Raw genomic sequence first — 57671 nt, 5'->3', positions numbered from 1 at the left:
TAGTCTCAATCGAAACCTTGCCATCATCCGGGCCGTCGATCAGAGAGGAAAACAGCAGGTTCAACGAATTTTCACCCGCGATCACCCCAAGCTCGAACGTGACCGGGGGCAGTTGTCGCGGGATACCTTCGGGGCCCGTCCCTAACGCCAGACCTGCCGGTCCGTTCAACATGCCGAACACCTCGTAAGCGCCCAGCTCATCGACCAGTTGGCTGCCTTGGTTGGGCGGCCCAAGCATGACCGTTCTGCCCAGATTTTGCGGGTGATTGTCCTGCAGCCAGTACCGCAGAAGAATGCCTCCCATCGAATGGGCCACGACGTTCACCATATCCTCGCCGCAGGCTGCAAACGCTTCGGGCAACGTTTGATCAGCCAATTCCGGAATCGTCAGGTCGGTCGAAGGATAGCCTGGGCGGACAACGTGATAATCATGCGCCTTGAACAGTTGCTCCATCACCGTAAACGACGCCTCTGTACGGGCCAGACCGTGCAACAACACCACGCATTTGGCATGGAGCAGTCCGGGGGCCAGACACAGAACAAGGGCAAACAGAAACTTCATAGCCGCCAAATACGCCCAAACTTGGGGTGATAAAACCCCTAGCGCGGCGTCAGGCGCAAGACGGCCAACGCGATACCACCCAAAACAAGCGCAGCACCCAGGATCAGGCGCAGGCTTGCGGCCTCGGTCAGCAAGACCACGCCCGCCACAATGGCGATGATCGGAACGCTGAGTTGCACGACCGCTGCCGTTGTAGCGGCCAGTTGCGGCAAGACCCGATACCAAAGCGCATAACCCAAGCCCGAGGTAACCCCGCCGGACAGCGCTGCCAGAGCGTATCCAGCAGCGCTCATGTCCCAATTGCCGCCCAGCGGGATCAACCCCAGTGCGGTCACCGGCAAAGCTACAATGAAATTGGCTGCGGTTCCGGCCAACGCGTCGGGTTCGGATCGCCCCACCAGCGAATAGATTGCCCAACCAACGCCAGCAGCCACCATTAGCATCGCTCCGATTGGATCGACCCGCACATCCCCTGACGGCCAAAGCACAAAGGCAAGCCCCAACAGCGCAATCGCCGCGCCTGAAACTTGCCGCATCGTCGGTGCCGCACCAGTGACCGATGTCACCGCAAACATGGTAATTTGCACCACCCCGAACAGGATCAAAGCGCCCAACCCTGCATCCAGGGTCAGATAGGCCAGCGAGAACCCTATCATGTAAAGCGACAAGGATCCCGCCCCCGCGATCCGCCGCCTGTTTCTCAGCGGTAAATGCCCGGACCTCAGCACCACCAGGGCTGCCAGCACCAACGCCCCTGACAAAACCCGGATCACGGCAAAACCCGCTGGATCGCTCGCACCGCTTTCAACGGCCAGCCGATTCAGAATCGAGTTTGACGCAAAGGCGCACATGGTCAGGGCAGTCAGAAGAAACAATTGCATCCCAACCGCATAGCGGTTTCGAAAAGCTTTGCACACTCCCTTTCACGCAGACGCGCCACCCCGCTTCTTCTGTTCAAAAATACCTCCGCCGGAGGCATGGCCGCACCAGCGGCCATTCAAAACAAAAACGGGGCCGCCCCAAGGCGACCCCGTCTCAATTCGCAACTGCGTAAGCGGTAAGCTTACATCATGCCGCCCATGCCGCCCATGTCGGGCATGCCACCGGCCGGTGCCGCGCCTTCTTTGGCAGGCTTGTCGGCGACCATGGCTTCGGTAGTGACCAGAAGGCCTGCAACCGATGCCGCGTCTTCCAGAGCAGTCCGGACAACTTTGGCCGGGTCGATGACGCCGAACGAGAACATGTCGCCATATTCTTCGGTCTGAGCGTTGAAGCCAAAGGACGCATCCGAGGATTCACGAACTTTGCCCGCAACAACCGCACCGTCGACGCCTGCGTTCTCGGCGATCTGGCGCAGAGGCGCTTCGATGGCCTTGCGTACGATGTTGATACCCGCGTCCTGATCGGCGTTTGCACCTTTCAGGGCTTCCAAAGCTTTACCGGCCTGAACCAGAGCAACACCGCCGCCCACAACAACGCCTTCCTGTACAGCAGCGCGGGTTGCGTTCAGAGCATCGTCCACACGGTCTTTACGCTCTTTCACTTCAACTTCGGTCATGCCGCCGACACGGATAACAGCAACACCGCCTGCCAGTTTGGCAACGCGCTCTTGCAGTTTCTCACGGTCGTAGTCGCTGGTGGTTTCTTCGATTTGAGTGCGGATCTGACCGACACGCGCTTCGATCTCGGCTTTTTCGCCTGCACCGTCAACGATAGTGGTTTCGTCTTTGGTGATCTCGATCTTTTTGGCAGTGCCCAGCATGTCCATGGTGACGGACTCGAGCTTCATGCCCAGATCTTCGCTGATGACCTGACCGCCGGTCAGAATTGCGATGTCTTGCAGCATGGCTTTGCGGCGATCGCCGAAGCCCGGTGCTTTGACAGCAGCAATTTTCAGGCCGCCGCGCAGTTTGTTGACAACCAGAGTCGCCAGCGCTTCGCCCTCAACATCCTCGGCAATGATCAGCAGCGGCTTTTGCGACTGGATCACTTGCTCCAGCAGCGGAACCATCGGCTGCAGCGAAGACAGTTTCTTTTCGTGCAGCAGGATCATGCAGTCGTCGAGCTCTGCGATCATCTTGTCTGCGTTGGTCACGAAGTAAGGCGACAGGTAGCCACGGTCGAACTGCATACCTTCGACAACATCGGTCTCGGTTTCCAGACCTTTGTTTTCTTCAACGGTGATGACGCCTTCGTTGCCAACTTTTTGCATCGCGTCTGCGATCTGCTGGCCGATTTCAGCTTCGCCGTTGGCAGAGATTGTACCAACCTGAGCAACTTCTGCCGAGTCTTTGACTTCGCGCGAAGCCGACTTGATGCCTTCAACAACCTTGGCGGTCGCCAGGTCGATGCCACGCTTCAGGTCCATCGGGTTCAGGCCCGCTGCAACCTGCTTCAGACCTTCGCGCACGATGGCTTGGGCCAGAACAGTAGCAGTGGTGGTGCCGTCACCGGCTTCGTCATTGGTGCGGCTGGCGACTTCTTTCACCATTTGCGCGCCCATGTTTTCGAACTTGTCTTCCAGTTCGATTTCCTTGGCAACCGATACACCGTCTTTGGTGATGCGCGGTGCGCCGAAGGATTTGTCCAGTACCACGTTGCGGCCTTTGGGGCCCAGTGTCACTTTAACAGCATCAGCCAGAACATTTACGCCGGCCAGCATGCGGTTACGGGCATCGGTGTCAAATTTGACGTCCTTTGCAGACATGTCGTTTCTCCTTGAGAAATATGTTGAGACGGAAGATCAGAGAAAGCGCCAGGGCTTACTCGATGATCCCCATGATGTCGCTTTCTTTCATCATCAGCAGCTCTTCGCCGTCGACCTGAACCTCGGTGCCCGACCATTTGCCGAACAGGATCTTGTCGCCAGCTTTTACAGCCATTGCGATCAGCTCGCCGCTGTCCTTGCGCGCGCCTTCACCGGTCGCAACAACTTCGCCTTCGCTGGGCTTTTCTTTTGCGCTGTCAGGAATGATCAGGCCGCCTGCGGTTTTCTCTTCGCTTTCAACGCGACGAACCAGCACACGGTCATGAAGCGGTTTCAATGCCATCTTTGCAGCTCCTTGGGCTCAAAGTTATCTATCCTCCCCTCGCGGAAACGCGAGGCGTTAGCACTCACACCTACCGAGTGATAACGACGCATAGCTAGGCAGTCACCGCGCCCGAGTCAACAAGTTGTGAGGGATTTTTCCAAAATTCAGGATCTGACGGAATAAGGTCGGATTATTCGCTCTGTTCCCAGCTATAAGCCCAGTGTTTCAAACCGTCCTGCCCCGCCTTGGAAAGTGCATAGACACCTTTGTCTACTTTGTCGAACCAGCCATAGTGATTTTCGCGCATCAAACGCGTCGCTGCATCAACACAGGTCGCCTTTGCAACGTCCGACCCTTTGGTTGCGCCATGTTCCGCCAGATGCGCCGCGCATTTCAGAGCGTCCTGTCGGTAGGCCGTCACAATCCCATAACGTGTCGCGCCGCCTGCATTGGGGTCGCCCTGCAACCGGTCAAACTCACGCAACAACCGCGCCGCTTTGGCCTTGTCCTTGCGCGGCGCATAGGGCCCGGGGTCGCAATGAACCTCAACCCGACCGTCTGGGCGCACAGTGATCAACCCCAACCCGAGCCTGCGGCACAGGTTCAGATTGTCCTTGAGCGCGCGCCGCGCCGTCCGCCCTTTGGGCTTGCACACGGCGACATAGACCTGATCCGTGATCCGCAACCGCGTGATCGCCTGATGGAACAGCGCAAGCGCAAAACGCAGTTTCAATTCGACAATAACAGGGGCTTCGTCCCCGCGCACGGCGACAATATCGGCGGCCCCAACCTCGCCTTTCACAGTGTACCCCTGACGCTCTAACAAAGCCTTGATGGGGGGATAAAGATCCTGCTCGCGGTCCATGGGGCAATGCTAGGCAAATTGCGGGTAAATACCAGCCGATTAACGTGCTTGCACCTACCGGCTCTGCGCGGCAGTGTTCCGGCACCACTGATTTGCAAGGGTAAATTCCAATGCGCATATTTCTGCTCTTACTCTCGATGCTGCTGCCTGTATCTGCTTACGCCGCTTGCGAGGGTCGCGATCTGATGCAGGATTTGTCGCCCGCCTCAAAAGCTGAATTCGATGCCACATTGGCCACCCTACCGTTCCCGGAAGGGAACCACTGGATTGCGACCAAAGACCAGACGACACTGCATATCATAGGCACCCTGCACCTCAATTTTCCCCAGATGGACGCAATCGTCGACCGTCTGGCCCCGACCCTCAAAAACGCTGACGCTTTCTATTTCGAAGTCACAAAAGACGAACTTGATTCCTGGGAAAAACGCCTGGCTGCGGATCCAAGCCCGGTGCTCATCACCTCGGGGCCCACTCTGGTTGACCTGTTGCCAGAAGAGGACTGGGCCGATCTGTCCACCATATTGGCCGAACGGGGCATCCCCTCCTGGATGGCGGCAAAGATGCGCCCGTGGTTTCTGGGCATGATGCTGGCACTTCCGACCTGCATCTTGCAAACTCCGCAACCGGAATTCGGCCTCGACACCCGCCTGACCGCGCTGGCCAAAGAACATGGCATTGCGCAACATTCACTCGAAAGCATCGATGACCTGATGCGCTTGTTTAACCGGTACCCTTTGGAAGATCAGGCGAAATCCCTGGCCCGCATGACAGCCACTTTCCAGCAAGGTGAAGATCAGATCACCACGATGGCAAACTCTTATTTCAACGAAAGGCACGCCGAGGTGCTTCTGTTCGGCCGCCTGTTCGGGCGAGAGCTTGCGGGCCTGCCCGAAGACGAGTTTGAAGAGGAATGGGTCAAGATCGAACAAAGCCTGCTGGTCGAACGGAACAACAGCTGGATGCAACGCATTCTGGCCATCGAGGACCAAACCGCCGTCATCGCCGTGGGTGCCGCTCATTTGGGGGATACCTATGGCCTGCTGAACCAGTTGCAGACTGCAGGCTACACCCTCACGCGCGCTCCGTTCTAGGCCCTGGTCAAGCAAACCCAGACCAACCGTCGCATTCGGCACAGGACGGCGTGACAAGCGTGAAGCACCACCCTATAAGGCGCGCAAATATACAATCCTCAGGACGCTGACATGACAACCCTTGTATTTGGTCACAAATCCCCCGACACAGATTCCACCGGCTCTCCGATCCTGTGGGCCTGGTATCTGAACGAAGTGAAAGGCGAGAGCGCCGAGCCCGTTCTGCTTGGTGAGCCCAACACCGAAGCAGCTTTCATGCTGCAGCGCTGGGGCCTGCCCAAACCGCGCATCATCGGCGATGTCGAAGCGGATGCTCCGGTCGTCATCGTAGACACCAACAACCCCGCCGAACTGCCCGCCAGCGTCAACGGTGCTGATATCCGCGCCATCATCGATCACCATAAACTGGTCGGTGGGCTGGAAACCAAAGGCCCGATCGACATCACTGTGCGCCCCCTGGCCTGCACCGCCACAATCATGCTTGACCTGATTGGGGACGACGCAGCCCGGATGCCCGATGCTGTGAAAGGCGCCGCGCTCACTTCCATCCTTTCCGACACGCTGGAGTTCCGCTCGCCCACCACCACCCCGCATGACCGTGCCGTGGCCGAGAAACTGGCAGCCGATCTGGGCCTGGACGTATCGGCCTATGCGGCTGAAATGTTTTCGGCAAAGTCGGATGTCTCGTCCTTCTCGGACGCCGAACTGATCCGCATGGACAGCAAGGAATACGAGGTCGACGGCACCAAATTCCGCGTCTCGGTACTGGAAACAACCGCGCCGGGCGTTGTTCTGGACCGCAAAGACAGCCTCGCCGCTTCGATGGTTGACGTCGCCAGCGAGGACGGTGTGGACCAGGTATTGCTGTTTGTTGTCGATATCCTGAATGAAGAGGCCACGTTGCTGGTGCCAAACGACCTGGTAAAAACCGTTGCCGAAAAAAGCTTTGATGCGCAGGTCGATGGGGATGCCGTGGTTCTGCCTGGCATTATGAGCCGCAAAAAGCAGATTATTCCAAATCTCAAGGTCTGATCTCCGACCTGAAGGCGCCCCAATCGGGCGCCTTTTTGTTTTATTGCGAGGCTCTGCCTCGCGCTCCGAGGTATTTGGAAACAGAAGAAGCAGAGGATCCATTCTTCTTCTGTTTGAAAGTACCTCGGGGGAGTCGCGGCCTGCCGCGGCGGGGGCAGAGCCCCCTCTGGCCAAACCGACCTGCCTCTGCCATAGGCTGAACCACCCTGTCATTCGCCCGGAAAGTAAGCTCCATGACCCAAATCGTCTCATCGCTGGCTGAAATTTCTGACCGATACAAAGCCCTGTTCGTCGATCTTTGGGGCTGTGTTCACAATGGCATCACCGCTTATCCTGAAGCTGTGGCCGCACTTCAAGCCTATCGCCAGCGGGGCGGTGTTGTTGTGTTGGTCACGAACTCTCCCAAACCGCGCGCTGGCGTGAGAGAACAATTGGCGCAATTTAACGTACCGATTGATGCCTATGACACCATCGCCACCAGTGGGGATTCGGCACGTTCCGCGATGTACCGGGGCGCAGTGGGTGAGAAGGTCTATTTCATGGGAGAATGGCAGCGGGATGCGGGCTTTTTTGAGCCGCTTAAACTGTTGCATCATCCGATCCATATCGAACGCGTTCCGTTGGACGAGGCGGAAGGGATTGTCTGCTGCGGCCCGTTTGATCCAATGGCAGACCCTGACGTTAATCGGCCAGACTTTCTCTATGCCAAGCAAAAGGGCCTCAAGCTGCTCTGCGCCAATCCCGATATCGTAGTGGACCGTGGCGAAGTGCGCGAATGGTGCGCGGGCGCTTTGGCGAAGCTTTACACCGAAATGGGTGGCGAGAGCCTTTATTTCGGCAAGCCGCACCCTCCGATCTACGATCTGGCGCGACGCCGGTTGCAGGAGTTGGGGCATGACATCCCCGACAGCGACATTCTGGTCATCGGCGATGGACCGCATACCGACATTCTGGGCGGGATGGGCGAAGGGATTGATTCCCTATTCATTTCAGGTGGATTGGCCGCGGCTGAAACAAAAACCGAGCACCACCCACACCACGAATCCCTAACCGATTATATTGCAAGGGAAAACATCAACCCGACCTATACGATTGGTCGGTTGCGCTAGTCAGAAAAAGCTTGATTTTCTGCAGCTGCGAAGTAATAAAGTTGCCAAACTTGGGCATCTACAGAATTTTTGTTGCCCGCCAAACTCGCATGAGGGTGACATGTTGGACAATCTTCCACGCGGTACGATCTGTATCGAAGACATCGAAATGGGCATGAGCCGGCATCTGCGCAAAGTGGTGACGGACGAGGATATCGAAATGTTTGCCCAGGTCTCGACCGACCGGAACCCGGTGCATCTGGACGATGACTATGCCCGGGATACGATCTTTGAAGGACGGATCGCCCATGGCATGCTGACCGCCGGTCTGATCTCGGCCGTGATCGGTGAGCAGCTTCCAGGTCACGGCACAGTCTATATGGGGCAGTCGCTGAAGTTTCTTGCCCCCGTGCGCCCGGGCGACATGGTTTATGCCGAGGTCAAGGTGATCGACATCGACTTTGCCAAGCGCCGGGTCAAGCTGGATTGTCATTGCGCGGTAGACGGCAAAAAGGTTCTGGTCGGTGAGGCAATGGTTTTGGCACCGTCTCGTAAATTCGACTGATCACGCCTTGCCCCGAACTGCTGCTTGAACCCGCTTGGAACTCCCGCTAGGCAAGCGTCATGCAGATCATTCGGGATTTCCAATTCGTTGAACCTGAAAACCGGGGCGCCAGCGTAGCCATCGGGAATTTTGATGGCGTCCATCTGGGTCACCAATCGGTTATTGAACTGGCCCGGTCTGCGGCCCCGGACCATGCGTTGGGCGTTCTGACATTTGAGCCTCATCCACGCGAATACTTTGCACCGGACGCCGCTGCGTTTCGGTTGATGCGCAGTGCGACGCGCGCGCATCGATTGGAAAAGCTGGGCGTTGAAAAGCTCTATGAGCTGCCCTTCAACGCGGCGCTGGCCGGACTGACGCCGGAAGAATTTGCACGGAATGTGATCCACAAGGGCTTAGGCCTGTCCCATGTGGTTGTGGGGGCCGATTTCTGCTTTGGCAAAGGTCGGTCAGGCACAGCCAGCGACATGCAGCGCTTTGGGCAAGAGATGGGCTTTGGCGTCACGATTGCACCGTTGATGGAAAAGTCAGAACATGTGGTGTCCTCGACTGCTATACGCACCGCGCTGAGCGACGGACGTCCCCGAGATGCGGCCGAGATGCTGGGGCATTGGCATCGGATCGAAGGTGAAGTGATCGGCGGCGAACAGCGGGGGCGCGAACTGGGCTATCCCACCGCCAATATGTCAATCGAAGGGCTGCATCCTCCTAAATTCGGGGTCTATGCCACTTTGGTTGATGTTCTGGATGGTCCGCACAAAGGCAGCTATTGCGGCGCCTCGTCGATTGGGACCCGCCCTATGTTCGATGGTGAACTGCCAAATATCGAAACCTTCCTTTTTGATTTCTCGGGTGACTTATACGGCGCGACCCTGTCCGTAGGACTTGTCCAATACCTGCGGCCGGAACTGACCTTTGATGGTCTTGACGGGCTGATCGCTCAGATGGACGCGGATTGCGCGAAAGCGCGCGAGATTTTGGCGGCTGTATGAGCGTCGATCCGATTGATCGCTCCGGGCTGTCGCCAAAGTTTTGGGAGCGCAAGCCACTTCAGAAAATGAACCAGCACGAGTGGGAAGCGCTGTGTGATGGATGCGGCAAATGCTGTTTGAACAAGCTGGAAGACGAGGACACGGGCGAAGTTGCGTTGACCTGCGTGGCCTGTCGCCTGCTGGATGACGAGAGCTGCCGCTGCACCCAATATGACATTCGGCATCAATTTGTGCCGGATTGTATCGTCATGACACCGCAGAATATTGACCAGCATGCCTATTGGCTGCCGCAGACCTGTGCCTATCGCCTGTTGTGGGAAGAAAAACCTCTTTACGACTGGCATCCGTTGATATCCGGTACACCGGACAGCGTGCATGCCGCAGGTGTCTCGGTGCAAGGGCGCACGGTGTCAGAGTTTGAAACCCCCATGGAAGAGTGGGAAGACCACATCATCGAGGAGCCATTGTAATGCATTTCGCCTCTGACAATTCCGGGCCGGTTCATCCCGAAGTTCTTGCCGTTTTGGCCGAGGCCAATGAGGGCTATCAGATGGCCTATGGGGCCGACACGTTGATGGACGAGGTACGTGACCGCATCCGTGACATCTTTGAAGCACCCGAGGCAGCGGTTTATCTGGTGGCAACGGGCACTGCGGCAAATGCCCTGGCGCTGGCGACACTGTCGCAACCATGGGAGACGATCTTTTGCGCGCCGATGGCCCATATCCAGGAAGATGAGTGCAACGCGCCCGAGTTCTACAGCGGGGCCAAGCTGACCCTGGTCCCCGGTGGCGACAAGATGGCCCCCGAAGCGCTGCGCCAGGCGATCGAGAATGAAGAAACTCGAGGCGTGCATGGCCCGCAGCGTGGTCCGGTGTCGATCACACAGGTGACCGAGCGGGGTTCGGTCTATTCCTTGCAAGAGCTGCGAGCCCTGTGCGCGGTCGCCAAAGAGTTTGATCTGCCTGTCCATCTGGACGGTGCACGCTTTACCAATGCGCTGGTTGCCCTGAACTGTTCACCCGCGGAAATGACGTGGAAGGCAGGCGTTGATGTGGTCAGCTTTGGCGGCACCAAAAACGGTTTGATGGGGGTCGAGGCGGTGATCCTGTTCGATGCCCAGAAAGCCCTGGAGTTCGAGCTGCGTCGCAAGCGCGGGGCCCATCTGTTTTCCAAGCACCGGTACTTGTCGGCGCAGATGGCGGCCTATTTGCGCGACGATCTGTGGTTGCGCTCGGCCCGGCAAGCCAACGACAATTGCGCGCGCTTGGCTGATGGGCTGCGGGCCGCGGGCGCCAGTTTTGCTCATGAACCACAGGCCAATATGATCTTTGCCAACCTGCCGCGCAAGCAGCACAGGCGTCTGCACGATGCTGGCGTTGCCTATCACCTGTGGGGGTCCAACCTGGAAGGATCCGATGAGGATGAACTTTTGACCTGTCGGCTGGTCTGCGACTGGTCGATCAAACCCGAAGAGATCGACCGGTTTCTGGCCCTTCTGTAAAGGGCCAGATAGGGGCGAACCCCTATTTCAAAGTCGCCAGATGGCGGTCCAGATCCTCAAGCCGGTCCTGTCCCCAGAACCGTTGATCGTCGGGTGTGATATAGAACGGTGCTCCGAACACACCGCGCTCAACGGCTTCTTCGAGATTGGCGGCATAGGTCTCGGCCCCGGTCAGCAGCCCGCTATCGGCCAGGCTTGGATCGAACCCTGCTTTCTCGAGGCAATCACGCACAACCTCGTCTTCGGCAATGTCCTTTTCCTCGGCCCAAACGGCGCGCAAAAACGAATGGCACAGTTGACCAACATTCCCTGACCCGTCCTGAGCAGCCGCAATGATTGCATAAGAGGACGGGGCCGCATTGGTCGGCCAATGGGCAGGTTTCAAGTTGAAGTCCATCCCAAGTTTGCTGGACTGACGCAGCAATTCCTGCGCCCGGTATTCAACGCGCGAGATGTGGCGATCCTTGGGTGGCGTCCCCCCGGTCCGCGCGAACAGTCCCATGATATCCAGAGGCTTGTAATTTATCGTCGCCCCGTGTTTTGCCGCCACATCCTCAAGCCGTGTCCCAGCCAGATAGGCATAGGGCGAGAGTGTCGCAAAAAAGTAGTCGATCTGGGTCATATTCACTTTCTCCGCTGCGTTACCTTTGCGCGACGGTAAGGCCATGCTAAGCGGTGTCAACATCACGAATCTGTCACATTGCTCTTGCTGCCCGGGGAAAATCAGCCGATGCCGACACTCAACGAACCCAAGCTTATCGCTGGGAACGCAAACCTTCCGCTTGCCAAAACCATTGCCCGCCGAATGAGCCTGTATCGCGGCGTGGATCAGGGCCTGGTCGATGCCCGGGTCGAGCGGTTCAATGACGGTGAGATCTTTGTCGAAGTGTTCGAGAACGTGCGGGGTGAGGATATGTTCATCATCCAGCCCACATCGAACCCGGCCAATGACAACCTTATGGAATTGCTGATCATCGCTGATGCTCTGCGCCGATCATCCGCGCAGCGTATCACGGCCGTGATCCCCTATTTCGGCTACGCCCGTCAGGACCGCCGCACCAAGGCCCGAACACCCATCAGCGCCAAGCTTGTCGCGAATATGCTGGTTGGTGCAGGGATCGAGAGGGTCCTGACAATGGACCTGCACGCCGCACAGATTCAGGGCTTTTTTGATATCCCCGTGGACAACCTCTATGCCTCGCCCATCTTTGCGCTGGATGTGAAAACCCAGTTCAAGGATCAACTGGACGAGATCATGGTGGTGTCACCCGATGTGGGTGGCGTCGCCCGCGCGCGCGAATTGGCCAAGCGCATCAACGCCCCTCTATCGATTGTCGACAAGCGCCGTGAGAAAGCCGGTGAAGTGGCCGAGATGACGGTGATCGGTGAGGTACAGGATAAGATCTGCCTGATCGTGGACGATATGTGCGACACCGCTGGAACACTGTGCAAAGCGGCCCAGGTTCTGATGGATAACGGCGCTAGAGAAGTACATTCCTATATAACCCACGGTGTCATGAGCGGCCCAGCGGTCGAGCGCGTGACCAATTCGGTGATGAAATCTCTTGTGCTGACGGATACGATCCAGCCCACGAAAGAGGTCGCAGCTGCGAAAAATATCCGCATTGTTCCGACTGCCCCGATCTTTACACAGGCGATCCTGAACATATGGAACGGCACCTCAGTGTCCTCACTCTTTGAGGATAAGACCCTGACGCCGATCTACGAGTCTATGTACCATATGGACTGATTAGAACGGGCGACCTTCGGTCGTCCTTTTTTTGTGATACCAACAAGGCAGGAGCTTTCCGTGACCGCCCCCAAACGCATTGTTCTTTCCAGCGACCACGCCGCCATCGATTTGCGCCAGGCCGTCGCCGACCATATCTTGGCCCAAGGCTGGGAGGTCGTGGATATCGGCCCCAAAACACCAGAAAGCACCCATTACCCGATCCACGGCAAGGCCGCTGCTGAGGCAGTCGCCTCTGGGGACTGCACTTTGGGGATCATCCTCTGCGGCACCGGGCAAGGTATCATGATGGCCGCGAACAAAGTGCCCGGCATCCGCTGTGGTGTCTGTTCTGATACCTTCTCTGCTCGGATGATCCGCCAGCACAACAATGCCAACATGCTTGCGATTGGTGCGAGGGTGGTGGGCGAAGGAACCGCTCTGGACATTGTAGATGCGTTTCTGGGGGCCGAGTTCGAAGGTGGCCGACATGCGACCCGCGTGGACATGATCGAGGTTCAAGACGCCTGATCTTCCGTCTCAATCAACTTTGAACCGGAATTAGGAGATCTGCCAATCATCCGCGTGCGCAACCTCGCCCATGGCGATCCAGGCCACGCGGATACGGGCAATGCGGGTATCGGACCATGTACGGAAAACGGCGACAAAGCCGCCACAGGTAATATCCGACGTCGTCACCTCGGCGCGCAGGGCAGATGAATTGTCAACATCCCACAGGGAAATACCAAGCTGAACAACTGGTGGCGATCGGAACCGTTCGGCAAATTGGATCTCGGTGCGCCGCTCTCGGGGGCCTTCACCGGTCCACATCTCGCCACCGTTTCCAAATTCGGAAAACAGCACCACTTCGCCCTGATCAATGCCGATGGGGTGAGTTAGAAATTTCTTCATACTTCCATCTGTTTTGTTGAATATGTTCTACTTACTCTGGCTTTTGGGCAAAAGCACGACAAAAAACGGCCCCGCTGCAAAGCGAGGCCGTCCAAATCTCGGAATGTAGACCGTTCTACAGGCTCATATGGGTGCCAAGGGCTTCCATATCCGCCAGCAGCTTGGCCGCCTCATCCACGATTGTCTGATCATCGCCGTCCTTGGCGGCCTCGTGCGAGGCACGGGCTTCTGCAATCAGGTCATCCAGATGCGCGCGGGTCACTTCGGCCACCGGAATGGCCTTTTCAGCCAGAACCGACATGCTGTCGCCGTTGATCTGAGCAAACCCGCCGGTAACCAGATACTCGCTGGCGCCTGTGGGGGCCTCGACCTTCAGCAGACCCGGACGCAGCGTGGTGATGGTGGGGGCATGATCGGGCATCGCCGTCATGTCCCCGTCCGCGCCGGGTATTTGGACCGCAGTGGCCTCAAGCGAAGCAAGGCTCCGCTCGGGGCTGACCAGGTCAAATTGCATTGTGTTTGCCATCAGGGATACTCCTTAGGCGGCTTCTGCGGCCATCTTTTCCGCTTTGGCGATCACTTCGTCGATGCCGCCGACCATCAGGAAGGCCGCCTCGGGCAGGTGATCGTATTCGCCAGCCACAACAGCTTTGAACGATGCGATGGTCACGTCCAGAGGCACCTGAACGCCCGGCGAACCGGTAAAGACTTCGGCCACGTCGAACGGCTGAGACAGGAAGCGTTCGATCTTACGCGCGCGAGCAACGGTCAGTTTGTCTTCTTCCGACAGTTCGTCCATGCCGAGGATGGCGATGATGTCCTGCAGCGACTTGTAGCGCTGGAGGATCTGCTGAACGTCGGTCGCAACCGCGTAATGCTCTTCACCAACGATGGCCGGGTCCAGCAGACGCGACGACGAGTCGAGCGGGTCAACCGCAGGGTAGATACCCTTTTCCGAGATCGCACGGTTCAGAACGGTGGTTGCATCCAAGTGTGCGAACGATGTTGCCGGCGCGGGATCGGTCAAGTCGTCGGCAGGAACATAGATCGCTTGCACCGAAGTGATCGAGCCCGATTTGGTCGAGGTGATGCGTTCCTGCAGAGCGCCCATGTCGGTGGCGAGTGTCGGCTGATAGCCCACAGCCGAAGGAATACGACCCAGCAGAGCCGAAACCTCGGAACCCGCCTGTGTAAAGCGGAAGATGTTGTCGACGAAGAACAGAACGTCGGTCCCAGACTGGTCGCGGAACTGCTCGGCCAGTGTCAGACCGGTCAGAGCAACACGCGCGCGCGCTCCCGGAGGTTCGTTCATCTGACCGTAAACTAGGGCAACCTGCGATTCTTCCAGATTGTCCGGCTTGATCACGTTCGATTCGATCATCTCGTGATACAAGTCGTTGCCTTCACGGGTCCGTTCGCCAACACCCGCAAACACCGAGAAACCCGAGTGCACTTTTGCGATGTTGTTGATCAGTTCCATGATCAGAACGGTTTTGCCAACGCCCGCACCGCCAAAGAGGCCAATCTTACCGCCTTTGGCGTAGGGAGCCAGCAGGTCCACAACCTTGATGCCGGTCACCAGGATTTCCGACTCGGTCGACTGCTCGTCGAACGCGGGCGCGGGCTGGTGGATCGCTCGGGTTTCCGACGACTTCACGTCGCCTTTTTCGTCAATCGGCTCGCCGACAACGTTCAGGATGCGGCCCAGGGTCGCGTTACCAACCGGCACCGAAATCGGTGAGCCGGTGTCGGTGACCGCTTCGCCACGGACCAGACCTTCGGTCGCGTCCATCGCGATGGTACGGACGGTGTTTTCACCCAGGTGCTGAGCAACTTCCAACACAAGGCGCTTGCCGTTGTTGGTGGTTTCCAGCGCGTTCAGAATTTCAGGCAGCTGATCTTCGAACTGCACGTCAACGACGGCCCCGATGATCTGAGTGACTTTGCCTTTTGCATTCGCCATGTTTCGTCTCCGGTATGTCTCTACAGCGCTTCGGCGCCGGAAATAATTTCAATCAGCTCGTTGGTGATCACGGCCTGACGCGAGCGGTTGAACTGGATCGTCAGCTTGTCGATCATCTCACCCGCGTTGCGTGTCGCGTTGTCCATTGCGGACATCCGTGCACCCTGTTCAGACGCTCCGTTTTCAAGCAGAGCCGAGAAGATCGCAGTGGCAACCCCCTTGGGCAGCAGGTCGGCCAAGATGGCCTCTTCGCTGGGCTCATAGTCGAAAATGGCACCGCTGTCGTCACCCGCCGCATCGTCCTCGAACGAGGCAGGGATGATTTGCTGCGCCGTGGGGATCTGGGTCACAACGTTGACGAACTTCGAATAGAAGATCGTGGCAACGTCAAACTCAGCCCCGTCAAAGCGAGACAGGATGTCTTTGGCGATGTCCTGCGCATTGGCATAGCCGATACGCTTGACCTCGCTCAGGTCGATATGCCCAACGAACAGATCGGCAAAGTCACGCTTGAGCGCGTCCCGGCCTTTCTTGCCGACGGTCAGAACCTTGACCGTCTTGCCCGCGGCTTTCAGCTCTTCGGCCTTGGCGCGCGCAAGTTTGGCGATGTTCGCATTGAAGCCGCCGCAAAGGCCGCGTTCGGCTGTCATGACAACCAGCAGATGCACATCTTCGCTGCCGGTACCCCGGAGCAGCTTGGGAGCGCTGTCGCTACTCCCGACCGATGCCGCCAACCCTGCCATCACGGCATTGAACCGTTCGGCATAAGGGCGCGAGGCTTCGGCAGATTCCTGGGCGCGGCGCAGTTTTGCGGCCGCGACCATCTGCATGGCCTTGGTGATCTTGCGGGTCGATTTGACCGACTCGATCCTGTTTTTAAGGTCCTTCAGACTAGGCATCGGAACCCCCTATCAAGCGAAGGTCGCGGCAAATTCGTCGATCGCTGCCTTGATCTTGTCGGACGCGTCCCCTTTGATCTTGGGATCTTCGTCGGTGATCCACTTCAGCAGGTCGGCGTGCTTGCCACGCAGATGCGCCAGCAGACCGGCCTCGTACCGGCCAACGTCCGACACGTCGATCTTGTCGAGGTAGCCGTTGGTGCCCGCGAAGATAACGCAGACGATCTCGGCGTTGGTCAGCGGCGAGTACTGAGGCTGTTTCATCAGCTCGGTCAGACGCGCACCGCGGTTCAGCAACTGCTGAGTAGCGGCATCAAGGTCGGAACCAAACTGCGCAAAGGCCGCCATTTCGCGGTACTGCGCCAGTTCCAGCTTAACCGGACCAGCAACCGATTTCATCGCATCGGTCTGAGCAGAAGAGCCCACACGCGAAACCGACAGACCGGTATTCACAGCAGGACGGATGCCCTGATAGAACAGCTCGGTTTCCAGGAAGATCTGACCGTCGGTGATCGAGATAACGTTGGTCGGAATAAAGGCCGAAACGTCGCCACCTTGGGTTTCGATAACCGGCAAAGCGGTCAGCGAGCCTGCACCAAAGTCTTCGTTCAGCTTCGCCGAACGCTCCAGCAGACGGGAGTGGAGGTAGAAAACGTCACCCGGATAAGCTTCGCGTCCGGGCGGACGGCGCAGCAGCAGCGACATCTGACGATAGGACACAGCTTGTTTCGACAAGTCATCATAGATGATCAGCGCGTGGCGGCCATTGTCACGGAAGTACTCGGCCATCGCGGTCGCGGCATAGGGTGCCAGGAACTGCATCGGCGCCGGGTCGGACGCGGTTGCGGCCACAACGATCGAATATTCAATCGCACCCGATTCTTCCAGTTTCTTCACCAGCTGAGCAACGGTCGAACGCTTTTGTCCAACAGCCACGTAAACGCAGTAGAGTTTTTTCGACTCGTCGTCGCCAGCGGCCTCGTTATAGACCTTCTGGTTCAGGATGGTGTCCAGCGCCACGGCGGTTTTACCGGTCTGACGGTCACCAATGATCAGTTCCCGCTGACCACGGCCGATTGGGATCATCGCGTCGACCGATTTCAGGCCGGTCGCCATCGGCTCGTGTACCGATTTACGCGGAATGATGCCCGGTGCCTTAACGTCCGCAACACCACGCTTGGTGGCGTTGATCGGGCCTTTGCCGTCCAGCGGGTTGCCCAGGCCGTCAACAACGCGGCCCAGCAGCTCGTCACCGATCGGAACGTCCACGATCGAGTTGGTACGCTTTACGGTGTCACCTTCTTTGATGTCACGGTCGGAGCCGAAGATAACGACACCCACGTTGTCGCTTTCCAGGTTCAGCGCCATGCCCATGATGCCGCCGGGGAATTCGACCATCTCACCGGCTTGCACGTTGTCCAGGCCGTATACACGGGCAATCCCGTCACCGACGCTCAGCACGCGGCCGATCTCGGCCACTTCGGCTTCCTGACCAAAATTCTTGATCTGGTCCTTCAGGATTGCAGAAATCTCTGCAGCTTGGATTCCCATTTATCCGACCTCTTTCATTGCATTCTGTAGGGAGTTGAGCTTCGAGCGGATCGAACTGTCGATCATCTTCGAGCCCACTTTAACGACAAGACCGCCAATGAGGCTTTCATCCACGGTCGCATTGATTGTCACGGTCTTGCCCACACGCTCGGACAGCGTTTTGGACAGTTTTTCCATTTGTGTCTTGGTCAGCGCCTTGGCCGAGGCGACATCAGCGGTCACTTCGCCGCGCTCATCCGCCAGCATGTTGCGCAGAACCTGCACCAGCTGCGGGACCACGAACAGGCGGCGTTTTTGCGCCATCAGACCCAGCGTGTTGCGCAGAATGGCATGCAGACCCATCTTGTCGGCAATAGCGGTGATCGCGCCTTCTTGTTCGGCACGGGAGACCAGAGGCGAGGCGATCAGGTCGCGCAACTCGGCGCTTTCACCCAGTGCGGTTGCCAGATCGTTGATGCCGGTTTCCAGACCTGAAAGGTCATTATTCTCTTTGGCGATCTCAAAGATCGCGGTGGCATAGCGCTCGGCGATGCCTGTGGAAATCGAAGCTGGTTCGGACACGTCCACCCTTCCGATACTTTGGGCCCCGAATTCGCGTGTGGCAGCTAATCGGGGGCGTGAAGAAACCCCGTCCTGACAGGCCGGGGATCAAAATCACCGGGGATGTAGCAGAGCCGAACCAAGCTCGCAATATATTATCACGGGTTGTGCCTTATCCACAAAATGTTTGATTTCAGCTACTTAACAAAAGTGCGACCCTTTTGACCGGGTGAACCTGGAGAAAAATGTTACCAAACTGTAGTTTTTTGCGATTCCTGAGGCATTTTTTCCGCGATTTTTGCCTAAATCTGAGGCTTCTGCGGTCAGGCGGGTTTCAACAACCCGTCCAGCGCCTTGATCGGGCGTTTGGCCGAATCCTTGGTCACACTGCCGCCTGCCGGACGGATCTGTTTGGTGACCTCGACCATCAGCACGCCTCCTGCCATCACAGTTGGAATGCGCTGGCCGGTCTTTTCGATCAGGCTGCCAGACTTGAGCCAGAACCGGCGAAAGGACGGAGGTCTGTAAAGGGCCGAACAATGGCTTTCCGGGACAAAATGATGCGCGCGCAGCTGGCTTTCCAATTGCGAGGTCGAATAAGGACGGCCAAACCCGAACGGTGTGCGATCCGAACGCGACCAAAGCCCGGTACGATTGGGTACAATGAACAAGGCTCGCCCCCCCGGGCCCAGCACCCGCCAACATTCGTCGAGCAGTTGTTTCGGGCGCTCGGATGTCTCAAGCCCGTGCATGACGATCAGCTTGTCGATATGACCTGTCTCGATAGGCCACATTGTCTCTTCGGTCAGAACCGAGACATTTGGCATCCCCGCAGGCCAGGGCATGACCCCTTGCGGGCCGGGCATCAATCCGATCACGCGGCGCGACTGGGCCAGATAAGGCCGCAGCAACGGCACAGCAAATCCGAACCCTGCAACGGTTTGCCCCTTGGCCTCGGGCCACAGGTCGGTCACGCGCCCCCTGATCGCCGCTTGCGCCGCACGGCCCAGCGTGCTGCGATAGTAAAAGTTTCTGAGGTCTTGCACATCAAGATGCATTGCGGGCACTCGGTCAATCGGCTTAGCTGCGCGTAGTCTAGCAATGAAAGGGCAAAAGACCATGCCTCTTGAAATCGTTACAATCCCCTGTCTCAGCGACAATTACGCGTTTGTTGCCCATGACGCTGTCACCGGAGATACAGCTTTGATCGATGCGCCCGAGGCCGCGCCCATTCTGGCCGAGTTGAACCGCCGCGGATGGACGCTGAGCCACGTATTGCTGACTCATCACCATTGGGATCACGTTGACGGGCTGCAAGCCATTTTGGCAGAGCACCCTGCAAAGGTGGTCGGCGCTGCGGCAGACGCCCATCGCCTACCACCTTTGGACGTGCAGGTTGCCGAAGGTGATCGGTTCGACGTTGGCGGAGAGCCGGTCGAAGTGTTCGACGTATCCGGCCACACCGTCGGTCACGTGGCTTATTATATGCCGCAAAGCTCTGCCGTGTTCACAGCCGATAGCCTCATGGCATTGGGCTGCGGTCGATTGTTTGAAGGAACACCCGCGCAGATGTGGGACTCTCTCAGCAAGTTGGCCACGCTACCGGATGAAACAATCGTGTGTTCTGGGCACGAATATACGCAGTCCAACGCAAAATTCGCGGCGACCATCGACCCGGACAACGCAGATCTTCGGGACCGTATCGCGCAAATTGAGGCCGCACGCGCCGCAGGGCAACCCACGGTCCCTTCGAAACTTGGGCTGGAAAAGGCGACAAACCCGTTTCTTCGGGCCACGGACCCGGCGATTCTTAAGCATTTGGGGATGGAAAAAAGCGACCCGACGTCAGTCTTTGCCGAAATTCGCGCCCGAAAGGATCGGTTTTAAGGGAAAAAATCAGGCAATACACGCCACGGTCACGACAAATGTGACTGTCAAGTGAAAGAAAACCCTTGAAGCTCGGCTCCGATCAACCAAACTCTAATAGTATGAGGACATGGTTGGGATGGGGATCCGGCCTGAAGCCGCCCCTTCCGACCCAAGGTAGAGGAGCACACACGTGCCTTCATTCTCGAGCACACTCGAACAAGCCATTCACGCGGCCCTGGCGGCTGCGAATGAACGGCGTCACGAATTCGCTACGCTGGAACATCTGCTTCTAGCGCTGTTGGAAGAGCCCGACGCGGTGCGCGTCATGAAAGCCTGCAGCGTAGATTTGGATGAGTTGCGTAGCACATTGGTCGAATTCATTGACGAGGATCTGTCAAACCTCGTCACCGATATTGATGGATCCGAGGCTGTACCCACAGCCGCCTTCCAGCGCGTCATTCAGCGTGCGGCCATCCATGTTCAAAGCTCTGGTCGGACCGAAGTGACAGGCGCCAACGTGTTGGTCGCGATCTTCGCCGAACGGGAGAGCAACGCGGCCTATTTCCTGCAGGATCAGGATATGACGCGGTACGATGCGGTGAATTTCATTGCCCATGGCGTCGCCAAAGATCCAGCATTTGGGGAAAACCGCCCTGTCACCGGCGCCGATGAGGTTGAAGAAGAAGCTCAAGCGTCAGGTGGTGGCGAAGGCGAGCAAAAAGAAAGTGCTCTGGGCAAGTATTGCGTCGATCTGAATGCAAAGTCGCGCGCCGGTGATGTCGATCCTTTGATCGGTCGCGCCGATGAGGTTGAGCGCTGCATTCAGGTGCTGTGCCGCCGCCGCAAGAACAACCCGCTGCTGGTGGGTGATCCGGGTGTCGGTAAAACCGCCATCGCGGAAGGACTTGCCCATAAGATCGTCGCAGGTGAAGCGCCTGATGTGCTGTCGAACACCACAATCTACTCACTAGATATGGGCGCTCTCTTGGCAGGCACCCGCTATCGCGGTGATTTTGAGGAACGCCTCAAAGCTGTTGTGACCGAGTTGGAAGATCACCCCGATGCGGTGCTTTTCATCGACGAGATTCACACAGTGATTGGCGCTGGTGCCACCTCTGGCGGTGCCATGGACGCCTCAAACCTGCTGAAACCTGCTTTGCAGGGCGGCAAGCTGCGCACCATGGGCTCGACGACCTATAAGGAATTCCGTCAGCACTTTGAAAAAGACCGCGCGCTGAGCCGCCGGTTCCAAAAGATCGACGTGAACGAGCCTTCGGTCGAAGACAGCGTCAAAATCCTGCGCGGTCTGAAGCCCTATTTCGAGGAACATCACGCCATCAAATACACGGCTGATGCGATCAAAACCGCAGTTGAATTGGCGGCGCGCTACATCAATGACCGCAAATTACCCGACAAGGCGATTGATGTGATTGACGAGGCGGGTGCTGCGCAGCATCTGCTGGCCGAAAGCAAACGTCGCAAGACCATCGGAGTGAAAGAGATCGAGGCCGTGGTGGCCAAAATCGCGCGCATTCCGCCGAAAAACGTCACTAAGGACGATGCCGAGGTTCTGAAAGACCTGGAAACTTCGCTGAAGCGGGTGGTGTTTGGTCAGGACGAAGCCATCGAGGCGCTGTCGAGCGCCATCAAACTGGCACGTGCCGGTCTGCGCGAGCCTGAAAAACCCATCGGCAACTATCTGTTCGCGGGTCCAACCGGTGTCGGCAAGACCGAAGTGGCCAAACAGTTGGCGGATACGCTGGGTGTGGAACTGCTGCGCTTTGACATGTCGGAATACATGGAGAAGCACGCGGTCAGCCGCTTGATCGGCGCACCTCCGGGTTATGTCGGGTTTGATCAGGGCGGGCTTCTGACTGATGGCGTCGACCAGCATCCGCATTGCGTGTTGCTGCTGGATGAGATCGAGAAAGCACACCCGGATGTGTTCAACATCCTGCTACAGGTGATGGACCACGGAGAGCTGACCGATCACAACGGGCGCACGGTGAATTTCCGTAACGTGGTGCTGATCATGACCTCGAACGCGGGCGCGCAGGAACAGGCCAAGGCCGCCATCGGCTTTGCGCGTGACCGACGCGAAGGCGAAGATACTGCCGCAATCGAGCGCATGTTCACCCCGGAATTTCGCAACCGTCTGGACGCCGTGATCTCATTCGCACCGCTGCCAAAGTCGGTCATCCTGCAAGTGGTCGAGAAATTCGTCCTGCAGCTTGAAGCGCAATTGCTGGACCGCAACGTGACCATCGATCTGACACCCAAGGCAGCCGAATGGCTGGCGGATAAAGGGTATGACGACAAGATGGGCGCCCGCCCCTTGGGCCGCGTGATCCAGGAGCATATCAAGAAACCGCTGGCCGAAGAGCTTTTGTTCGGCAAATTGGCCAAAGGCGGCGTGGTCCGCGTTTCCGTCAAGAAAGGCGAGTTGCATCTGGAGATTCTTGGCCCGGATCAACCGCGTTTGTCCGGCAACAAGCCTCCGCTGCTAACTGCGGACTAGACCGAAACGCGACAAACAAACTCAACGCCCGTCAACCCGAGTTGGCGGGCGTTTTGATTTGGTCTCGCAAAAAGGAGGACTGACATGCGCAGGATCGGCGCTTTGATTTTTCCGGGGTTTGAGTTGCTGGACCTTTACGGCCCGATGGAGATGTTCGGCCTGCTTCCCAACGCGTTCTCGTTGGATATTGTTGCCGAACGAACCGGCCCTGTCGAAAGCAATCAAAAGCTGAAAGGCTTTGCGGAAACGTCCCTGGACGAGGCCCAGCATTATGATGTGCTGTTTGTGCCCGGCGGCGCTGGTACACGGCGCGAGATTGCAAATTCGCGTTTGCTGGACTGGATTGCTGCACGTTCGGAAAGCGCAGAATTTACGCTTAGCGTCTGTACAGGTAGCGCCTTGCTCGCCAAGGCCGGTGTACTGGATCGGCGGCGCGCGACGACCAACAAAGCCGCCTATTCCTGGGTCAAGGAACAAGGTCCTCATGTTGATTGGGTCGCGCAGGCAAGATGGGTCGAGGATGGGTCGTTTCTCACCTCGTCCGGCGTGTCGGCGGGCATGGACATGGCCCTGGGTGCGATTGCTCTGATGTGTGGTCAGGCCGCAGCCGAAGACGTGGCCAAATGGTGCGAATACAGCTGGCACTCCGACAAGTCTCACGACCCCTTCGCGCAAATCCACGGGTTGACCTGACGACCTCGGTTACCGCTCGGTCAGCTTCAACTCGATCCGACGGTTTTGCGCACGCGCCTCGGGAGTATCATCGGTGTTGACGGGTTGGAACTCGCCAAATCCGTTGGCGGCCAGCCGTTCAGGTGGGATGCCCAGAGCGTCAACCATATAGCGCACGACAGACAGGGCCCGGCCCTGGCTTAACTCCCAATTGTCGCGGTAGCGGCCTGTGCTGACCAGCGGGATATTGTCTGTATGGCCATCCACCCGGATCACCCAGTTCAGGCCATCAGGGATTTCGGCGGCCACGCTGCGCAGGATATTGGCTACCTTGGCAACCTCGCGCCGGCCTTCGATGGACAGTTCTGCAGATCCGATATCGAACAGAACCTCGGATGAGAACACGAACCGGTCGCCTTCGATCCGCACACCTTCCTGATCGCCCAGAACATCCCGCAATCGGCCAAAGAACTCTGACCGGTACCGCTGCAGATCCTCGGTCTGCTCTGCCAGGTTCTGATTCTGCCCCGCCAAAGCTTCGGCCTCGGCCTCAAGCCGCTTGCGTTCGGCCTCTTCCAAAAGACGGCGGCGGCGTTCTTCTGACGCCGCGCGGGCAAGGGCTGCGTTCAGGTCCTGTCCCAAGGTCTGGATCTGAATATCGGCCGCTGAATTGCGTTCCTCATAGTCATCCAGGAGCGCCTGCAACGACCCCAACTGGTTGCGCAAAGCAGACATTTGCTGGTTCAAAAGCGCGGCCTGCCGCTGCGCCTCGGTCGAAATCTCTTGTTCCTCCGAAAGTGTGTCGCGTGCGATGTCCAAAAGCGCAGCACGCTCTTCTGCCAGCGTGCGTTGACTGTCTGCCTCGGCTTGCGCCGCGATTTGAGCATCCAGTGCTGCCTGCAGTTGAGCTCTCAGCCCTTCGGCGTTCAACTCGCCAAACTGTCGTTCCAACTCAGCCCGCGCGGCTTGTGCTGCGGCCAGCAATGTCAGGGTTTCCTCGGCTTCCTTGCGCTGCGCCTCGAGTGCAAGCGTCATCGCCGTCAACTCGGTATCTGCGTTCAACAACCGTTCGCGCAAAGCTTCAGCCGCTGCCGCTTCGGCCAGACGAGCGGATTCCTCGTCAGACAGTTGCCTTTCCAAATCCGATATCTGAGCCGCCTGATCCGCACCGCTTGTTTCAAGATCGGACACCAACGCTTCAAGCGCCTCTCGCCGGGCCGCAGCCAAGCGCGCCGCTTCGGCCTGAGCGTCGATCTCTTGCCGGCTTTGGGCGAGCGCTAGGTTCAGCGCATCCTGCTCTGACAGTAGTTCGTCTTGTTGGGACAGAAGGTCATCCCGCAACGCTTGCAAAGAAGCGATCTCTCCCTGGGCGCGGTCCTGATCCGCCAGCAAAGCTGCTACCTGGGTTTCGAAATCCGTAATACGCCCTTGTGCTGCAGCAAGGCTGTCCTCGGTCTCTGCCAGAGTCGCATTCAATGCGCCCAGCCGGGCTTCCAATCTGCTGTTTTCACGCTCTTCCAAACCCAATGCCCCGACAAGCGCCGCAACTTCATCCGACAAAGCCGTCAGTTCATCTTCCTGCCCGGAAATCGTTTCACGCAGAACAAATTGCACAACCATGAAAATGGTCAGCACAAATGTCAGAACCATCAAAAGGCCGGTGATCGCATCCACGAAACCGGGCCAGACCGAGCCCTGAAACCGTTGACCTGTGCGACGGGACAGGGCCATGGGTTATTCTCCTGCGGGCGGCGTCCGCACGGCCCCGCGCGGCAAGGTCAAAGCTTTGACAAGCAGTTCGAAATCCTTGCGCAACTCATTCATGCTGTCCTGGCGACCGGCCGAGATCTCTTCGAGAATACGCAGCAATTGTACGTCCATCGACCGCAGGCGCATCCGGCTTTCAGCATCCAGCCCCTCGCCTGCCCCATGTTCGCGCATATGATCCAGCAGGGCATCCTGCCCCAAAGCCACCCGTTCCAGCGCGGCAGATACGCCTTCGGACTGGCTTTGGCGGCGGTTCATGTCACCAATCTCGATGATCAACTGGCTCAGCTTGTCCGAGACGTCACTGCGCTCTTCCTCTTGCGCCGTGAACATGGCTTGCAGCGCGTCCATCTGTTCGGCCATGGTGTCCAGAACCGGTGTCAGAACGGCCAGTTCCGCCCCACCTTCTTCCGAGCCACCAAAGCCCACGCGTGTGATGGTCGACAGCCATTCTTCCAGTTCGCGGTAAAACCGGTTCTGCCCGTGGCCAGCAAACAGTTCCAACAGACCGACAATCAGCGACCCTGCCAATCCCAGCAGCGAGGATCCAAAGGCGACGCCCATCCCCTGCAACTGAGATTCCAGACCGGTCATCAGGCGATTGAACACCGCCAGGCCTTCTTCGCCTTCCTGCGGATTCAGACTGCGGATCGTATCCACGATCGCAGGCACGGTGGTCGCCAAACCAAAGAATGTACCCAAAAGGCCGAGGTAAATCAGCACGTTTGTGATATAGCGCGTGATCTCGCGTTCTTCTTCGATCCGTTCGGCCACCGAGTCCAGGATCGACCGGCTCGAGCTGGAACCGATATGCGAGCGTGCGCCACGCGACCGCAACAACGACGCCAACGGCGCCAAAAGTTGTGGCGGACGTGTGTCCGGGCGCTCGAAGCCACCGATAAAGGCTTCGATCCAGCGGACCGAACCGATCAGCTGTGTGACCTGCAAGAAACATGCCAGAACACCGATTGCGAAAACCATAAGGATGAACCCGTTCAGATACGGGTTCGCCTCGAATACCGGCAGGACATAGGGCAAAGCCAAAAAGACACCGAGCCCGGATAAACCCAGTGCAATCAGCATCATAAGGATCTGACGGATCGGTTGCGAGAAATGGGGTTTCACGCCTTGCTGTGCCTGCGCCATGCGCGTTCTTTCCGCTTTAGCCTGCTCTGGGCCGAATCTATCGAAATTCCACCGATGACGCCAAGGGTTTATGCGCTGATTGTGCGCACCCGTTGCGACAACCACTCAAGATCAGGGTCTTTTAGCCCGATCTCGGCCAGATGTTGGGCCGTATTGAAAAGGTATTCCGTGTTAGGCCCGCGCCCGCCAACGGCATGGGCGATGATGCGGGCCTGCTCTTCCAGAGGCATACCGCCGCAATATTGCATGTGGTCGGGGTCGATCACGTATGTGACGGCATTCACCACATCGCCTGTGTCCAGTTGCACGTCGAGCATACGTTCCAGATACGCCGACGAGATCAACTCGCGTTCACGCAGCTCTTCCAGCGTTCGGTCTTCGTGGCCCGGCTCGACCAGCAGGGCCAGACCAGTGCAGGCTGAACCTGATTGTTCATCCAGCGCAAGCACCAGCCCAGGCTCATCCTCGGTGCCGCGATGGTGAATCGAACTCATGCAGAAAGACCGGGCATAGCCGTGCAGCGTGGCTTTCTCGGTGCGTGCCACCGGAAAGCCCGGGTTCCACAACAGTGATCCATATCCGAAAACCCACATCGTCATTGCTCTGGTCCTTGCCCGTTTGCGTCTATAAACATCAATTCCAACGCAGGAAAAAGGGCCATTTGCGATGCGAAGTCTGATCCGCATATTCATTTTGGTTGCCGTTGCATGGAGTGGCTATTGGTTCATCGCCGGGCTTGGCTTGCGCAATGCGCTGACCGCGTGGTTCGACAATCAGCAGGAACTGGGCTGGCAGGCAGATTACTCGAACGTATCGACCGCTGGCTATCCAACCCACCACATGACCCGGCTCGACAATCCGGCGCTGGCCGACCCGGTCAACGGCACGGCCTGGAGCGCGGATTGGATTGAATTCCAAAGCCCCGCGATCTGGCCCGGCCGGCAAATGCTGCGTTTCGCCGATACAGCACAGCGATTGTCCTATTTCGATCAGACCGCGACCATTCTGGCCGAGGATTTGCAGGCCGAGCTGCATTTGAAACCCGGTGTCGCTTTGGTGCTTGAGAAGATGTCTCTGACTTCTGACGCCTGGACCATTTCCGAGAATGGCAGTGATGTCGTCGGCGGGGATACTCTGGGGCTGACCATGGAACAGACCGCCACGCCCGAGACCTATACGATCACCGCGCAGGTTGACGGGTTCACACCGGGCGTCGATCTGCGCAACCTGATGCGTTCGGCAACCTCCCTGCCCCAGACCTTTGAAACGTTGGAACTGGACCTCGAAGCCACATTCGACAAAGCGTGGGATCGGTCTGCCATTGAACAAGGCCGACCTCAACCGGTCTTGTTGGATCTGCGCCTGGCCGAAGCGCAATGGGGCGCGCTGCGTCTGTTCGCGACCGGAACGCTTGAAGTTGACCCGCAAGGTATCCCTATCGGAGAGATTGCGATCAAGGCTGAGAATTGGCGCGATATGATCGCCATGGCGAACGCTGCCGGGGCGATCCCCGATCAGGCTGTCGATCCGGTGAATCGCGCGTTGCGGTTCATGGCCGGGCTTGGCGGAAACCCCAATGCATTGGATCTGCAGTTGAACTTCCGCGACGGCCTGGTCGCGCTTGGCCCCCTGCCTCTGGGCCCCGCACCGCGCTTGATCCTGCGCTAGCGGCAGTATGGTCCCCGGCGATAGCGCGCCGTATCCAAATGGAAATGGTCGCGGTGAAAACGATCTGAATTTGGCCCGAGCACAGTCCCGAAAGGACCGCATGCCCCGCGCCAGATCTTGATCAGTTGCGATTGAGACGGGTTCTTGCGCCAGCCCTTCAGTACCGTGACCACCTCACCATCCGCCATTTTGAAACCTGAAATATCGATGGCCCGCCCCTTACCATGCTCGGATATCCGTGCGCCCTTACGGTTGTTGCGCGTTCGGCACGCATAATGGGCCGCCACTTGCAGCTCGACCACTGGCCCGCGCCGTTTGAATGTGGGTTTGACAGTCTCTTCGACCCATTCGTTCAAAGCAATCGCTGTGCCACATTCCATAACAGACGGTCGACTGAGGGCCACGCCCGCGATCGAGGTGATCTCGACCGCGTCCTTAACCCCACACGCTTTGACTTTGCTGGAAACATTGCCGACGGGCTTGCCTTGGATATTGATATCTCCACAGACAGACCCTTTGCGCAGTTTGCGCTTTTTGAACAGGATCGGCTCTGCGCGCGTATCGGGCTCGATCTGCGGCCATAGCTTGTCTGGGATGGTGATGGGTCGCGCGGCGGCGGCTGTCACTTGCTGTGCATAAAGCAGATTGGTTTTCTCGGCAGCAGCAGCCGTGGCAAGAACACTGAACGCAGCGATCAGAACGACTCGAAGCCACATCCTGCTAAACCTTTGTGCCGCGGCCGAAATCGGGTGCATCCGTATCCTGCCCGGCGTCGATAATGCCACGCCGTATTTCACGGGTGCGGGTGAAATAGTCGAATAACTGCTCGCCGTCTCCGGTTCGAATGGCACGCTGAAGGGCAAAAAGCTCTTCTGTAAAACGGCCCAGAATCTCCAGCGTGGCGTCCTTATTCGTCAGGAACACATCGCGCCACATGGTCGGGTCTGACGCCGCGATCCGCGTAAAGTCGCGAAACCCGGCGGCCGAGTATTTGATCACTTCACTATCGGTCACCCGGCGCAGATCGTCTGCCACCCCAACCATGGTATAGGCGATCAGGTGTGGGGCATGAGATGTAACAGCCAGCACCAGATCATGGTGGTCGGCGTCCATCTCATCGACGAAAGAGCCCAGCCCCTCCCACAAGGATCGCAGCCGCGCAACGGCTTCTTGATCCGACCCTTCAGGTGGGACAATCAGACACCACCGGTTGTCGAAAAGTTCGGCAAAGCCGGATTCCGGCCCCGAATGCTCGGTTCCGGCCAAGGGGTGAGCGGGCACAAAATGAACGCTTTCAGGGATATGCGGCCCAACGGCCTGAATGACATGGCGCTTGACCGAGCCCACATCCGTGACTGTGGCCCCCGGTTTCAACACCGATGCGATATCTTGGGCAACACTGCCCATCGCGCCAACCGGCACGCAGAGTACGACCAGATCGGCACCCTCAACTGCGTCTTGCGCAGTGTCGCAAACCCGGTCGCACAGCCCGATGCGGCGCGCGGTGTCGCGGGTTTCAGAGGACCGGGCAAAGCCGGTCACTTCGCCCGCCAAGCCCGCACGCTTGATGGCCCAGAACATCGAGGACGCAATCAGCCCCAGCCCTATCAGAGCGACGCGGTCATAGATCTGGCTCATGCTGCGCCCTCTTTGAATTCGGCGATGGCCTTGGCCACGCGTCGGCACGCCTCTTCGTCGCCGACAGTAATCCGCAGCGCATTGGGCAGGTTGTACCCGGCGACGCGACGCACGATGATGCCTAGGGTTTTCAGATAATCGTCGCAGGCTTCAGCCTCGGCCTGATCTGCGAACCGCGCCAGGATAAAGTTGGTGCAGGACGGGTCCGAATGCACCCCGACCTTGCCCAGTTCTTCTGCCAGCCAAACCCGTAAGCGTGCGTTTTCGCTCTGGCAGAAGGTCAGAAACTCTTGATCCTCAAGCGCTGCTTCGGCTGCAGCCAATGCGGTCAGAGACAGGTTGAAAGGCTGGCGCACTCGGTTCAACACATCGATGATGTCCTGGGACGCATAGCCCCAACCGACACGCATACCGCCAAGCCCGTATATCTTGGAAAAGGTCCGGGTCATGATCACGTTGGGGTAGCGATCGACCAGCGCCGCACCACCATCGAACCCATCCACAAACTCGGCATAGGCCCCGTCCAGCACCAGAAGGCAGTGATCGGGCAGATGATCTGCCAGCCGCTCCAACTCGGGTTCCGAAATCATGGTCGAGGTTGGATTACCCGGATTGGTCACAAAAACAATTTTGGTCTGCGCAGTAACCGCAGCCAAAATGGCATCGACATCAACCTTCCGTTCCCGCTCGGCCACCATCACCGGGGTCGCCCCGGCCATGCGCGCGATGATCGGGTACATAGAAAACCCGTGCTCGGTGTAAATCACCTCATCCCCCGGCCCAGCATAGGCCTGCGCCACAAATTGCAGCACCTCGTCGCTGCCGACACCGCAGATGATCCGAGCCGGATCCAACCCGTGACGTGCCCCGATGGCCTCACGCAAGCTGGCGTGATCAGTATTGGGATAACGATGCAGATTGGCCGCGCTATCGCGCACCGCCGCAATCGCCTTGGGACCCGGACCAAAGGGGTTCTCATTCGAGCTGAGCTTGATGACATGCGCAACCCCGGACAGTTTCGACTGGCCGCCCTGATACAGGGCGATGTCCATAATGCCGGGTTGCGGGGTGATCTTGGTCATGACGGGCTCCGTTAACTGGGGCCCCTCATACCCGTCTCAACGCGTTGAGAAAAGCGGCAATTCCCTCAGGCTGCTTTGAAGCGCGCTGTTGCCGGATCCACGGCGTAACAATGCGCAAACTCTTCGACCCGGCGTGACAGGTCGTTCACACTTTCGATGATGAACTGCGCGGTCTCATCGCTCATGAGATACGAGAAGTTAAGCCGTACCCAACCTGGTTTTTGCAATTCTTCACCTGCGGATAGCTGCGAGAACAAAACCTCGGACATCGCCTGATCGATCCCCAACAAGCGATGCGCATAGGGCCCGGCACAGGCGCAACCGCCGCGGGCCTGAATCCCGTAGATATCGCTGAGCATTCTGGTAAACAGCTGCTGATGCACAGGCTGACCTGACCTGTCGCGCACAAGAAACGAGAAGATCGGCAACCGGTGCGAGTTGTCGCCCGCCAACAGCGTCAGATGCGGATTATCCGCCCAGCCTTCACGCGCCATTTGGTTGAAACGCGCCTCACGGCGGGCGATCTCATCCGTGCCAACGGCATCCTTAACGATGAAGGCCAGAGCAGAGCGGATGTCTCCGATCACGTTAGGCGTGCCGGCTTCCTCGCGCGTGGCCAGATCATCGCTATAGTCGTGCCGCCAGGGTGAGACAAAGCTGACCGTACCGCCACCGGGCCAGCTTGGCGCCTGACGCCGCACCGCGTGTTTGTTCAGTATCAAGACTCCTGACGCCCCTGGCCCGCCAGGGAATTTGTGCGGCGAGACAACAACCGCATCTTTTTTTGTGTCGCCCGAACTCATGTCGATGGGCAGGTACGGCCCACCCCCGGCATAGTCCCAAACCGCCAACGCGCCATGCTGTTTCAACAGCCGCGTCACCAGGTCTGGATCAGTGATGATCCCCGTCACATTCGACGCCGCGGAAAAAGAACCGATCAGCAGGTCTGATCCGGCATGGGCGCACAGCGCGGCCTCGAGCGCGTTCAGATCCGGCCCACCCTTTGGCCCTTCGGGGATCTCGACCACCTGCGCCTTGCTCTCGCGCCATGGCAGGATGTTCGAGTGATGCTCGTAAGGCCCGATCAGAACAACCGGCTGGTCGGCCTCTTCAACTCCCAATAGGCTGACCAACCGGTTGAGACCCGCTGTGGCGCCCGACCCGGCGAAGATCACCGCATCGTCTTCCTTGGCGCCAACACAGCGAGCGATTTCAGCGCGCGCTTCACGCCGCAGGCGGGTCATATACGATCCGCAATAGGAGGCCTCGGTATGGCTGTTGGCGTAGAACGGCAAAACTTTTTGGGACACGAAATCCTCAACCTGCTGCATCGCACGACCCGAGGCGACATAATCGGCATAAACCAACGGCACATCCCCGTTCAGACCCGGGATCATGACACCGTCGCCGATAACGCCCTGGCCTAGCGTTCCTGCTTGGGCAGCTGTTTGGATCTGGGTACGGAAGTCAGTCAGCGTCATAGGGTTTCTCCTGTGGATTGAACAAAATATGACCCCTGTGACTTCCAATAACTTCCTCGTTTTTCGTTTATTTTTCTTTGTTTTTGTGTCATTTGATTGAAAATGAGTGAAATCTTAGATCAAATAGACACAAAACTCCTCAGAGAGCTTCAAAAGGATGCAACGCTGTCCCAGCGCGAGTTGGCAGATCGAGTCGGTCTGTCGCAGAACGCATGCTGGCGACGACTGAAGGCACTGAACGACACAGGCGTCCTAAAAGGGTCAACCGCCCGGATCGCGCGTGAAAAACTAGGTTTGAACCTTGTGGTTTTCGTCATGCTGCGCACCCGCCACCATTCCACCGAATGGCTGCACGCCTTTCGCAGCCATGTCTTGACCATTCCCGAGGTGGTCGATTTCCATCGTATCGGAGGAGACTATGACTACCAGTTGAAGGTGGTAACGCAGGACATGGCGTCATTCGACGAGGTGTACCAACGCCTGATCAGCAAAGTCGAGTTGGATAGCGTGACCTCGTATTTCGCGATGGAGGCCATTGCCGAAGGGCGGCCTTTGCCGATCTGATCCGCCCTTTGCCTGGACCTAAAGATCCCTGTGGGGATAGCGGCTTGCCGCGATTGGGTCGAGAACCCCAACAAAAAAGACCGCGCAAATGCGCGGCCTTTGGAATTTCGGTGTCGGCGAAGAATTAGTTCTTCGCGTAGAATTCGACGACCAGGTTCGGCTCCATCATCACCGGGTAAGGCACATCGCTCAGGCCCGGGGCGCGCAAAAAGGTGGCAGTCATTTTCGAGTGATCTGCGTCGATGTAGTCAGGCACATCACGCTCGGCCAACCCAACGGCTTCCAGAACAACAGCCAGTTGCTTGGATTTGTCGCGCACCTCGATCACATCGCCTTCTTTGACGCGATAGCTGGGGATGTTGACTCGCTTGCCGTTCACCTTGACGTGGCCGTGGTTCACGAACTGACGCGCAGCAAAGACAGTCGGTACAAATTTGGCGCGGTAAACCACTGCGTCCAGGCGACGCTCCAGCAGACCGATCAGGTTTTCACCGGTGTCGCCTTTGACACGCTCGGCTTCGGCATAGATGCGGCGGAACTGCTTCTCGGTCAGGTCGCCGTAATAGCCTTTCAGCTTCTGCTTGGCGCGCAGCTGCAGACCGAAGTCCGACAGTTTGCCCTTGCGGCGCTGACCGTGCTGACCGGGGCCGTATTCGCGGCGGTTGACCGGGGATTTCGGGCGACCCCAGATGTTTTCGCCCATCCGGCGGTCAATTTTATACTTGGCAGACGTGCGTTTGGTCACGGCTGTTCTCCTTCGTTTGTTCGAAGCCCTCATGGGCTACTATGAAGGGCGTTGTCCTCTTGCGGTTTTCCACATGACAGGCATCCCCTTGCGGAGGCCACCAACACCAATGAAGCCGCGCTTATATTGGTCGAAACACCAGAGTCAACAGGTTTGTCGATGGACAGAAGGGTTTTTCTTGGCCCGTAACGGCGAAGAAAACCTATGCTATTCGGCTGCGACCGCTGCAGGCACCCGAGGCTCCGCCTCTTTCGAATGACCGCGATCGGGAAAAGAAATGATGTTGTCGAATTCCGAAACCAAACCGCTCACGTCAGATTCAACTTCAAGCGCGCTGATCCAAAATTCCTGATCACGCAGCGGGGAACCATTTTCGAATACCAAAACCGGCATTTCATCTGACGATATTTGTATCAAAACCGCTTGGAAACGCTGAGCACCGTTTGACAATTCGATGCGCAAACTCGGGCGCGCAAACGGCTGGTGTTCGCCCATGACTTCCGATGTATCTTGCGACAAGACTGCGTTCGTATGATGGATTTTCGCACGGCTGGCTTCACCAAGCGATGCCAGCTTGGAGCCGATACCGCGCCACGACCAAACAGCGCCCAAGGTCAAATCCTCTAAAGGAGCCGCCTCAAGACCGTTTATTTCCGTTTGTTTCCAACGAATTACCGCTTGACCGATTGTTCCGGTTCTCATTTTCCCGCCCGCACTGATCAGCAACTACACCACCGACACCTCATGTCTATCAACCAAAAAATTGACCGAAAAGAGACAGAATTGCAGCGAAGTTGGAATTGTTGCTTCCACGCACTTCCAATCGCGCCATGGCCAACGCGTCAGGACGTTACGTCCGCGTCAAGCCAAGCAATTTCCATTGCTGTTTCATTCGTGTGGAGACCAGCCAATTACCGAGGCGGCGCGTTTAGACGATTGGCCAGGTGTCAAACACCACCATTTTGCGGCAAGCGCATTTGCGCTTCTCATACCTGGAGCACTTTTCGGGCTGACTGCATGGGGACCTGAACAGAGGTACGCTGACCTTATTCGAAGACCAGAACCGGTTCTGTGCGTTTTATCTCGAACGCCCTCTCACCGGTTTTCAACTTTACGTCCGCACGCAACACGTTCGTCGAAGGGAAATGAGAGAAAAATGGGAACTGCATGGTGGTTAATGCATCAACGGCATCGCAACGAAAATGATACTCTGCCCGGATCTCAAGGTGATCAGGCTCAACGGTCAGGCCTTTCCCAAAGGCATCCCCGTTCAAGACAACATTTGCGGCCCAAGCTGTGCACCCTGCATCGTAAGGGATGGCCAATACGGTCTCGGGTTTCGAAAGCTCGGAAACAGCAGCGGCTACCTGCGCCCGCTCTTCGTCGCTACGTGCCGGGTGATCAAATCCCACAATCGCATCGCCGGGTGCTTTCAAGGTTACCAAGAAATCGGAACCTGAAAACTCTATGGCTAGATGTCCGACACCCGGGGTCCAGATTTCTGATCCGGGGGCAGACTGTGCCAACGACTCCGTTGTGGGAAAACAGATCAGCGCAAACCAAATTCTTTTCATTCCCACATCACTCGAACGCAAACTCAAAATCTATTCTTATTCCTTCGCCCAAAGCAGCCCAAGCACAAACTCACCATAAATGGGGAGGATCGGCCTTCGTTAATCTGACTAAAAAACTCAGGTTGACTTAACTTAGTATTTCACTAAGAAATTTAGCGCGACTGCTTTGGATCTGTTTCGACGCACGCGCACAAGACTTTTTGAAGGAAAGAAACCTCTCATGATTCGACTTTTGACTGCTACAAGCGCATTGGGCTTGTGCTTTGTCGGGGCGGCTTTCGCCGAAGCTCCGACCAGAGCTGATGTATTGAACACCTATGCAAATATTGCTGAGGCAAAATTCGAGGACAGCCTGATCGCGGCTCAGAAATTACAAACTGCGGTGAATGCGCTGATTGCTACCCCTTCTGACGCGACCTTGGCCGCCGCGCGCACGGCGTGGATCGCTGCGCGGGTTCCCTATCAACAGACCGAGGTTTTCCGGTTCGGCAACCCCATCGTTGACGACTGGGAAGGCAAAGTGAATGCGTGGCCGCTGGATGAGGGTCTGATCGACTATGTCGACGCCACCTATGGCGGGGCAACGGATGAAAACGAATTAGCCGCGCTGAATGTCATCGCCAACCCAAGCTTCACACTGTCAGGGAAAACGATTGATGCCACCCAGATCACGCCCGCGCTGTTGTCCGACACCCTGCACGAGGCGGATGGAATCGAGGCCAACGTCGCAACCGGTTATCACGCCATCGAGTTTCTTCTGTGGGGTCAGGATCTGAACGGTCATGGTCCGGGTGCCGGGGATCGCCCTTGGACAGATTTTGCACAAGACGAAAGCTGCACGCATGGCAATTGCGACCGGCGTGCTCAGTATCTAACGGCCGCCACCGATCTGCTGGTCAGTGATCTGCATTGGATGGTCGCCCAGTGGGCCGAAGACGGTGACGCCCGTACCGCGCTGAACGCAGATGAAACGGTAGGCATCAGTGCTATCCTGACAGGGATGGGATCGCTGTCTTATGGCGAACAAGCCGGCGAGCGGATGCGCCTTGGTCTGATGTTGAACGACCCCGAGGAAGAGCATTCCTGTTTCGCAGACAACACCCATAACGACCATTACTATGACGGTTTGGGCATTCAGAACGTCTATCTGGGCAACTATACCCGCATCGATGGCAGCTCGGTTTCGGGCCCATCGTTGTCGGATCTGGTTGCAGCGTCAGACCCTGCGCTGGACACAGAGATGAAGACCAAGCTGGCCAATACCATGCAGGCTTTGGGCCGTATCAAATCGACCGCTGAAGCCGGGTTTGTCTATGACCAGATGCTGGAACGCGGCAATGCAGCGGGTGAGGCCTTGGTTATGGGTGGGGTGAACGGCCTTGTTGATCAGACCAAAAGCATCGAGCGGATTGTGACAGCGCTCGACCTTGAGCAGCTGGCGTTCGAAGGCTCGGACAGCCTGGATAATCCAAACGCTGTTTTTCAGTGATCTCAGTGGTTGAGCGTATCGCGCATACGCTCAACTTGCACAGCTTTGGCGGCATAAACCATGTGGAACCTGACCTTTCTCGAGCCGAGGACACCCTGCGTTGCCCTCGTGTTCTCGCTGGCTGCCCTGACGGCCACCATGGCCATAGCGGATGAGGCTAACTGGCCCGCGCTGCAAGACCATCACCTCAACACGCAACCCAGAACAGCAGCCGAGCAGGCGCGGATCAAATCCGCCACCGCAACGCCCAAGGAATACGGCGCGCCACAGCCGTTCGAGGCTTTGCCCGCCGGGGCCGCCACGGTGCGCCTGCGGGCAGATGCCGATGCGTTTTCGCAACCTTCCGCCAATCTCAGCTTCGAGCAAGAGCTGGATTTCAAGGTGGGCAACGGGCTGTTCAAAAAGATATGGGTGTCGTCACCGTCCTCGACCCTGGCCTCCGATGGGCTGGGGCCGCTTTACAATGCGCGGTCCTGCCAGCGCTGCCATATCAAAGACGGGCGCGGGCATACGCCCAACGGGCCCGAGGACAGCGCCGAGTCGATGTTCCTGCGCATCTCGATCCCCGGCGCACCCACCGACGGGCCGTCCGAGATCGCAGATTACATCGCCACCCTGCCCGACCCCACCTATGGCGGGCAGCTTCAGGATTTCGCGCTGCCCGGGCATCCGGCGGAATACCGGCTGGACGTCACTTACGCGGATCTCACCGTCCAGCTGTCCGGCGGCGAGGTCGTAACGCTGCGCCAACCGACCTATCGCGCGGCTGATCTTGGCTATGGCCCGCTGCACCCCGATGCGATGCTGAGCCCACGCGTGGCCCCGCAGATGATCGGCCTTGGTCTGCTTGAGGCGATCCCGGTGCAGGATCTGCTGGCAAAGGCCGACCCAGATGACAAAGATGGCGATGGTATTTCGGGCCGCCCCAACATCGTCTGGTCCACCGAGTTCGACACCCCCATGATGGGCCGGTTTGGCCACAAGGCTGGGATGCCAACGGTGATGGAACAATCTGCGGGCGCCTTCGCTGGCGACATCGGCATCTCAAGCCCGCTTTTCTCCGCAGCTTATGGCGATTGCACAACGGCTCAGGCCAACTGCACCAGCGCCCCGCATGGCGACGGGGACGCGCGCGGGTTCGAGATCGATCAGACCGGGCTGGACCGTGTCACGTTCTACAGTCGAAATCTTGGCGTACCGGCCCGGCGCGACGTTGATAACCCTGAAGTTCTGCGCGGCAAAGAGGTCTTTCACACCTCAGGCTGCGCCGCCTGCCACACACCGGCCCATGTGACCCATCGCATGCCGGACCGGGTCGAACACAGTTTCCAACTGATCTGGCCCTATACCGACCTGTTGCTGCACGATATGGGCGAAGGTTTGGCTGACAACCGCCCCGAGGCCCGTGCCACAGGTCGCGAATGGCGCACGCCTCCTTTGTGGGGTATCGGATTGACCGCGCAGGTTTCTGACCACACCCAGTTTCTGCATGACGGTCGCGCGCAGTCGCTGCTGGAGGCCGTCCTCTGGCACGGCGGTGAGGCGCAAGCGGCGCGCGATGCTGTTGTGTCACTGGCCAAGCCCGACCGAGACGCTCTTATCCAGTTTCTGGAAAGCCTTTGATCCATGCGCCTTGCCACCCTGACCGCTTCGCTTTTGCTGCCCGCAACTCTTTTCGCACAGGATCTAGAACAGGTAACACGCACGCATATCCTGCCACGTTTCGCACAGCTGGCTACGGCAAGTGATGCGTTGGCCGATACAGCCCGCGCGGAGTGTGATCCTCAAGCCCCCCAGCTGCGCCAAGCCTATTACGCGGCGTTTGATGCCTGGATATCGGCCAGTCACCTGCGCTTTGGCCCGTCCGAAGTTGAAGACCGCGCATTTGCGCTGGCCTTCTGGCCCGACACCAAGGGTTTTACTGGCAAAGCCCTGTCGCAACTGATCGCCACTGCCGATCCGGTCATCTACAAGCCCGAGGATTTTGCCGAAACCTCAGTCGCCGAACGGGGTTTCTTTGCGCTGGAACGGCTGCTTTATGATGAAGATTTGGCCGCGCAAGCTGAGGCCGATTACCGCTGCAGCCTGATCCGCGCCATATCCGTCGACATCGACCGAAACGCCGATGCAATCAACGCGGATTGGCAGAGCTATGCTTTGCTGCTGGAACAGCCCGGCGAAAACAGCCCCTATCGCAATACCGATGAGGCCACCCAAGAGATCTACAAAGCTCTGATCACAGGGCTGGAGTTTACCGGAAATACGCGTTTGGGCCGCCCATTGGGCAGCTTTGACCGCCCCCGCCCCAACCGGGCCGAGGCACGTCGGTCCGAGCGATCCGCGCGTCATGTTGTGCTGTCCCTGATCGCGCTGCGAGATCTCGCGGCGCATCTTGCATTGGATCATCCCGATGTGGCCACCGCGCTTGAGGCCGGTTTCGCGGATGCGATCGAGCGGGCACAGGCGTTGGATGACCCCGCCTTGGCCGGGGTCGCCGATCCTGCCGCACGGTTTCGGATCGAGGCGTTGCAACAGGCGGTTTTGGATATCCACGCCACAGCCTCAGGCGCGCTTGGCCCGAAACTGGGTATCAGCGCGGGGTTCAATTCTCTGGACGGAGACTAAGCCATGCCAACACGCCGCGCCTTTCTGACCGGTCTGGCAGCCGCCACTTTGGCGCCCACGCAAGGGTGGTCGTCAGTCGGCTCGCCCGAATTTCTGGCCGCAGCGCTATTTCCTGACGACAGCTATCGGCTTGCTGGTCTGAACGGCGATGGCGCGATCCTGTTCGCGTTGCTGCTTCCCGACCGCGGACATGCGGCGGCGGCCCATCCAACCAAGGCGCAGGCCATCGGTTTTGCGCGCCGTCCCGGAACCTTTGCCCTGGTGATCAACTGCGCCCGGGGCGTGATCGAACAACATCTGCACGCACCACAAGGACGCCATTTCTATGGTCATGGCGTGTTTTCCCAAGATGGTAGCACGTTTTTCACAACCGAGAATGATTTCGACGCCGGTGAAGGCGTGATCGGCGTCTGGGATGCCGAAAGCTATGTGCGGCTTGCAGAGTTCCCCTCCGGGGGGATCGGACCGCATGATATGCTGCTGATGCCCGATGGTCAGACACTGGTGGTCGCCAATGGCGGGATCGAAACCCATCCCGACAGTGGTCGGACAAAGCTGAACCTGCCCACGATGCGCCCCAATCTGACTTATCTGGATCTGAACGGCCAGATCCTGGAACAGGTTCACTTGGCGCCGGAATTGCATAAGAACTCGATCCGGCATCTGGCGGTGCGACAGGACGGTCTGGTTGGTTTTGCGCTGCAATGGCAAGGCGATCAGGCAGCGCATCCGCCACTTCTGGGGCTGCACACCCGGGGACGCACAGCGCAGCTGATCAGCGCCCCAGATCACTTGCAACGCGACCTACAAGGTTACGCTGGCAGTATCGCCTTTAGCGCTGGGGGTGACATCGTTGCCATCACCTGCCCGCGCGACAACGCACTGCACCGTTTTGATGTGTCCACAGCCGCCTTTCTGGATGCGTTTACGCTGGAAGATGTCTGCGGCCTGGGCACAGGTCCTCAGGGTCTGGTCTTTACCACCGGCACTGGCGCTTTTGGAACGCTGTCCGCTCAGCCTGAATTAAGCGCACAAGCTAATTGCCAATGGGACAACCACCTGATCCCGATCCGAGCCAATGGATAACGCAGGTCAATCCGCCGCGGTTTCGTTCAGCTCCATATGGCCTTCGCCCTTGTTCAAAACCCGGCGCAGCATCGGCTCAAAGAACTCCAGAGGTTTGGTCGGGTAATCCGGGTCAAACGCCTTCTGATCATATTCGTGGCAAAAATACCGGCAGTCTTCCCAATACGGGCTGTCGCGGTACTTGTCGCGGGCGTTCCTGTCGCCACCCAGATGTTGGTTATAGTAATAGCCCTGAAAGACGCAGTGATGTTTGAGGATCCAGTAGGTCTTTGCGCTGACATAGGGCTTCATCATCGCAGCCGACAATTCGCCATGATTATAGGGGGACAGGATGTCACCGGTGTCATGGATCAGCGCGGCAACCACCAGCTCTTCCTCGGCCCCGTCTTCATAAGCGCGCGTAGCGGCCTGCAAACTGTGCTGATAGCGGTTGACCGGATACGGCGTCCACTCTTCGTCGAGCGACCGGATCGCGTCGAGTATGCGGTCGGGCAGGGCGGCGTTATAGGCCTCTTCATAGGCCATGACCGCATCCCAATCGTCTTTTGTCGCCTCTTCAAAACTGGTCCAGGTGGGTTTGTGGTTTTTGTCCAGCATCCTGCAGTCCTCGGTTATGGGCTGGAGTTTACGCTAGACCAATGCGCGCTGTTGGAAAAACAAAATGAACGTGCCGGCCCAAAAAATTGCAGCCTAACCGGTGGTCGGCACCGGTTCCGGGCGTGTGCGAGATCGCAAAAGGGGCCGACCCGCAATAAACAGGAACAGGCTCGAGATCATGATACCCAGACCCGCAGGGGTATAAAGCAGAGCCCAGGTCGCGGGATCTTTGACCACAATTGGCGCAACAAATCCACGGATCCCTTCGAGGAATACCAGCAGCGTGAAGGCCGCAAATATCTGTGGCCACAGGCCAAAGCGCGAGAAACTGCCCAGCATCAATGTCGCATGCCCGACCAGTGCGACAGCAATGCAAATTGCAATCCACGAGAAGCGCTGATGCAGTTCCTCCACGATCTCACCTCGGGTATGGCCCTCGGCTGCGGCCACATCCGCCTGATGATACAAAAGCTCGCGCGTGGGGATCGCTTCCAGGCTTCTCTGCTCAAGATCCGCTTGATTGGTCAACTCGGAAATGTCGTAGGATGCATCTTCGAACAAGGTCGATGACAGGGTCCTGCCGTCGCGCGTGTACCTGAGCGCGACGCCTTCCAGCATAACCAGATTGATGCCATCCCCATCATTGACCAGATAGGCGGTTTTGCTGGAATAACTCGTGGGGTTTTGACGGTCACGACGGTCCGAGACAAAGACCTCGTGCAATGTACCATCCAGATCAACCCGTCCGATATAGACGGTCACACCCGGCGCGGGGTGCAGAAACTCACCTTCGTTCAGCAATTGTGCGGTGACGTCGCCAGCAACCTCGGCCTGTCGGCGTTCAAGCTGGTCAACAGAAGCTGGGCGCAGAAACACGCTGATGACCGCCATCATCAACCCGGTGAATAACCCAAACAGCAAGACAGCCCGCGCCAAGCGCCAGGGGCTGGAGCCGGTGGCCAGCATGACCGTCAACTCGCTTTCGCGGCTGAGCCGGTTGGTCGTGTAGACAGCAGCAGCAAAGACCGACATTGGCATTACCGTTCGGATCAATGTCGGCAAGGTAAGCGCGGTGAACTCCAGAAACACGACGGCCGATTGCCCACCGCTGATTACGCGATCAAACAGGCTGACCGATCGGGTAATCCAAAAGACGCCCACAAGCACCAAGGTGAAAAAGCCGAAAATCACCAGCAATTGCCGCAGGAAATACCCATCAAATCGCGACATGTGATCTCTTTCCGGCTGGTGGTTTCGTGGCGCGACATTAGGGGATTTGCAGACCCGAGGAAACCGCGATTAATCCGCTACAACCAAGATGCGATAGGTCCAGAGCCAATGCACCACGCGCTCGGCCAGATCGGGCGGCAGGGTCTTACGGAACCGCCCACGAAGGTCGTCCGCACCGGTCGGATTCTGACAGGAAGCGATCAGAGGTGGCAGGGCGATGCCGTCCAGATTGGCAACGGGTCGTGGCAGATTTGGGTGGCTTAGAACTTGCCCGGGCTCGATCAGGGTTTCGGTTTGAACCCCCGCCTCATGCAGATGCGCCTTGGTCGACAAAATCAGTTTGGCCTGTGTCGGAACGGGTGCGGTTTCCAGTTCGATTGCCCCCGTTTGCAGCCATTCGGGTGCTTGGGACCGATTCTGCCAGAACGGATCGGATGAGATTTGCAACTGACGCGCATAGTATTCCGCAGCCAACTGTGCGTGCACCTGCACCCGCTCTTGCTGACGGTCCGCGTAGAAATCCAGCGCCTGCGCCGCGTGATCGGGGCGCGTTAGCACGGTATTCACAACTGCCGCCGCCTGAAGCGCCTGCCCCATCGCCAGTTGCACCCCTTGCGAAGACAGCGGATCGACACAAAAACTGGCCTCACCCACGCGCAGAAAATCTGCTGTGGGCGGCGTCATTTCAATCTGACTGGTCGCGTCGGCTTGGCGAACCGGACCCATCCGGCGCTGTTCAAGGCAGGGGGACAACAGGGGCGACTGCGCTAACAGGTTCAGATACAGATCGCGGCGGTCCGCCGGTGTAAGACCCGTGCAACGTGCCGGATCGACAAAGACCATCGCGTTGACCAACCCGTTGGGCAGCAACGCCGCCCAAACCCAATGCGCTTCGCCCGCCTCGACCCGAGCTTGCGCCCCAAACCCTGGTGGGGCCTGCCAATAGGCGTATAGCGCCAACAAAGGTGGCGCGCATTGCCGATACCGCCGTCCAAACCCGGCCTGGCGCCCTGCTGCGTCGATCAAAACATTTGCCCGTAACTGACGCGGGCCCTGTTCGGATCGCAAAGGAATACACCACCCATCGGCACTATGGTCTGGTCGATAGGCGCGCGTTTGGGTCAGCACCTGCGCACCTTCGCGTTGAGCCGCGTCCAATAGTATCGAGTCGAACTGGCCACGATCTACTAGAAGCCCCGGTTGCCCTGCTGTCGGGCCGCGACGTTCGAACTGACCACCCCAATGCAACACCGACCCAGTGGCGCACAGAAAGCCCGCTGCTTCGACTTCAGGGGCAACGCCCAGCAGATTCAGGATAGGCCAAACAGATGCAGGCAGAGACTCACCGATATGCGGGCGCGGCACGGCCTGCCGTTCGACCAAGCAGACATCTCGCCCGAACTGCGCCAACCGCGTGGCCAAGGCGGCCCCGGCAGGTCCAGCCCCTATGATACAGATTTCGGTCTCGATGTCGCTGGACATGCCTTGTCGTCAGGCCAACACAGCTTGCGGTGGCAAACCAAAATAGTCCGGGCGCGCCTCGGACAACCTCACATAAGCCCCCAGGCAATAGTCCAGCCAGCCACGGATATAGTCACAGGCGGGCCGCCCCCGGTGAATAACCTCGTGATGACATCCGCCGCCACAGAAGTACCGGGCCCAACATGTGTTGCAAGGCGATTGCGTGTGGACATGGCGATCTTTCAACCAGCCGTCCCGACGCAAATCAGGCCCATCATAAACGCTGCCCATTGCGCCGGTATCATCTTCGACAAAGCGATGGCAGGCAAACAATCCGCCATCCGCAGACACCCCGAAATACCCCGCTCCGGCCCCGCAGGCATAGGGACGGTGCGTTCCACGATGGATTTCCTGCATCGCTGCTGACATGTTTGAAAACGGATAGCGGCGACCTGCCAGCACGGCCTCTTCAAACTTTTTGCCGCAGGCGATCATCTGATCCAGCATCTCTTGCAGGTGATCCTGATCCAACTCGTGCTGCCCATTCGGAGAGGCCAGCATCGGCGAAAAGCCAATCGAGTGGAATCCCATGCTCACGAACTGATCCAACGTCGCGGGCAGGTTCATGTTCTGCGGCGTAACGGTCACCCGCGCACCGACCTGCATCCGGTTCTGTGCGGCCAAAAAGGGTTCAACCCGTTTCAGTATCCTATCGAAACTGCCCCGCCCGCCCCGTTGCGGCCGCAGCTTGTCATGGGTCGCGCCGACGCCATCCAGGCTGATCGTCACTGCAAATCCGTGCTGTTCAAAGAACGCCGCATCTTCGGCCCGCAGCAAGGTTCCGTTTGTGGTGATCGAAAATCCGACGCGCAATCCGTTCGCCTGTGCCTGCTCGACCGCATACTCTGTGGCCCGGTGGATCAAGGCGCGATTGATCAAAGGCTCGCCGCCCAGAAAAGCCAGGTTGATTTTCACACCCGGCTCGGATTCGGACACCAGCCTGTCGACCGAAGCTTTGGCGACCTCCCATTCCATATTGCGCTCAGGCGCTCCGAAATCGCCGCCAGAGGCATAGCAATAGGTGCAGGCCAGATTGCATTTCTGCGCTACCGCCAGAGACAGCGACCGTACCGGCATATCCTGAGGCGGTGCGTCGTCGATCATAGGCACCCCGTCCAGGCCCATCGACGCCAGGAAAGCCGCCTGACCGTCAGCCTTCAGCGTGGAAAAACGCTCTGCCGTCCCAGCAGGCACGTCAAACACACGCGAGCCATCGACGGCCAGCATATGATGGCCATGGCCCGTTTCAAAGAAATGCACCTGCGCCCAGGGCGGGGTCACTTTTTCTCCTCCGGCCAGAAAGGGATCCCGATGCCTTTGGCCGCCAGTTCCTCGCCCTTGACACGCAAGGTTTTCATCGTCTCGCGCACCTGATCGATATGCTCTTGCGACGCTTCATACTCTTTCTGGGATTCCAAAAGATACGCCTCATGCAGACCCTTTTTGAGCTGCTCGAACAGTTCAAGCGCGGCTTTGGCATTGGTCTTGTTACCCGGCTCGACAGGGCGCAGATAAGCCGGTGACTGTCCTTCGATATCGTATTGCGCCAACACCTCTTTCATCTGTTTGAAACGCAGGAAGTGTTCGTCGCCATCCGTGTCAATCCGCACAGCCAGCGCATAAAGCCTGCGGTCAACGGCTTTGTCCTGCTCAAGCGTGGCCACACATTGCGCATAGGCCCGGTCGATATACCCTCCGGGACGTTCGATTTCGATGAAATCATCAATTGCTTCAGGTGTCAGCGGGCGCAGCGCGCGGTGATGTTCCAGAACCCGTTGCGCGCCAAAGCGTAGCGTTTTGGCCGGTGTCAAAACGGGTTTGTACGCCTCGCCCTCAAGCTCCCACAACAATTGGTTCGCCCAGCGCATATGCGTCATCTCACCAATCGCGACCTCGACCAAAGACCGACGGGCAAAGATCAGATCGTCTTTCAATGTAGGCCAGCGTTTGTGATCCACGGTCTCAGGGTCGGCCAGCGAGAAATAGGCATAGAGATACTGAAGACTCAGCGTCATCTCCATCGGAGCAAGACGTGTCTTCAGATCATCCACCATTTCCTTGATCGAGCCATAGGGTTCGACATCGTGCAATTCCGGGTCGACCTCATAGGTTTCACCGGTCTCGCGCCCTTCAACCACGATGGGCAGCTCGCTCCACATCCGGTTCACTTGATAATGGTCGATCTGATAGGGGCGGTTCTGTTCCACCGTGTTCAGCACAGCCACGTTCCCGGACGGAGATTTGTCTGACCGAAGCCAATCCAGATAGGTTTCGGCCGCAAGCGGGTTATCTGACTGCCCCGTCGGCAGAGCCGCGTCATGGTCTACCTCGGCCATAACCACATCAGGGTGGTTTGACGGCCAATAGTGACAGCCACAATCCCGGAAATCATGAGACCACGGGTTGCACAGGCTTTGTGTCAGCTCGCCAGGGTCATAGGCGTCGCTGAAAACACCGTCTTCTGTTCGGTATTGCCGGCGATAGCCGTTCAGCACAACCGGTTCTGTATCCACGACGCCTTCGTGGTTGCGCCGCTCCAGCGCGATGGTCACCGGTTTATCGTCACCGCATTCCAGGCTGCGAATAAAGCGCCAGATTTTCAGCCCATCATAGGGCGTTCCGTCTTCTTCCTTGAAGGTGATCTTCTTGCCGTTCTGTTCGACCCAGGACAGGAACCACCGGCCTCGGCTGAGTTTGGTCCCGACAGCGCCGCAATAGTCGGTCAGCAGCTTTTGCACCCATGCCTCGGGGCTGTTGTCGGGCAGCATCGGATCATAGAAATAGTCAACAAAGACCAGATGAAAGCCTTCGGAATGCTTGGGCGCTTCGGGGAACGGATCCAAAGGCACGCGCACCGCGTTGAAAACCAGACCCGGAAAGAACCGGCGATCCAGATCCCGGACATCCATTTCAAGCCCCGGAAAACAGTTGCCGACCGATCCATCAAGGCGCGTGTTATCCGGGTTGCCCGGGACTTTGAACGCCGCCCGCGCGGTCAGGTTGCGGGGTTTGAGATGGCTCGGATCCGGCGCTTTTGGCTCGGGGGGCGCTTCGGGCGCGTGTTCAACCAGATAGTCGATGAATGAAAGGATCAGGTGATACTGCCGCCGCGAAAGAGACAGCGGGAAATAGTTGGAATCCCGCATATAGGGCGGCATCCGGGCGTCGTGCATCAAGTCGCGCACGATCCGGGGATCGCGGAAGTTCGGGTTCGGCGTCTGATCAGGGCTTGGATCAGTTTCCAGCTCGGACAGGATACCAAAGGGCGGGCGCAACAGGTTTTTGACAAAATCCGGTCGACGCCGCAGGAAATCCAGCAGGTTTTCTTCGTCAATCAGCTGTTCATGTACAAATTTCGTGGCCACCGTATAGGGCAGCCTTTCGTTTGGAACCGAGTTTGAGAAGACCGAGACCGGTTGCGGGCGGATCAGGTCCGGTATCTTGTCCGGCGGCATCTGATCTTCTTCGGTCATCGAGGCCGCATCGGTGGACGGCATTTCCGGGAAAGCGGGCATTTTGGTTTGGGCTTGCAGCGTTGCGTTGTCCTTAAGCCCCTGCGCCCGGATGTCGTCCAGATTAACCAGGCTGTTGGTCTCAAACGCGCGGCGGAAGATGTCGACCACCTCGTCCTTGGCCTCGACATAGTTGTCTTTGGTCACGGACATCAATGACAAATCACGATCCAGCAAATCGTCTTCGATGCTATAGAACGGGCGTGCGTCGGGCGCGAAATCTGGGGGGCCGGTAAAGATGCGGGCCCGCGCGGTCAGCCGTTCCCCGCGCACGTTCAGCGTCGCTTCGATCGTGCCGTCGCTGGTGTCGTCGGCCACACCCCAGGATTGGTTGTTGCCCACCCGCGCACCGTCATAGCTGTCATGTGGCTCGGGATCGTCAGACGTGCCGGACATCATGATCCAGCGTGACCATGGTGTATCGGGGTTCAGGATGCGGTTCTGTTCGGGAACGATCTCATGAATGCGACCATATTCCGACTTTGGCGGATCGTTCTGATAGGCCGGTACCGCCAGCGTGGCCGGGCCAAAGGCCGCGTCAGGTGGGCCATAAACCTCGCCCTTGGGTGGGGTAAAGCGCAGGCGCAGAATGCTGCGGTCAACCGGTTGACCTTCGACCGGCTCATCCTGCCCGCGCACCGGGTGCATGGCACGGATGGTGCCCAGAGGAATCGGGCTGTGCTCATATACCATCGGCTGTTGTTCCGAGGTGTGCGGGCTAAAGGCCAGAAGGGGTTTGGGTGCAAAATCCTGACCTGCAATCTCGACCCGTGCGCGGAAACCGCAGGCCGCGTCGCCTGTACGACGTTCGGCCTTTTGGTTGCCGACAGTGACCGAGTAGCGAACGTTTTGCAAAGACAGCCCCTGCCCGTCCAACAGATCAAGCGTAACCGGCGTTTCATAATCTTCACCGGTTTCAGTATCATGCATTTTGGCCCAAAGCTCAAAGAACGGCGCGACGGGACGCAAGGCCCCGCCTTCGTCGCGGAACCGTATGGTTTTAGGGACGGGCAAATAAGCGCGCACGCTGCCGTCCTCGACCTCTCGCAACGTCACGTTCGAGCGGATGACCGTCTTATTGTTACCATGGGCGTCCATGTCCTGCTGCCACTCATAACTTTCAAGCGGCGTCTCACCAGGCCCAAGCCGGGCCACGGCCATAGGTGGAAGAAAGAAGATTTCCTGGATCGTATCCATGCTGGTTGCTTCCCTGTTTTTCGGCCGCAGCCACCCTGCTGATCAGGGCTTTGAATAGAATTGGTAGGTGATCGTCTTGTCGCTGAAGAACGACTTGGACGTATCCCGAATGATGTCGCGCGGGGCGTCTTTCGGTACGGGCGAAATACTCTGCTGATAGTGAAAGAAATTATGCGGATCGAATTTGTTTTTCACAAAGAGCAACGAGTTGAAGTTGTCACCCCAATAGAGCCAGCGGTAATTCAATTGCGAACGACGCGGGTAGTTCTGATAACACCGGTCGATAAAGAACCCCTGTTCTGTCATCAGGTTCATGAACCCGTCCAGCCACGGAACTACGGTTTCCTTTTCCTCTTGCGACAGCCAGAACACATCGACGTAGAAGTTCAGTGACACGTTGCGGTGGATAAAGGCGTTGCCCTTTTTGCCCACCGGCACCTTGTTGATCGCACCGCCATAGGGCTCAATCGCTACTGCGCCATATTCATTGGGCGTGCTGTCCAGATAATCGACCACCATCTGCCATTCGCTTTGGCTGAGCTGGCGTTCGATATAACCACCCTGCTTATCTTCACGCGCCTGATCGGGCACCACCGGGATGTCGTATTTCTCGTCGTAAAGCCACGAGTTGATTTGCTGGTAGGTGCCGGATTTGTCGTTTTCGAGATGCCCGCCAATCGGCTTGTCCAAAAGCGGTTGGATCAGCTTCATGCCTTCTTTCTTGGGTCCGTGATACATCCCCGAAACCAACAGGACCTTTTCCTTGCCCTGATAGGCGATGAAAATATAAGCGCCGAATTTGTCGCTTAACCCGTCTTTCATGTAATGGGCTTGCAGGTACTCCAGCGCCTTGGCAGCTTTCTTGAGCGGCCATTTGATGTGGAAACCCCACACCTTGTAAAGCTTTTGCAGCTTGTACCGCACCTCAAGCAGAACGCCGAAATTGTTGCCGGTGCCGCCGCGGATCGCCCAAAATAGATCAGGGTTCGTGTCTGCGTCAGCGATGACAATGCTGCCATCCCACAGCATCACGGTGACGCCCAGAACGTTGTCGCAGGCCATACCGAACATGCGCGAGGTAAAACCATACCCGCCGCCCATCATGAAGCCCGCAACGCACACATCCTGACAGGCTCCGCCCGGGACATGCAGGTGATAGGAGTTCAAAACTGAGTTCAGCTTTCTGAAAGGTGTGCCAGGCCCGACATAGGCCATCGGCACGTCTGGATCGACCGTGACGTAATCCAGCTTACTGGTGTCCAGTACCATGGCGTTGTTCACCGAATAGCCCGCAGTGCTGTGTCGACCCGAGCGGCTGACAACCCAAAGGTTGTGCTTGCGTGCGAAGGCCAGGCTGGCGCGAACATCTTGGATCGTTTCGCAATAGACGATGATTTCAGGGTAATCCTGAAACGCCGGATTCCAGACCTGACGATCGTTGTTATAGTTCGGATCCGTCGGCAGTACGACCGAGCCGATCAGGCTTTGCTCGAACGCGCGTATCTGCTTGGGGGTGATCGGATGAAACCGCTGCAACAAAAGGTCTGTGCGGCTTTGAATAAGGCTGTCTTTTGCCAGAAGGGATTTGCTGAGCTTGCGCATTGGCGCTCCTTGAAACGTGCAGGATCACAGCGCGAAACCACCAGATTTCGCACGCATATTTTAGATTTTAGGTATCAACCCCAATCTGCCCGCAGACAAGCTGGCAGCAATTGACCCCATCGGTCAAGTCATCGTTGCAAACAAAGCGCGCGCGTTTTTCAGATCGCGCAAGGAAGTATCCGGATCGAACCGTTCCAAAACCTGCTCCAACGCCTTGCCGACAGGTTTTCCGCTGATCTGGCGCGCTTTTACCAGATCGACCGCCGCGCGCAATTCGTAGAGGTGCGCGCCTTGCTTTTGTGCGATCTCAATGGCCCTTAGCAACAAAGGTTCGGGATCCTGACCCGTTTCCGAGGCCAGCTGTGCCTGAATGCGCAATTGGTCTGCCATACCCCATTTTTCATCTGACTGTGCCAGAGCATGATCAGCCTGCAACAAGGCCGCATGGGCGGCGTCATGTGCTCCAATCTGTGTGTGGGCTTCGGCAATTATCGATGGGAAAAAGCTTTTGTAATTACCCGCTCCGGCCGACCACCAATCCCGGGCTGCTTGCTCCAGCTGCGCTACGGTTTCTGGGCTGGGATGAGTGAGCGCATCGCTCCACGCGGCCCAAAACCGCGCGACGGTTGCCATAAACACCAATGAATGCTCTTCGGTCAATGCACGCAGAGGCTGCAACGCTTCCTGAAACGCCGGGATATCTCTGATCAGCAGGTGGGATTTGCAAATGTAGACCAGAACCTGAGCGATGCTGTGGGCATGGTTCAACTCTTTGACCCAGCTAAGAGCCTTGTTTTGCACATCGCGCGCCGCGTCGGGACGCCCCATAAGGCAATAACACATACCCAGGAAACCTGCGGTTATCGCCGCATGGTCGGTTCCATAGACGTAAGCCAGCTTGCCATGTTGTTCAAAATCATAAAGCTCGAAAGCCCGTTCAAGATGGCGACACGCCTCGTTCAAATTCCCCAGATGCAACTGCACAGCCCCCATGGCCCGATGGCCAACCATGCTGTGTTCAGTCTGCTTGGTCTCAGCGGCCAACTCAAGGATCTGTGCCGCAACGACCTCGGCCTTGCGGTACTCGGCGCGCACAAGATGAAAGGCGTAAAGGCCATTCAGAACCGGGAACAAACGCTCAGTCTCTTCCACGCGGTTGCACAGATCGCGTAGTCGGCCATAGGCGTCGCCCGTCGCATCACCTGCAATACCTTCGGTCGACCGCAACACCCCCGCGCGCAACACCTGCAAGTCGATCTCTTGCACATCACGATCCCTGCTCTTGGGAAGTGTCGCAAGCTGTTCCAAACCGGTCGACAGATGTGCCAACGCCTCTGCCAACGCCGAACGTTCGATGGCCCGCCTCCCCGCAATCTGCCAATGTTGCACCGCATCGGTCTTGCGATTGGCCAGGCTGAAGTGCTGAGCCAGAACCTCTGGCTGGGTCTGAACCATTTGCGGGCGAAGCTCGATCAGCGCGTCTGCTGCGCGGTCATGCAACATCTGACGTTCGGTGCGCAGCAGGCTGTCATAAGCCATGTCGCGGATCAGCGCGTGACGAAATATGAACTCGTCCTCGTCACCCTCTGGCACCTGCATAACGATTCCGGCCGAGGCCAGCTGCGCCAGCCCCGCCTGCAGCACCGACGGTGACAGGATCGAAACCGATGTCAGCAAAGCGATCGAAAACTGACGCCCAAAAACAGCGCCGGTCTGCGCCACCTCTTTCGCGGTTCCAAGGCGATCAAGCCGCTCCATGAGCGAATCCTTGAGCGTGCTGGGAACCGAAAGCGATGGCAAGGGGCCGCGCAGCGCATAGCCCTGATCCGTCAAGCGCAACTGACCCGATTCCAAAAGGCCGCGTGTGACTTCTTGAACATAAAGCGGAATGCCATCCGTTTTCGCGGCGATCAGATCGCACACTGCATCGGGAACCGATGTTCCACCCGCCACATCCGTTACGATATCCGCCACATCGCGATTGGTCAGACGTTTGAGCGGTATATGAAGCGTGTTGTGGTGATGTCCCCAACCTGGATCGAATCCGGGCCGCGCCGTGACAACGATGAGAACAGGCAAATCCCGGATACGCTCGATCACCCGGTCGGTCAGCGACAGTGTCGTAGGGTCGACCCAATGCGCGTCTTCGAACAGCAGTAGAACAGGCCTTTCATGCGCCATCGTCACGAGTTGCTCGACAACAGCCTCAAGCGTCATTTCAAGCTTGGCCTGTGGCGGCAGGTCCAGTGGCCCCAAAATGTCGTCCGCATCTACGCTTAGCAAATCCGCGATCAGGCGCAGATGCTCGGGCGACTGATTGCGCAGAAGCTGCGACAGCTTTTCAAGCTTTTCCGCATCGCTGTCCGCAGTCGTAAACCCTGCCGCCCGTTCAAGATGCTGAATAATGGGGTAAAGGGCACTGTTGGCGTGAAACGGTGAGCACTGGAAGTTTAGCCGCAGAACTTCCTTATCCGTTATCTGCTGGCCCAACCCATCGATCAGACGGGATTTGCCGATCCCCGCCTCGCCCGAGATCAGGACCGACTGACCAGCCCTTTCCCTGGCTTGCTCCCATCTCGACAGCAGCTTTCGAAACTCTGCCTGCCGCCCAACCAACCTGCTTGCGCCTGCTTCAGATGTGACATCAAAACGCCGCTCCAATTTGGCCTGACCAATGACGGACCAGGTCTGAACCGTCTCCGAAAACCCTTTGAGAGCAAAGCTGCCCAGGTCTTGAAGCTCGAACGCATTCCCAATCAGTCGACGGGTCGACGGGCTGATGACCAGGGTATTGGGTTCAGCCAGTGTTTGCAGCCGTGCCGCCAGGTTCGGAGTGCGCCCCATGACCACATCATGTTCCCGCAGCCCTTCGCCATGAATGGTGCCAACCACAACCAACCCGGTCGAAATACCGATGCGGGCCCGATACGGGGTCTCACCCTCGATGCGGCCCAGCCCCTCCAGAATCTCGAGACCCGCATGAACAGCGCGCGACGCCGCATCTTCCAGCGCGTGGGGATAGCCGAAATAGATCATCGCCCCATCACCCATGAAACTGGCCACATGACCACCAAAACGAGCCACCGAGGTCGTACAAGTCTCTTTGAACCTACGCAGCAACTCGCCCAGATCTTCGGGGTCCAATTGTTCGGATAAGGCGGTCGACCCGACCAGATCAACAAACATCACAGTCAATTGACGGCGCTCCGCGACGATTTTGCCACTGCCTTGCACCGGCGCTGCTGGCATAGCAAAGCCCGAATGTCCCAACGCAGCCATCAAGCGGCGCCGCGGGCCCAGCGGCAGCCCCATATCGATCAGATCGTGCTCGGACAGATAGGTCAGATCGGAAAGCTCAATCTCATTGGACGCAAAGACCGGAGCAAATTTGCCCAGCCCATTGTCGTTCAGAAATGAGATGATGTCTGTCATTTCTCCCCAAGTCCCCTTTGACGCCGATCGCAGATCGACCGATCGGGTTTTCCGCAAGCTTTGTGCCCTATCAGAAAACCACGCGCCATAGTCTGTTGTCCAAACAGACTTTTCACTCTTTACCTGCACGTCAAGCAAAAGACCATCTGCACTGCATCACGGTTTCTTGCGTACAAAGAACAATTTCATTGAAATGGCAGGGGCAGCAGGGTTCGAACCCGCGACCTACGGTTTTGGAGACCGTCGCTCTACCAACTGAGCTATACCCCTATGGTGCGCCCTCAGATATGCCAGCGGCGCAGCGGACTCAAGAGCCTTTTTCACATTCTATCAAAGACAAACGGTTTGCACTTGGCCCCGTGTGTATTATGAGCGGCTTTGCCTGACGTAAGGAGCCCGTTTTGAACCTGCGCAAGAAGATCGCCGACAGTGAAGCCGTCCTGAACTGGGTCGCACGGCGTATTGCGTGGTATATCCGGCTGGTCCATCGCAACACACACTGGCAACGCATCGGCTATGAAAAGCTGGATCAGTTGGCCGCGCAGGGGGAACCTGTGATCGTTGTGCTTTGGCACCAACGGCTGGCACAGTCGCCCTATTTCTTTCCGCTGGACAAGGGGCGCATTTGTTCGATCACTTCGGCCGCGCGTGCCGGTAGCATGGTTGGTCGCGTGCAAGAGCTTTTCGGCATGGATACGATCGCCATGTCCAGCCACAAGCGCCACGTCGCGCTGTCGCGCGAAGTTTTGGGAAAGATGAAACAGGGGATCTCCATCGGGATTGCCGCCGACGGACCGCGCGGACCTGAACGGATTGCTTCGACCGTGCCTCTGATCTGGGCGCGCACCTCAGGTAAACGGGTGTTCGGTATTACCTATTCCGCGCGCCATGGCCGCGAAGCGGGCACATGGGACCATCTTTTGATGCCGCGTCCTTGGAGGAACGAAGGCGTATTTCTTTGTCGCGAATGGACAGAAACGGTTCCACGTAAAGCGACCGAAGAGCAGATCGAGGCCCTGCGTCTGAGCCTCGAACAGCATATGAACGATATTACAGCTGAGGCCGACAGGATGGTAGATCGCCAACCCTGGAGCGGCGGGGCCTCGTAGACACAAGACCGCCACCCAAGGATCACTCTGAGTCTGGAGTGTACCAGATGGGCGAGGAATACGCGCGTTCTTGATGGGTCAGTTGCGCCTCGGGAGGCAGCTCAATACCAAACCGCAGCTTATCGTACACAACCCAGCGCGGTGTGGGTATTTCGAGCACGCGAACATAGTAGAAAGCCCGTTCTGAAGGATCGAAGTCAGGATCGTTCCACACAGTAACGAACTCGGACGCGCCGATACTGTTAGTCCAGCTTGCGCTCTCAATGTCCACGGTATTGCCAACCTCGGGAATTTTTCCGTCACCATCAGGCTCGCGACCGTCAGACCATGCGACGTCATAGACCTTTTCCTGCAGAGTTCCGTCAGCGTCCAACCAGCCCTTCACCACTTGAACGCGGTCGAGGTTTGCCCCAATTGGATCGCGCAGCGCCGCTATCAGGAAATTGGGCGCGCCATCGCCCTCCCGCTTGCGCAAATCGCTGCCCATTGGAACGCCTTTGACATATCCAACATCGGCGACGGCCCGTGTTTGCAGGTCATTTTCGTCAAAGTCCCAGCCACCAAAGAAACGCAACCATATCCTCGGGCCGGTTGTGGCATAGGTCTCGCGGCGCTTGAACGCGTCGAAAATGGCTGATCGGGTATTGTCGGTAGCCCAGACAGCAGTGTAGCCGGAAGCAACCAGAGTGTGGCCTTCAAAGGCGCCAAGATCGCTGCTTACGAATGGATGCAGGACACGGGTTTCTGACGGCTCTGCACTGACACTCTTGCCGAAATAATTGTCTTCTTCTGCAGTTGCCAAAGACGTATGGCTGTCCGTTGCGCCCCCCATGCCGAATTTATAAGGGTTTACACCAAATTTCTCTTCCAGCATCAAACCGCGCTTAAGCGCCTCGCGAGCGTATTCACCCGCCAGCATCTGATCTGTTTTCAGCTCGGTGATGTCCAGGTTGCCAACGTCCCAGTTTTCGTAATCTGCAAATTCGTCATCCGGGCTCAGGAATGGATGCGCCTCACCATCACCCTTGATTTGGGTAACCTCGTAGTGCGGCTCCCACTTTGCCCGGTTCAACACATAATCTTCGTCGACTTTGCCACCGTGATAGGTGTCTTCCGTTGGAAACATCCAGCCGTTCGAGAGGTTGCCGTTATGGGCAAAAGCGATTGCGCGCCCACCGGTTTCCTCTTGGTAACGCTCGAGCCACGCATAGAGGCTTTTCGGATCTGTATCTCCAAAAGGAGGTTGAGTGACGGGCGGTACAAATTTCAACGCACGGATCGGTCCATCGCGCAACATCACGTTGCGATGCAGGTTGAAGCCCTTGGGCACCGAAGTCCATTCAAATCCTATGAATGCGGTGAAACGGCCAGGTTCGTTGTGACGTTCCGCCGCCATCACGATATGTTCCCACGTGAACGCAAAAGCATCCGCACCGGGGCTGTAGGAATTCAGCAAAATTTCGGGCAAGGTTCCCTGGGAAAAATTGCCGATGATGTCAAAGGCCGCCCGCCCAGCGGCGTCGCCTCCAGCCTTGTAGCCTTCATACCATTCAAGCCCTTTGGGATCAGACAACACACCCGGCTTGCCCGCCTGAAGATCCGGAGCAAACCCCATAAGGTCGGTGTGATCAGTCAAAACCATCCAATCCAGGGGCCGCGCCAGCCGGACCGGTTGCCCTGTCGAGGATATCACCTGTTCCCCTTTGGCAAAGCGCCAGGCTTCGTCAGGAAGCAACGTGTTCCCAAAAGCACCAGCATCCAGCGACAACCCGGTATGAAGATGCGTATCCCCCCACAGCGGTCGTTCTGGAATCGTCCGGTTCGCATAAGGAGAAAACGGTTTTTCAGGAAAGGTCCCTTCCGCAGCCTCTGGGCTGGGCACGCCATCTGCAGATGCAGACAAAGCAAAGACAAGACTCAACGCGGATGAGACGAGTAACCGGATCATGTGTTCCTCCCAATAACAGACAGCTTTTTTGGCCTGCAGCTTTTCTAGGAACCTCAATATTCGCTTCGTTTATATTTTTTGTTTTGAATATAATGAGATATCTTTTCGATTCTGCCAAGTCCAGGGTTCACCTGAACCATTGGCCTTTGAGGGCAGACGTCGAGCCGAGAGATAACGTGCTTGCGCGGCGGCAGTGGGGACAGGCAAAAGGGGAGGCGAAAATCCTAGGCCTTTAGGGCTCTCCACAGATGCATTTTTCCTAGATAAGCCTCAAGCTGGGTTCCATCCGATTTGCAGGAAATCCCGTATTGCTTTCAACAATCGATGTCATGCATTTCCAAACATCGGCGTCACTCCATCTACCACCTAGCGAAACTAGCTTTCCAAAATTGGTCTCAACTGCCTTATTGCAAAGATCTTCGAAACTTCCTTCAAATTGCCAGACCCAACCGTCGGAATTCGCTGCAAAACGCCAAAGGGTATGCGTTAGGCCAAAAACTAGAATGACTGCCAGAACGGCATTGAACCCGGAAAACAAAAACAGTGCCACGGTCCAGGAAACAAATTGCAGGGAAGCTAATGCAACCACCCAGGCACTAGGCCGCGTTAAAAAATCTAACTTCAAATCGCTCACGCTTTCGAGCTGTTTTTGGAACTCCTTGGGAGTTAGATCTATTGGGGCTACGAAATAGGTCTTTGGGGGAGTCTTACCAGTTTCGCGTATAGCGCGGTTCAATCTGTAGTAGGCCATCGCCCCAAGACACTTAGCCTGCATAGCGCGATCAACCGTTAGTTTGGAACATATAAGTCTTTTTACATCTCCGAGATTCAGGAGGCTCTCTGCATCTTGCTCAGAGAAAGTAATCTGAAAGGCGGCTTCGAAGTCTTCGAGTAAGTCTATTTCATCCCCGTCGCCGACAAGTCCAACGAACTTTGGCTGCCAACTCTTCGACTTCAAAAACATTGTCAATCCCGCCGAAATCTAGGCTTTCTCAAGCGATTAGCAGGATAAGAGTGACACAAAAAGTGCTTATTCTCAACACTGTAAGAAAAGGCCGCCCCGGTTTGGGACGGCCTTCTTTTGTTCGATGGTGTGGGCTCTCATTGCTCTTTCAGAGCAACTGCCGCCCACCAGTCGGCAGAGCCGACTTACTCGATGATTTTCGACACGACGCCCGCGCCAACAGTACGGCCGCCTTCGCGGATGGCGAAGCGGAGGCCGTTTTCCATTGCGATGGGCGCGATCAGTTCAACGCCGAACGACACGTTGTCGC

Annotated in this window: 51 protein-coding genes, 1 tRNA gene and 1 pseudogene (1 of these 53 running past the window's edge); 19 read left to right on the top strand and 34 right to left on the bottom strand. The window is 57.6% G+C overall.

Annotated features, from left to right (window positions below; genetic code table 11):
- From GOX45_RS13900 to GOX45_RS13880, 5 genes are all read right to left on the bottom strand, one after another.
- Positions 1 to 562, bottom strand: partial view of a triacylglycerol lipase gene (locus GOX45_RS13900; RefSeq protein WP_171101760.1) — the 5' portion only. The gene continues 212 nt to the left of window position 1, outside the view; 562 of the gene's 774 nt are visible here — the first part of the coding sequence; it begins with the start codon at positions 560 to 562; the stop codon falls past the left edge of the window.
- Between the two features lie 38 nt (positions 563 to 600).
- Positions 601 to 1443, bottom strand: coding sequence for a DMT family transporter (locus GOX45_RS13895; protein WP_171101759.1), 843 nt, complete (start codon positions 1441 to 1443; stop codon positions 601 to 603).
- A gap of 182 nt (positions 1444 to 1625) precedes the next feature.
- Positions 1626 to 3269, bottom strand: coding sequence for a chaperonin GroEL (groL, locus tag GOX45_RS13890; RefSeq protein WP_171101758.1), 1644 nt, complete (start codon positions 3267 to 3269; stop codon positions 1626 to 1628).
- A gap of 55 nt (positions 3270 to 3324) precedes the next feature.
- Positions 3325 to 3612 (bottom strand): co-chaperone GroES, encoded by a 288-nt coding sequence (gene groES / locus GOX45_RS13885; RefSeq protein WP_170423103.1) that lies wholly within the window; start codon positions 3610 to 3612, stop codon positions 3325 to 3327.
- A gap of 172 nt (positions 3613 to 3784) precedes the next feature.
- Positions 3785 to 4459: a DUF2161 domain-containing phosphodiesterase gene (locus GOX45_RS13880; protein ID WP_171101757.1), complete on the bottom strand. Its 675-nt coding sequence runs from the start codon at positions 4457 to 4459 to the stop codon at positions 3785 to 3787.
- Positions 4460 to 4569: 110 nt separating this feature from the next.
- Between GOX45_RS13880 and GOX45_RS13875 the strand changes: the two genes are divergently transcribed.
- The 7 genes from GOX45_RS13875 to GOX45_RS13845 all read left to right on the top strand — a co-directional run bounded on the left by GOX45_RS13875 (position 4570) and on the right by GOX45_RS13845 (position 10731).
- Positions 4570 to 5550 carry a TraB/GumN family protein gene (locus tag GOX45_RS13875; RefSeq protein ID WP_171101756.1) on the top strand — a complete coding sequence of 327 codons (981 nt, stop codon included), beginning with the start codon at positions 4570 to 4572 and terminating at the stop codon, positions 5548 to 5550.
- 111 nt (positions 5551 to 5661) lie between these two features.
- Positions 5662 to 6582 carry a manganese-dependent inorganic pyrophosphatase gene (locus GOX45_RS13870; RefSeq protein ID WP_171101755.1) on the top strand — a complete coding sequence of 307 codons (921 nt, stop codon included), beginning with the start codon at positions 5662 to 5664 and terminating at the stop codon, positions 6580 to 6582.
- A gap of 233 nt (positions 6583 to 6815) precedes the next feature.
- Positions 6816 to 7691, top strand: a complete 876-nt coding sequence (locus GOX45_RS13865; RefSeq protein WP_171101754.1) for a TIGR01459 family HAD-type hydrolase — start codon at positions 6816 to 6818, stop codon at positions 7689 to 7691.
- A gap of 100 nt (positions 7692 to 7791) precedes the next feature.
- Complete coding sequence (locus GOX45_RS13860) at positions 7792 to 8235, top strand: MaoC family dehydratase (protein WP_074736482.1); 444 nt, start codon at positions 7792 to 7794, stop codon at positions 8233 to 8235.
- A 59-nt stretch (positions 8236 to 8294) separates the two neighbouring features.
- Positions 8295 to 9227, top strand: a complete 933-nt coding sequence (locus GOX45_RS13855; RefSeq protein ID WP_171101753.1) for a bifunctional riboflavin kinase/FAD synthetase — start codon at positions 8295 to 8297, stop codon at positions 9225 to 9227.
- Positions 9224 to 9697, top strand: a complete 474-nt coding sequence (locus tag GOX45_RS13850) for a YcgN family cysteine cluster protein (protein WP_171101752.1) — start codon at positions 9224 to 9226, stop codon at positions 9695 to 9697. Before GOX45_RS13855 ends, GOX45_RS13850 begins: the two co-directional genes overlap by 4 nt.
- Entirely contained in the window at positions 9697 to 10731 is a 1035-nt protein-coding gene (locus GOX45_RS13845) for a low specificity L-threonine aldolase (protein ID WP_171101751.1), read from the top strand. Before GOX45_RS13850 ends, GOX45_RS13845 begins: the two co-directional genes overlap by 1 nt.
- A 22-nt stretch (positions 10732 to 10753) precedes the next feature.
- Here the strand turns inward: GOX45_RS13845 and GOX45_RS13840 are convergent, their stop codons facing one another.
- Positions 10754 to 11353 carry a 2-hydroxychromene-2-carboxylate isomerase gene (locus tag GOX45_RS13840; RefSeq protein ID WP_171101750.1) on the bottom strand — a complete coding sequence of 200 codons (600 nt, stop codon included), beginning with the start codon at positions 11351 to 11353 and terminating at the stop codon, positions 10754 to 10756.
- Positions 11354 to 11461: 108 nt separating this feature from the next.
- Here GOX45_RS13840 and GOX45_RS13835 point away from each other — a divergent pair, with 108 nt between their 5' ends.
- Positions 11462 to 12481, top strand: a complete 1020-nt coding sequence (locus tag GOX45_RS13835) for a ribose-phosphate pyrophosphokinase (RefSeq protein WP_171101749.1) — start codon at positions 11462 to 11464, stop codon at positions 12479 to 12481.
- 60 nt (positions 12482 to 12541) lie between these two features.
- Positions 12542 to 12991 carry a ribose 5-phosphate isomerase B gene (rpiB, locus tag GOX45_RS13830; RefSeq protein WP_171101748.1) on the top strand — a complete coding sequence of 150 codons (450 nt, stop codon included), beginning with the start codon at positions 12542 to 12544 and terminating at the stop codon, positions 12989 to 12991.
- Between the two features lie 30 nt (positions 12992 to 13021).
- On the opposite strand, the gene GOX45_RS13825 is transcribed toward rpiB, so the two are convergent.
- The 7 genes from GOX45_RS13825 to GOX45_RS13795 all read right to left on the bottom strand — a co-directional run bounded on the left by GOX45_RS13825 (position 13022) and on the right by GOX45_RS13795 (position 19383).
- Positions 13022 to 13372 (bottom strand): H-type lectin domain-containing protein, encoded by a 351-nt coding sequence (locus tag GOX45_RS13825; protein ID WP_171101747.1) that lies wholly within the window; start codon positions 13370 to 13372, stop codon positions 13022 to 13024.
- A gap of 115 nt (positions 13373 to 13487) precedes the next feature.
- Positions 13488 to 13898, bottom strand: coding sequence for a F0F1 ATP synthase subunit epsilon (locus GOX45_RS13820; RefSeq protein WP_171101746.1), 411 nt, complete (start codon positions 13896 to 13898; stop codon positions 13488 to 13490).
- Positions 13899 to 13910: 12 nt separating this feature from the next.
- Complete coding sequence (gene atpD / locus GOX45_RS13815) at positions 13911 to 15335, bottom strand: F0F1 ATP synthase subunit beta (protein ID WP_171101745.1); 1425 nt, start codon at positions 15333 to 15335, stop codon at positions 13911 to 13913.
- A gap of 20 nt (positions 15336 to 15355) precedes the next feature.
- Entirely contained in the window at positions 15356 to 16234 is an 879-nt protein-coding gene (locus GOX45_RS13810) for a F0F1 ATP synthase subunit gamma (protein WP_171101744.1), read from the bottom strand.
- A gap of 12 nt (positions 16235 to 16246) precedes the next feature.
- Positions 16247 to 17785 (bottom strand): F0F1 ATP synthase subunit alpha, encoded by a 1539-nt coding sequence (atpA, locus tag GOX45_RS13805; protein ID WP_171101743.1) that lies wholly within the window; start codon positions 17783 to 17785, stop codon positions 16247 to 16249.
- Positions 17786 to 18346: a F0F1 ATP synthase subunit delta gene (locus tag GOX45_RS13800; protein ID WP_171101742.1), complete on the bottom strand. Its 561-nt coding sequence runs from the start codon at positions 18344 to 18346 to the stop codon at positions 17786 to 17788.
- A gap of 302 nt (positions 18347 to 18648) precedes the next feature.
- Complete coding sequence (locus tag GOX45_RS13795) at positions 18649 to 19383, bottom strand: class I SAM-dependent methyltransferase (protein ID WP_171101741.1); 735 nt, start codon at positions 19381 to 19383, stop codon at positions 18649 to 18651.
- 61 nt (positions 19384 to 19444) lie between these two features.
- Between GOX45_RS13795 and gloB the strand changes: the two genes are divergently transcribed.
- From gloB to GOX45_RS13780, 3 genes are all read left to right on the top strand, one after another.
- On the top strand, positions 19445 to 20212 hold the full coding sequence (gene gloB, locus GOX45_RS13790; RefSeq protein WP_171101740.1) for a hydroxyacylglutathione hydrolase: 768 nt from the start codon (positions 19445 to 19447) through the stop codon (positions 20210 to 20212).
- 172 nt (positions 20213 to 20384) lie between these two features.
- The gene (gene clpA / locus GOX45_RS13785) at positions 20385 to 22712 is read left to right on the top strand and encodes an ATP-dependent Clp protease ATP-binding subunit ClpA (protein WP_171101739.1); all 2328 of its coding nucleotides are present in this window, start codon (positions 20385 to 20387) and stop codon (positions 22710 to 22712) included.
- 84 nt (positions 22713 to 22796) lie between these two features.
- On the top strand, positions 22797 to 23405 hold the full coding sequence (locus GOX45_RS13780) for a DJ-1/PfpI family protein (protein WP_171101738.1): 609 nt from the start codon (positions 22797 to 22799) through the stop codon (positions 23403 to 23405).
- A gap of 9 nt (positions 23406 to 23414) precedes the next feature.
- On the opposite strand, the gene GOX45_RS13775 is transcribed toward GOX45_RS13780, so the two are convergent.
- The 3 genes from GOX45_RS13775 to GOX45_RS13765 form a co-directional block, all read right to left on the bottom strand.
- The gene (locus GOX45_RS13775; RefSeq protein WP_171101737.1) at positions 23415 to 25115 is read right to left on the bottom strand and encodes a peptidoglycan -binding protein; all 1701 of its coding nucleotides are present in this window, start codon (positions 25113 to 25115) and stop codon (positions 23415 to 23417) included.
- 3 nt (positions 25116 to 25118) lie between these two features.
- Positions 25119 to 26297, bottom strand: coding sequence for a biopolymer transporter ExbB (locus tag GOX45_RS13770; protein ID WP_171101736.1), 1179 nt, complete (start codon positions 26295 to 26297; stop codon positions 25119 to 25121).
- Between the two features lie 68 nt (positions 26298 to 26365).
- Positions 26366 to 26896: a gamma-glutamylcyclotransferase gene (locus GOX45_RS13765; RefSeq protein WP_171101735.1), complete on the bottom strand. Its 531-nt coding sequence runs from the start codon at positions 26894 to 26896 to the stop codon at positions 26366 to 26368.
- A 67-nt stretch (positions 26897 to 26963) separates the two neighbouring features.
- Between GOX45_RS13765 and GOX45_RS13760 the strand changes: the two genes are divergently transcribed.
- Entirely contained in the window at positions 26964 to 27965 is a 1002-nt protein-coding gene (locus GOX45_RS13760) for a DUF2125 domain-containing protein (RefSeq protein WP_171101734.1), read from the top strand.
- On the opposite strand, the gene GOX45_RS13755 is transcribed toward GOX45_RS13760, so the two are convergent.
- The 4 genes from GOX45_RS13755 to GOX45_RS13740 form a co-directional block, all read right to left on the bottom strand.
- Entirely contained in the window at positions 27962 to 28681 is a 720-nt protein-coding gene (locus GOX45_RS13755) for an extensin family protein (protein WP_254446026.1), read from the bottom strand. The genes GOX45_RS13760 and GOX45_RS13755 overlap by 4 nt on opposite strands.
- Before the next feature lie 4 nt (positions 28682 to 28685).
- Positions 28686 to 29603: a prephenate/arogenate dehydrogenase family protein gene (locus GOX45_RS13750; RefSeq protein ID WP_171101732.1), complete on the bottom strand. Its 918-nt coding sequence runs from the start codon at positions 29601 to 29603 to the stop codon at positions 28686 to 28688.
- Complete coding sequence (gene hisC / locus GOX45_RS13745; RefSeq protein WP_171101731.1) at positions 29600 to 30685, bottom strand: histidinol-phosphate transaminase; 1086 nt, start codon at positions 30683 to 30685, stop codon at positions 29600 to 29602. Before hisC ends, GOX45_RS13750 begins: the two co-directional genes overlap by 4 nt.
- Positions 30686 to 30750: 65 nt before the next feature.
- Positions 30751 to 32166 carry an aminotransferase class V-fold PLP-dependent enzyme gene (locus GOX45_RS13740; RefSeq protein ID WP_171101730.1) on the bottom strand — a complete coding sequence of 472 codons (1416 nt, stop codon included), beginning with the start codon at positions 32164 to 32166 and terminating at the stop codon, positions 30751 to 30753.
- Between the two features lie 102 nt (positions 32167 to 32268).
- On the opposite strand from GOX45_RS13740, the gene GOX45_RS13735 reads away from it, so the two are divergent.
- Positions 32269 to 32730, top strand: coding sequence for an Lrp/AsnC family transcriptional regulator (locus tag GOX45_RS13735; protein ID WP_171101729.1), 462 nt, complete (start codon positions 32269 to 32271; stop codon positions 32728 to 32730).
- Positions 32731 to 32854: 124 nt separating this feature from the next.
- Here the strand turns inward: GOX45_RS13735 and rpsD are convergent, their stop codons facing one another.
- The 3 genes from rpsD to GOX45_RS13720 form a co-directional block, all read right to left on the bottom strand.
- Positions 32855 to 33475 (bottom strand): 30S ribosomal protein S4, encoded by a 621-nt coding sequence (gene rpsD, locus GOX45_RS13730; RefSeq protein WP_171101728.1) that lies wholly within the window; start codon positions 33473 to 33475, stop codon positions 32855 to 32857.
- Between the two features lie 207 nt (positions 33476 to 33682).
- A complete protein-coding gene (locus GOX45_RS13725; RefSeq protein ID WP_171101727.1) occupies positions 33683 to 34201 on the bottom strand; it encodes a hypothetical protein in 519 nt (172 codons plus the stop codon).
- Between the two features lie 320 nt (positions 34202 to 34521).
- Positions 34522 to 35049: a DUF2796 domain-containing protein gene (locus tag GOX45_RS13720; protein ID WP_171101726.1), complete on the bottom strand. Its 528-nt coding sequence runs from the start codon at positions 35047 to 35049 to the stop codon at positions 34522 to 34524.
- A 220-nt stretch (positions 35050 to 35269) separates the two neighbouring features.
- On the opposite strand from GOX45_RS13720, the gene GOX45_RS13715 reads away from it, so the two are divergent.
- Genes GOX45_RS13715 through GOX45_RS13700 form a run of 4 tightly spaced genes read left to right on the top strand, consistent with a single transcriptional unit; the run spans position 35270 to position 40249 of the window.
- The gene (locus tag GOX45_RS13715; RefSeq protein ID WP_171101725.1) at positions 35270 to 36538 is read left to right on the top strand and encodes an imelysin family protein; all 1269 of its coding nucleotides are present in this window, start codon (positions 35270 to 35272) and stop codon (positions 36536 to 36538) included.
- Positions 36539 to 36598: 60 nt separating this feature from the next.
- Positions 36599 to 38161 carry a di-heme oxidoredictase family protein gene (locus tag GOX45_RS13710; RefSeq protein WP_371808980.1) on the top strand — a complete coding sequence of 521 codons (1563 nt, stop codon included), beginning with the start codon at positions 36599 to 36601 and terminating at the stop codon, positions 38159 to 38161.
- Positions 38162 to 38164: 3 nt separating this feature from the next.
- Entirely contained in the window at positions 38165 to 39163 is a 999-nt protein-coding gene (locus tag GOX45_RS13705; RefSeq protein WP_171101724.1) for an imelysin family protein, read from the top strand.
- Positions 39164 to 39166: 3 nt separating this feature from the next.
- Positions 39167 to 40249, top strand: a complete 1083-nt coding sequence (locus tag GOX45_RS13700; protein WP_171101723.1) for a DUF1513 domain-containing protein — start codon at positions 39167 to 39169, stop codon at positions 40247 to 40249.
- A gap of 6 nt (positions 40250 to 40255) precedes the next feature.
- Here the strand turns inward: GOX45_RS13700 and GOX45_RS13695 are convergent, their stop codons facing one another.
- The 8 genes from GOX45_RS13695 to GOX45_RS13660 form a co-directional block, all read right to left on the bottom strand.
- On the bottom strand, positions 40256 to 40846 hold the full coding sequence (locus GOX45_RS13695) for an HD domain-containing protein (protein ID WP_171101722.1): 591 nt from the start codon (positions 40844 to 40846) through the stop codon (positions 40256 to 40258).
- A gap of 93 nt (positions 40847 to 40939) precedes the next feature.
- Positions 40940 to 42076, bottom strand: coding sequence for an LPS export ABC transporter permease LptF (lptF, locus tag GOX45_RS13690; protein WP_171101721.1), 1137 nt, complete (start codon positions 42074 to 42076; stop codon positions 40940 to 40942).
- Positions 42077 to 42145: 69 nt separating this feature from the next.
- Positions 42146 to 43558, bottom strand: coding sequence for an NAD(P)/FAD-dependent oxidoreductase (locus tag GOX45_RS13685; protein WP_171101720.1), 1413 nt, complete (start codon positions 43556 to 43558; stop codon positions 42146 to 42148).
- A 9-nt stretch (positions 43559 to 43567) separates the two neighbouring features.
- Positions 43568 to 44878 carry a radical SAM/SPASM domain-containing protein gene (locus GOX45_RS13680; RefSeq protein ID WP_171101719.1) on the bottom strand — a complete coding sequence of 437 codons (1311 nt, stop codon included), beginning with the start codon at positions 44876 to 44878 and terminating at the stop codon, positions 43568 to 43570.
- Complete coding sequence (locus tag GOX45_RS22120) at positions 44875 to 48306, bottom strand: ferritin-like domain-containing protein (protein ID WP_254446025.1); 3432 nt, start codon at positions 48304 to 48306, stop codon at positions 44875 to 44877. Before GOX45_RS22120 ends, GOX45_RS13680 begins: the two co-directional genes overlap by 4 nt.
- A gap of 42 nt (positions 48307 to 48348) precedes the next feature.
- Positions 48349 to 49908 carry an FAD-binding oxidoreductase gene (locus tag GOX45_RS13670; protein WP_171101718.1) on the bottom strand — a complete coding sequence of 520 codons (1560 nt, stop codon included), beginning with the start codon at positions 49906 to 49908 and terminating at the stop codon, positions 48349 to 48351.
- Between the two features lie 123 nt (positions 49909 to 50031).
- The gene (locus tag GOX45_RS13665; RefSeq protein WP_171101717.1) at positions 50032 to 53340 is read right to left on the bottom strand and encodes an adenylate/guanylate cyclase domain-containing protein; all 3309 of its coding nucleotides are present in this window, start codon (positions 53338 to 53340) and stop codon (positions 50032 to 50034) included.
- A gap of 194 nt (positions 53341 to 53534) precedes the next feature.
- A tRNA-Trp gene (locus GOX45_RS13660) sits at positions 53535 to 53610 on the bottom strand.
- A gap of 131 nt (positions 53611 to 53741) precedes the next feature.
- Between GOX45_RS13660 and GOX45_RS13655 the strand changes: the two genes are divergently transcribed.
- The gene (locus tag GOX45_RS13655) at positions 53742 to 54449 is read left to right on the top strand and encodes a lysophospholipid acyltransferase family protein (RefSeq protein ID WP_171101716.1); all 708 of its coding nucleotides are present in this window, start codon (positions 53742 to 53744) and stop codon (positions 54447 to 54449) included.
- Between the two features lie 22 nt (positions 54450 to 54471).
- On the opposite strand, the gene GOX45_RS13650 is transcribed toward GOX45_RS13655, so the two are convergent.
- The 3 genes and pseudogenes from GOX45_RS13650 to tuf form a co-directional block, all read right to left on the bottom strand.
- Entirely contained in the window at positions 54472 to 56397 is a 1926-nt protein-coding gene (locus GOX45_RS13650) for a DUF3604 domain-containing protein (protein ID WP_171101715.1), read from the bottom strand.
- A 259-nt stretch (positions 56398 to 56656) separates the two neighbouring features.
- Positions 56657 to 57361, bottom strand: coding sequence for a hypothetical protein (locus GOX45_RS13645; protein ID WP_171101714.1), 705 nt, complete (start codon positions 57359 to 57361; stop codon positions 56657 to 56659).
- 185 nt (positions 57362 to 57546) lie between these two features.
- Positions 57547 to 57671, bottom strand: a pseudogene (gene tuf / locus GOX45_RS13640) (elongation factor Tu); the annotation flags it as partial.

The organism is Ruegeria sp. HKCCD7255 (assembly GCF_013031565.1).
In the GTDB taxonomy this organism is placed as follows: domain Bacteria; phylum Pseudomonadota; class Alphaproteobacteria; order Rhodobacterales; family Rhodobacteraceae; genus Ruegeria.
This window is presented reverse-complemented; position numbering and strand designations above follow the sequence as displayed.

What these genes read in the sequence shown, in the direction of transcription:
- GOX45_RS13755 (WP_254446026.1), bottom strand. Translation starts at nt 28,681, where the DNA reads ATGTGGCTTCGAGTCGTTCTGATCGCTGCGTTCAGTGTTCTTGCCACG.
- GOX45_RS13735 (WP_171101729.1), top strand. Translation starts at nt 32,269, where the DNA reads ATGAGTGAAATCTTAGATCAAATAGACACAAAACTCCTCAGAGAGCTT.
- gloB (WP_171101740.1), top strand. Translation starts at nt 19,445, where the DNA reads ATGCCTCTTGAAATCGTTACAATCCCCTGTCTCAGCGACAATTACGCG.
- GOX45_RS13835 (WP_171101749.1), top strand. Translation starts at nt 11,462, where the DNA reads ATGCCGACACTCAACGAACCCAAGCTTATCGCTGGGAACGCAAACCTT.
- GOX45_RS13760 (WP_171101734.1), top strand. Translation starts at nt 26,964, where the DNA reads ATGCGAAGTCTGATCCGCATATTCATTTTGGTTGCCGTTGCATGGAGT.
- lptF (WP_171101721.1), bottom strand. Translation starts at nt 42,076, where the DNA reads ATGTCGCGATTTGATGGGTATTTCCTGCGGCAATTGCTGGTGATTTTC.
- GOX45_RS13845 (WP_171101751.1), top strand. Translation starts at nt 9,697, where the DNA reads ATGCATTTCGCCTCTGACAATTCCGGGCCGGTTCATCCCGAAGTTCTT.
- GOX45_RS13770 (WP_171101736.1), bottom strand. Translation starts at nt 26,297, where the DNA reads ATGGCGCAGGCACAGCAAGGCGTGAAACCCCATTTCTCGCAACCGATC.
- GOX45_RS13895 (WP_171101759.1), bottom strand. Translation starts at nt 1,443, where the DNA reads ATGCAATTGTTTCTTCTGACTGCCCTGACCATGTGCGCCTTTGCGTCA.
- GOX45_RS13750 (WP_171101732.1), bottom strand. Translation starts at nt 29,603, where the DNA reads ATGAGCCAGATCTATGACCGCGTCGCTCTGATAGGGCTGGGGCTGATT.
- GOX45_RS13705 (WP_171101724.1), top strand. Translation starts at nt 38,165, where the DNA reads ATGCGCCTTGCCACCCTGACCGCTTCGCTTTTGCTGCCCGCAACTCTT.
- GOX45_RS13870 (WP_171101755.1), top strand. Translation starts at nt 5,662, where the DNA reads ATGACAACCCTTGTATTTGGTCACAAATCCCCCGACACAGATTCCACC.
- GOX45_RS13720 (WP_171101726.1), bottom strand. Translation starts at nt 35,049, where the DNA reads ATGAAAAGAATTTGGTTTGCGCTGATCTGTTTTCCCACAACGGAGTCG.
- GOX45_RS13765 (WP_171101735.1), bottom strand. Translation starts at nt 26,896, where the DNA reads ATGACGATGTGGGTTTTCGGATATGGATCACTGTTGTGGAACCCGGGC.
- GOX45_RS13670 (WP_171101718.1), bottom strand. Translation starts at nt 49,908, where the DNA reads ATGCGCAAGCTCAGCAAATCCCTTCTGGCAAAAGACAGCCTTATTCAA.
- GOX45_RS13850 (WP_171101752.1), top strand. Translation starts at nt 9,224, where the DNA reads ATGAGCGTCGATCCGATTGATCGCTCCGGGCTGTCGCCAAAGTTTTGG.
- GOX45_RS13710 (WP_371808980.1), top strand. Translation starts at nt 36,599, where the DNA reads ATGTGGAACCTGACCTTTCTCGAGCCGAGGACACCCTGCGTTGCCCTC.
- atpD (WP_171101745.1), bottom strand. Translation starts at nt 15,335, where the DNA reads ATGGCGAATGCAAAAGGCAAAGTCACTCAGATCATCGGGGCCGTCGTT.
- GOX45_RS13860 (WP_074736482.1), top strand. Translation starts at nt 7,792, where the DNA reads ATGTTGGACAATCTTCCACGCGGTACGATCTGTATCGAAGACATCGAA.
- GOX45_RS13685 (WP_171101720.1), bottom strand. Translation starts at nt 43,558, where the DNA reads ATGTCCAGCGACATCGAGACCGAAATCTGTATCATAGGGGCTGGACCT.
- GOX45_RS13695 (WP_171101722.1), bottom strand. Translation starts at nt 40,846, where the DNA reads ATGCTGGACAAAAACCACAAACCCACCTGGACCAGTTTTGAAGAGGCG.
- GOX45_RS13880 (WP_171101757.1), bottom strand. Translation starts at nt 4,459, where the DNA reads ATGGACCGCGAGCAGGATCTTTATCCCCCCATCAAGGCTTTGTTAGAG.
- GOX45_RS13810 (WP_171101744.1), bottom strand. Translation starts at nt 16,234, where the DNA reads ATGCCTAGTCTGAAGGACCTTAAAAACAGGATCGAGTCGGTCAAATCG.
- GOX45_RS13795 (WP_171101741.1), bottom strand. Translation starts at nt 19,383, where the DNA reads ATGCATCTTGATGTGCAAGACCTCAGAAACTTTTACTATCGCAGCACG.
- GOX45_RS13775 (WP_171101737.1), bottom strand. Translation starts at nt 25,115, where the DNA reads ATGGCCCTGTCCCGTCGCACAGGTCAACGGTTTCAGGGCTCGGTCTGG.
- GOX45_RS13645 (WP_171101714.1), bottom strand. Translation starts at nt 57,361, where the DNA reads ATGTTTTTGAAGTCGAAGAGTTGGCAGCCAAAGTTCGTTGGACTTGTC.
- GOX45_RS13855 (WP_171101753.1), top strand. Translation starts at nt 8,295, where the DNA reads ATGCAGATCATTCGGGATTTCCAATTCGTTGAACCTGAAAACCGGGGC.
- hisC (WP_171101731.1), bottom strand. Translation starts at nt 30,685, where the DNA reads ATGACCAAGATCACCCCGCAACCCGGCATTATGGACATCGCCCTGTAT.
- GOX45_RS13665 (WP_171101717.1), bottom strand. Translation starts at nt 53,340, where the DNA reads ATGACAGACATCATCTCATTTCTGAACGACAATGGGCTGGGCAAATTT.
- groL (WP_171101758.1), bottom strand. Translation starts at nt 3,269, where the DNA reads ATGTCTGCAAAGGACGTCAAATTTGACACCGATGCCCGTAACCGCATG.
- GOX45_RS13825 (WP_171101747.1), bottom strand. Translation starts at nt 13,372, where the DNA reads ATGAAGAAATTTCTAACTCACCCCATCGGCATTGATCAGGGCGAAGTG.
- GOX45_RS13700 (WP_171101723.1), top strand. Translation starts at nt 39,167, where the DNA reads ATGCCAACACGCCGCGCCTTTCTGACCGGTCTGGCAGCCGCCACTTTG.
- GOX45_RS13875 (WP_171101756.1), top strand. Translation starts at nt 4,570, where the DNA reads ATGCGCATATTTCTGCTCTTACTCTCGATGCTGCTGCCTGTATCTGCT.
- GOX45_RS13780 (WP_171101738.1), top strand. Translation starts at nt 22,797, where the DNA reads ATGCGCAGGATCGGCGCTTTGATTTTTCCGGGGTTTGAGTTGCTGGAC.
- GOX45_RS13820 (WP_171101746.1), bottom strand. Translation starts at nt 13,898, where the DNA reads ATGGCAAACACAATGCAATTTGACCTGGTCAGCCCCGAGCGGAGCCTT.
- groES (WP_170423103.1), bottom strand. Translation starts at nt 3,612, where the DNA reads ATGGCATTGAAACCGCTTCATGACCGTGTGCTGGTTCGTCGCGTTGAA.
- GOX45_RS13650 (WP_171101715.1), bottom strand. Translation starts at nt 56,397, where the DNA reads ATGATCCGGTTACTCGTCTCATCCGCGTTGAGTCTTGTCTTTGCTTTG.
- GOX45_RS13865 (WP_171101754.1), top strand. Translation starts at nt 6,816, where the DNA reads ATGACCCAAATCGTCTCATCGCTGGCTGAAATTTCTGACCGATACAAA.
- GOX45_RS22120 (WP_254446025.1), bottom strand. Translation starts at nt 48,306, where the DNA reads ATGGATACGATCCAGGAAATCTTCTTTCTTCCACCTATGGCCGTGGCC.
- GOX45_RS13740 (WP_171101730.1), bottom strand. Translation starts at nt 32,166, where the DNA reads ATGACGCTGACTGACTTCCGTACCCAGATCCAAACAGCTGCCCAAGCA.
- GOX45_RS13715 (WP_171101725.1), top strand. Translation starts at nt 35,270, where the DNA reads ATGATTCGACTTTTGACTGCTACAAGCGCATTGGGCTTGTGCTTTGTC.
- atpA (WP_171101743.1), bottom strand. Translation starts at nt 17,785, where the DNA reads ATGGGAATCCAAGCTGCAGAGATTTCTGCAATCCTGAAGGACCAGATC.
- GOX45_RS13840 (WP_171101750.1), bottom strand. Translation starts at nt 11,353, where the DNA reads ATGACCCAGATCGACTACTTTTTTGCGACACTCTCGCCCTATGCCTAT.